Origin of the sequence: Streptomyces sp. CA-251247 (genome assembly GCF_050952975.1) — a bacterium.
Taxonomy (GTDB): domain Bacteria; phylum Actinomycetota; class Actinomycetes; order Streptomycetales; family Streptomycetaceae; genus Streptomyces; species Streptomyces achmelvichensis.
The window spans coordinates 171,043-228,713 of sequence record NZ_CP191861.1 but is presented as its reverse complement, the minus strand read 5'-3'; the positions used below and the strand labels follow the sequence as shown (position 1 = coordinate 228,713).

Below are 57,671 nucleotides of genomic sequence, written 5' to 3'. Positions count from 1 at the left end.
GACTTTGTGCCCGACGGCCCGGGCGACGATGGTGGACGACAGAGGCTTGGACAACGACGCGAGCTGGAACACGGTTGCGGGATCGACCTTGGCGTTCTTGCCCAGCTGGCGGACGCCGAAGCCCTTCGCGTACACGACCTTGTCCCGGTGGACGACCGCCACTGCGACTCCGGGGACCCCGGTCTGCCGCATCGCGTTCTCCACCAGGCCGTCGAGTCGGCTCAGCGCGCCCTCCACCTGCGCCTGCGTCATTTGAGGCGGCGGCTGCTTCGGCGGCGCGGGGGCGAGGGACGGGCTGGCGGACGGACTGCCGGTAGCGCTGTCCATGGTGACGCAGCCCGGTAGGCCAACCGCGAGCACACCGAGGCACACCACTGTTGCGCCCACCCGGGCTTGCCGGTGGAGCACTCTCCTGCGACTCCGCATGGCCATGCTCCGCTCCCTCATTCCCACGGCCTCGGATGCCTCGGAGGGGGCGCGCGGCGATGTCACCGTCGACCTCCGAGGACACACCGGCGCCCGCTCCATACTCGCCACGGCAGCGGCCCCCGGCACTCGGGCATCGCCAAGTGGGTGAGAGGCACAAACCTGCGGGCGGTGCCCGGCTCAGCACGGCGGGGGAGGGCAGCGGCCGCGGATGGAGCAGTGGCCTCCCGCAACCCGACATCGTGGAGTGGGAATTCGCGGAGGACACGCCGGGGCGACGTCGTCGCCTGCCGGTCAGGTGCGAAGAGGCTCAGCCCAGCCGTTTCGCACCGCATGGGCCCCGAGCTGCATACGGGATCGGACTCCGGCCATGTCCATGAGGTGGCGCAGGCGCCGGTGCAGCGTGCGCGGTGACAGACCGAGTTGTGTCGCGGCCGTCAGGTCCGTCAGACCGGCCAGAAGCAGGGCGAGAATCCTGCGGTCGAGCTCGCTCGGGCCCGGCGGACCGAACGTGACGGTTGGCTCGGAGCCGACTCCCGTGCCCGACAGCTCAAGCGGGTGGGCGGAGCGCCACACGGTCTCGAACAGTGCGTCCAGCGCGTCCAACAGGCCACTGCGGTGCAGCAGTACAGCGCCGGGCTCCCCGGCCGGTGTGACCGCGAGCGGGACCAGGCCGAGGTCGGCGTCGGCCAGCACGAGCTTCATCGGCAGGTGGTCGGCGACACGTAGGTGCACGCCATTGCGCAGGGACTCGATCGCGTCGGTGATGATGCCCGGCTCTGCCAGTACGGCGCGATCCAGCACCGCTCGGAAGAGCACTCCGCGGCCGAGGGCCATGGGCTCGGCCGTGTTCTCGTCGGGAGGCAGGGCGACGAACGGCGCGGTGATGAAGGAGCGGACCTGAGTGCCGGCCGCCTGCTGCACCTGGAGGAAGCGATGGCGGATGGCGTCGACGCCCGTGACGACCTCGATCAGGTCGGTGATGCTGCTTCCGGTCATCGCAGCTCGGTGTTCCTCGGCGAAGGTCACGAGTGCCTGCTCGGCCGTACGCAGGCCGTCCCGGCGCTGGCTGATGAGCGCGCCGAGCGCCATTGCCGGCGGTGCGGCGGTGAACCGCTCATCCGAGGACCGGGTCGCCAGCCCCCACTCGACCAGGCGGGACAGGGCCTTGTCGACAGAGGCCTGCGCCAGCACGAGCAGGTCCGAGAGAAGGACAGCGGGGGAGTTCGGTCTTCCGAGCAGCTCCCGGTAGACACGCTCGTCGTCGGGTTCGAGACCCAGAACATCCAGCATCGGCGACCGACTCTCTTCCGCTTGCCGCAGCGGGGAGAGTATGCGCCACGGCGGCAGATCCTGAATAGTCCCTGCTGGGAGCAGGTGCGAGGGGAAAGGCCCCGGGGAGTTGCCTCCCCGGGGCCCGAGGGTGGGGCTCATCGCAGGCCGTACGCCCGGATGATCTCGTTCCTGACGCTGTAGCCGCTGTCCGTCGCGGCGCTCGCACGGACCGAGACGAAGCCACCGGGCTTCTTGGCCGTCCTGAACTCCCCCGTCCAGGAACCGTGGGCGCCCTTGACCAGGTGCACCCGCTGCCAGGTGGCGCCGTCGTCGTACGAGATGTCCAGCTTCACCGTGGTGACTCTGCCCGGTACCGTGCCGAGGTCCGTCGACACGGGCTTGAGCGCGATCTTCTGGGTCGCGTTGGCTCTGACGTCGCCGTGCAGGTCCGATTCCAGCCGGTAGTCCAGGTTCAGCGCCGAGAACGGCTCAAAGGAGTCCGAATCGACGGTGTCGGAGACGAATGTCCACTCGGTGTGGGTGCGCGTCGACAGCCGGAAGACGTCACCGGGCCGCGCGACGTCCAGTACGGCGCGGTAGGGCAGTTTGCCCGGCGGCACCTCCTTCCACTGCATGTCTCCACTGACCGGGTTGTCGTGGATCAGCCTGTCGCCCTGGAAGACCTTCAGGTGGGAAGGTGTCTCACCCCACGGCAGGTATCCGCCCAGCCGCATGGTGTCGGCGGCTGAGGCCCACGCCTGCACGTTCCAGGTCATGTAGTTCTGCCAACGGGAGTTGTACACCCCGAAGGACTCGCTCTGGCCGGGTCGGGTCACCGGCGCGAACCAGTCCAGCCGGGTGGTGCTGCGCTCGGCGTACGTGTTGTCACCCGAGACCATCGACCACGGCAGCTCTCCGTCGACTCCCTGCGTGTGGAACTCTCTCCAGACCTGACGAGGAGTCACCCACTCGGTGCGGGTCCCGGGGTGCCTCTCGAGCTCGGGGAGGTTGAACGACGGGCTGAGGGTGAAGTCGGACCGGTAGCCCTCCGCCAAGCGGCCACCCGCGGCCGCGTAGTAGCGGGCATCGATCCGCGCAAGGTCACTCTTGGTGGGCTTGTAGACCAGGTCCCGGTCCGGCACGTGTCCGGGGTAGTCCCGGGTCAGGTCGTACACGTACGGCGTGTACGCGGTCTGCTTCACGGTTAGCTCGAGCATGCCGGTCTTGGCCATCGCCACAAGGGTCTTGCCCGCGTCGCGGTGCACGGTGGCGACGGGGATGGCCGACTCTCCGACGTACTCCATCAGGGCACCGACACCGTCGTTGACCACGATCAGCGCCTTCGCACCGGCCGCGACCGCGGCCTCGGCACGCTCCTGCGGCGAGACCTCGTCGCTGCGCTCGACGACGACGACCTTGTTCCTGGCCCCGGTCTTCTCGTACCTGGCCGCTGAGCCGTCGCCCGCGTAGAAGGCGTCGAGCCTGGCCGTGGCGGTGCCCAGTGCACTGCCCGCCTGCACCCGTGCGTCGAACCGGAGCCGATCGCCCAGCGTGCTCAGGGCGAGCTGCGGTTCGCCCTTGCGCCAGCGCGTGGTCAGGATGAACTCGCCCTGCTTCATGGGCTCCGTCGGCGCGACATAGATGTCGTCGTAGGTCGGCGGCAGCACATACGCGCTGCGGTAGTCCATGTACGGGTCGAGGCCCTTGTAGTGCACGTTGAAGTCAACCTTGCGCTGGCGGTCCTCGGTGCGCTGCGGCGCCTCGGTCTGCAGCAGACGTGCCTTGCTCGCGTCCAGCACCACGTCGGCGGAGCCGTCTCGGAGCACGGTCTCCGGGTCGACCAGTACGGCCAGACCGGAGCGGTCCGCCTTCTCGCCGGACACGTCGATGTATCCCGCGACGGTGTAGAGGCCGGGTGCCATACGCATGGTGGTCGAGCCGTCGACGTAGACCGACCACGGCCAGACGTCACCGGCCAGGTTGATGCCGACCCAGCCGGCGGCGGGCTTTCCGTCCCGGCCGACCAGCTTGATGTTCAGGTCGTAACGCTCCTCCTCCTTGAGCAGCGCCACGGACGTGCGGGTCACCGGCTTTCCGGTGGCGGCGTCGGTGGCGGTCACGTAACCGACGTGCCGGCCTGCCGAGGCGGTCTGCGGGTCACCGGTGACCGGGACGGCTGCCGTGCCGCCCGCCGGCACGGTCACCGTGGTGGTGCTCAGCGTGAACGGGCCACCGGTGCCGGTCAGGGCCAGGTTCAGCGTGACGTCGGCGGAGCCGGTGTTGGTGAAGGTCAGGTCCTTCGTCACGGCGATGTCGCTCGGCTGGTGCGGCCAGGTGTAGTTGCCGAAGAAGAGCGATCCGGAGCTGCGGACCGTGCTGCGCACGGCGGCGGCGACGTCTACGCGGCCCGTGCCGACCTCGTACGGCGAGTACCCGTCGGCGAGGCCCTTCGCGGTGCTCATGAGATGTTCCTTGAGCTGCGCGCCGGTCCAGTCCGGGTGCTGCTGGGCGAGGATCGCCGCAGCGCCCGCAACATGCGGCGTGGCCATCGAGGTGCCGCTGATGGTGCGGTAGAAGCCCTGACCGCCATCGGTCATCTCTTGCGAGCGGGCTGCGGTGATGTCCACGCCGGGGGCTGCGATGTCCGGCTTCATGCCGCCGGAGTGGGCCAGCGGTCCGGTGCTGGAGAAGGAAGCGAGCTGGTCCTGCTTGTCCGTGGCTGCCACGGTCAGCGCCGAGGCGGCAGCGCCGGGGGCTGAGACGGTCTCCGGGCCGGCGTTGCCGGCGGCGATGACGAACAGCGTGCCGTATTGCGCGGACAGCGCGTCGACCGTCTGCGACATCGGGTCGCTGCCGTCGGTCGGATAGGAGTCCCCGAGGCTCATGTTGACGATGTCCGCGCCGGACTCGGCGGCCCACTGCATGCCGGCCATGACCCACGAGTCCTGGCCGTAGCCCTCCTCGCCGCCGAGCACCTTTCCGACGAACAGGTCGGCGCCGGGGGCGACGCCCTTGTTGTCGCCCCTGGAGGCGGCTCCTGAACCGACGATCGTGCCGGCCACATGCGTGCCGTGCCCGTTGATGTCGGTGACGGACTCTTCCGGGACGAAACTGGCCGTGCCGTCGATCAGGCCGGCGAAGTCGGGGTGGTTGACGTCGATACCGGTGTCGAGCACCGCGACCTTGACGCCCTTGCCGGTGTAGCCGGCCGCCCAGGCTTCGGTCGCGCCGATCAGCGGCACGCTCTCCTTGAGGTTCGCTTTCACGCGCCCGTCGAGCCAGAGCCTTTCGACACCCGCGCCCAGCGTGGCGCTTCCCTGCGGCGCGACGGAGGTCCAGAAGGTACGGGCCTGCCGCTTCTCCGTGCTGAGCACCGCACCTCGGATGCCCTTGAGCTTGCGGGTCAGCTTGCTGCCCCGGGGAGCCGTCGGCCAGGCGGCCGTGCGGGACTTCGGCTCGGCGTACGTGGCGATCAGCGGTACCGCGGCCGACTTGGCGTCGTCGTACCCCATCTCGATCAGGTCGGTGACGTTGAACAGCCGCCGGTCCAGCTTGTCCGATCCCATGAGCGGCGCAGCCTCGTCGGGGATGACGAACAAGTCACCTTTGATCTCCTGGAACTTCACGCCGCCGACGGCGCTGTCCGGACGGTCGACGTCGGCGATCTGCTTGCCGTCGGCCGCTGTGGTGACCGTGACGACGTCGCCGGTGACAAGGGTGACCTTGTGGGTCGCCGAGGGCTTGGCGGGAACGGGGGGCTTGGTCGGTGCGGCTTGTGCGGGTGACTGCAGAACGGCGAGACCCGACGCCAGAAGAGGCACCGCAAGGGCCGCCGCGATCAGTTGCCGGCGCCTGCGTCGGAAGGCGGAAGCATGAGAGGGGGAGTACATGCCATGGGTCTATCGACCGGTGACTGACCTCGTGAAGACCTCTTGATGGCAAGTCCTCGCCATGGCAGATGCTTGCCAGCCGTGAACCCGCGACTCCGCCGTACGCGGGTCCAGGCTTGCGCCTCGGCATGTCCACCGACGAAGGGCCCAGCGGGTGTGATGCGGTGCCGGCGGTGTGTCATCTACCCAGAGGCGATCAGCAGGGGACTGACGGAGAGGGCTTGGTCGACGTCGAGTGCACGGGCCATCCGGGCCTGCTCGGACGCCGCTTCGCGCTCGTCGCCTCCCCCGACACCCTGTTTCCCGACGTCATCCCTTGAGGCCGCCCCGACCCCCGTGCGCCTCATGCACCGGCCGTAAGCTCGGGACATGGTGGGTATGCAGTCGGACGGATCCGCGCGAGGACCAGGCCGGCCACGGGAGGAACGGGTCACCGGAGCCGTTCTCAGCGCGGTCGTGGACATGGTCCACGAACAGGGGATCGCGGCGGTCACGATGGACGCCGTCGCGGCACGGGCCGGAGTGAGCAAGCCCGCCATCTACCGACGGTGGCCCACAAAGCAGGATCTGATCATCGCCGCCGCGGAAACCCGCATCGGCATCCTGTCGGTGCCCGACCTGGGCGACTTCCGGGCGGAGCTCCGCTTCGTACTCACCGCCCGGCTGGAGGCCTACCGGCTGCCGGGTACGGACCGGCTGATCGCGGGCCTCATCGGGGCGGCGGCCGAGACGGGGGCGGTGCGCGGCCAGTACGCGGAGTACACCGAGCGGATCACCAGTGAAACGAGACGCATCCTCGAACGCGGGATCGCCCGCGGTGACGTGAGCCCGGACACCGATGTCCGGGCCGCCGCCACGTTGGTGGCCGCACCGCTGATCTTCCGGCTGATCGGCGAGCAGGAGATGCCTGACGCCCGTTTCGTGGACAACCTGGTCGACCTGGTCACCCGCGCTGTCGGCCCCACCGGCTGACGAACACCGCAACGGCGGCCGTCCCGGCTTCACTATTTTCGTTCTGTCAGGCCTCTTGTCTCACGCCGCCCTAATAACGATACTCCGAGTAACGAATTTCGCCTCGTACCCGGAGGACCCATGGACGCCGTCGTCACCACCCCCGCCCCCGCACTCGACAAGCCGCTGATGCACTACGGGAAGCGCACGCTCGACCGCATCGCTCCGGACGCGGCCCAGCCCGACTACCGCCTCCTGGACGTCTCCCCTCTCACCCCGCACATCGGCGCCGAGATCGAAGGCGTCGACCTCTCGCGCCCGATCGGCGAGGAACTCGCGGAAGAGCTCCGGCAGGCCCTGCTGGAGTGGAAGGTGATCTTCTTCCGAGACCAGCACGCCTTCTCCCCGCAGTCTCAGCTCGCGTTCTCCGGTCTGTGGGGCGAGCCGGAACCGAACCCCTTCTTCCCCAAGGGCGACACCGCTGGAGTCTCCCGACTGGCCAAGGACGCCATGGCCATGGGCACCGAGAACATCTGGCACAGCGACCACTCGTTCATGGCAGCGCCGGCACTCGGCTCCGTCCTGCGCGCCGTCGAGGTCCCGTCCGCCGGCGGCGACACCATGTGGGCGGACATGGCGGCCGCCTACGACAACCTCACCGACTCCATGAAGGCCCGGATCGCGGGCCTCGCCGCCGTGCACGACTGGGTGCCCAGCTGGGGATCGCTGATGACCGAGGCACAGCTCACCGCGCATCGCGAGAACCTGCCGGCCGTCGAGCACCCGGTGGTCGTCCGCCACCCGCGTACCGGCCGCAAGCTGCTCTACGTCAACGAGCCCTTCGCCACCCGCATCGTCGGCCTGTCGGACATGGAGAGCCGCGAACTGCTCGACGAGCTCGTCCTCCAGTCCCGTATTCCCGAGTACCAGGTGCGCTTCCGCTGGCAGCCGGGCTCCGTCGCGATCTGGGACAACATCGCCACCCAGCACTACGCGATCAACGACTACTTCCCGCAGCGCCGTGTCATGGAGCGCATCGCCATCGCCGGCGTCCCGCTCTCCTGAACGAGCTCCCCGCCCCTCACCGACCAGTCTCCGCGGAGCCCTTGTGACCGACACCGATGTCGCACCCGCTGTGCCCGCCGGCACCTCGAAGACAACGACCAGCGCACGACGCCGCGCCTGGACCGTCACCGCGCTCCTCGTCGTCTTCATGATGATCAATTTCGCCGACAAGTCCGTGCTCGGTCTGGCCGCGGAGGAGATCCGAGAGGACCTCGGCCTGACCGCATCGGCCTTCGGACTCGCCAGCAGCGCCTTCTTCCTGCTCTTCTCGATCTCCGGCGCCGCGGTCGGGCTGCTCGCGGACCGTGTACGGCCCAAGTGGTTGCTTCTCGCGATGGCTGTTCTCTGGTCCGTGTCCCAGGCACCGCTCGCGGTCGGGGGAGGGCTCGCGGTGCTCATCACCTCACGCGTTCTCCTCGGCGCTGCCGAGGGGCCGGCCTTCCCCGTCGCCCAACAGGCCACCCTTTCCTGGTTCCCCGACCACCGACGCAACCTGCCCGGAGCTTTGATCGTCCTCGGCATCACCCTGGGAGTCCTGGTTGCTGCTCCTGTCCTGACATGGGTGATCCAGAACCACGGCTGGCGCTCGGCCGTCGCAGCAGTGGCGCTCGTCGGCGTCGTGTGGGCGCTGCTGTGGGTCCGCCTCGGCGGGGAGGGACCGTATGCGACCGCGCCGACCCGCTCCGGTGATGTGAGGAGTGAGGGGACGTCGGCGGCCGACGCCACGACAGGACCGGCCCCGCGGAGGACGCCGTACCGGCGCATTCTCGCGACCCGTACCTGGATCGGCGCCACGGCCGCCTACTTCGGCACCTACTGGGTCATCGCCTTCGCCCTCGTCTGGCTCCCCTCGTATCTGCAGGACGCGCTGGGCTATTCCTCGGCCGGATCGACCCAGGTATTGATGCTCGTCTGGGGGCTGGGCGGTGTGGTCGTGCTCGGACAGGCGGGTCTGACCGGATGGCTGCTACGCCGAGGGACCGCGAGTCGGTGGGCCCGCGGCGGGGTGGGGGGCGTTCTTCTGCTCATCGGCGCCGCGGCGTGCCTCGCACTGCCGTTGGCCCCGGCCGGTGCCGTGACCGGCGTGCTCCTGGTCGCGGGATTCGGGCTCGCCGGGGCGATGAGCAGCGTTGCCGTCACCACGGTCACGGAACTGGCTCCGGCCGATCGCCGCGGCGGTGCTCTGGGCATCATGAACGCCGTGGTCACCACGGCGGGTCTGGTCGCCCCGACGCTGATCGGCCACCTCGTGGACACCCATGGCGCGGAGGGCTACCGGTACGCGGTCCTCATCACTGGCGCCGTGCTCCTGTTGAGCGGAGTCGCCGCGCTCACGCTGATCGACCCGGATCGCGACGCCCGCCTGCTGTCCGCGTGACCACGCTCGGGCCCGCTCGTCCCGCAGCCGATCGAGCAGGCCCGCCCTTCCTGTCCCACCTGCCGCAAGGATCGACGTTGAACACCAGCGCCCTCGACACCTCCCTCCTCGACCGAACGGTGGCCGACCTACGCGCCGGAGCCGCGTCCTGGTCCTCCACCCCGCTGTCCGAACGCATCGCCCTCCTTGAGCGGCTGCAGACGCGCGTCATCTCCCGTGCGGCCGAGATGGCCGACGCAGGCAGCCGGGCCAAGGGGTACGGACCGGACTCCCCTTGCGCGGCAGAGGACTGGATCGGCGGCCCCTGGGCCCTGGTCCAGAATGCGTCGGCGTTGCTGCACGTCCTTCGGCGGATCGCCGCGGGCAAGGACCCGCTGGACGACAAGTCGGTTCGTGAGGAGAACGGCCGCACGCGAGTCGACGTCTTTCCCGCCACCGGCTGGGACACCGTGCTCTTCAACGGATTCGCGGCCCAGGTGTGGATGCGCCCCGGCGTCAGCGCGAAGCAGGCACTGGCGTGCGCCGCAGGCGAGTACCGGGGCAGGCAGGCAGACCCGGCCGTCGCCCTGGTACTCGGCGCCGGCAACGTCGCCGCCATCACCGCGCTCGACATCCTGCACAAGCTCTACGCCGAAGGCCAGGTCGTCATCGCCAAGATGAACCCGGTCAACGCCTATATGCGCCCCCACTTCGCGTACGTCTTCGCAGAGTTCGTCGAGCGGGGCTGGCTGCGATTCGTCGACGGCGGCGCTGCCGAAGGCGGCTACCTCTCCCGCCACCCAGGCGTCGACACCATTCATGTCACCGGCAGCGACCGCACCCACGACGCCATCGTCTGGGGGACCGACGAAGACGCCGAGCAACGCCGCCGTGACGACCTCCCGCTGACCACCAAGCCCTTCAGCACCGAACTGGGCGGCGTCAGCCCCTGCATCGTGACACCAGGAGTGTGGAGCGCCGCCGACTTCCGCTTCCAGGCCGAGCACATCGTCACCAGCAAGATGAACAACTCCGGCCACAACTGCATCGCCAGCCAGATCCTGATCCTGCCACGGGACTGGGAAGGTACCGAGCGACTGCTGGACGAGATTCGCGAGGTGTTGCGCAAACTGCCCACGCGCGCCGACTACTACCCAGGCGCCGCCGACCGCCTCGCCTCGGTACGAGAGGCCCATCCGACAGCGGAGGCCCACGGCGACGGCTGCGCACTGCTCGTACCCGACATCACCGACCACGACGACCCCCTCATCACTGAAGAGGTCTTCGGCAGCGCCTTGGGCGTCGTACGCCTGCCCGGCGCGACTCCGGACGCGTTCCTGCGCAACGCGGTCGACTACGCCAACGACACACTGCCCGGCACCCTCGGCGCAACCCTGGTCGTCCACCCGGGAACCGAGAGGGCTCACCGGGATGCCGTACTCTCGGCCATCGCCGATCTGCGCTACGGCACGCTGGGCGTCAACTGCTGGTCGGGCGTGGGCTTCCTGCTCGGCTTCACCCCCTGGGGAGCCTTCCCCGGTCACACCCGCCAGGACATCGGCAGCGGCACCGGTTTCGTGCACAACGCGTTCATGCTCGAAGGCATCGAGAAGACCGTCCTGCGCGCCCCGTTCACGCCCGCCCCACGCGCTCTGTTCACGCGCGATCCGTCACTGTCCCCGCGCCCCCCGTATTTCGTCACCCACCGCACGGCCCGGACCACGGTGGAGCGCCTCACTCGCTTCACGGCGGCACCGAGCCTGACGAGGCTGCCCGCACTGTTCGCTGCCGCACTGCGGGGCTGACGGCCCGACCGTCCGCACCCAGCCCACCCGCCGCATCCCCAACGGAGACCTCATGCTCAATCTTGCCGCCATGCTGGAGAACAGCGCCCGTGCCGTGCCGGACCGTACGGCGATGGTGCTGGGCGTCCAGCGAATGACCTACGCAGAGTTGGACGCAGCCGCCCGCCGCGTAGCCGGCCTCCTTCACTCGCGGGGCATCGGCCCGGGCGACAAGGTCGCGCTGTCGTGCCCGAACGTCCCGTGGTTCCCGGTCGTCTACTACGGCATCCTCAAGGCGGGCGCCGTGGTCGTCCCTCTCAACGTGCTGCTCAAGGGCCGTGAGATCGCCTACCATCTGGCCGACTCCCAGGCCAAGGCGTACTTCTGTTTCGAGGGCGGCGCCGAGCTCCCGCTCGGGCAGGAGGGCTGGTCCGGCTTCGGCGAGACTCCGGGGTGCGAGCACTTCTTCCTGATGACGGCCGACACCTCCGGGAACTCCCCGATCGAGGGCGCCGAGAGCCTGACGGCGGCGCTGGCCGGTCAGAACGCGGACTTCGTGACGGTGGCCACGGAGCCCGGAGACACCGCGGTCATCCTCTATACGTCCGGCACCACCGGTCGTCCGAAAGGCGCCGAGCTCACTCACTCCAACGTGATGCTGAACGTACTGACCTGCCACAAACTGTTCGGTGAGGTCGAGCACGACGTGCACCTGATCGCGCTGCCCCTGTTCCACTCCTTCGGCCAGGTCGTGCAGATGAACGCCGGGCTCGCATCGGGGGCGACTCTGGTGTTGTTGCCGCGATTCGACGCCGCGGCGGCCCTCGCCCTCATGCAACGCCACGCCGTCACCTTCTTCGCGGGCGTCCCCACCATGTTCTGGGCCCTCCTCGAAGCGGACGCCTCCGACGTGGACCTGCCCCGGATCGCCAAGAACCTGCGCATGGCCGGGTCGGGAGGCTCCGCCCTCCCCGTGGAGATCCACCGCCGTTTCGGCGAGCGGTTCGGCGTCACGATCCTGGAGGGGTACGGCCTCTCGGAGACCAGCCCGGTCACCACCTTCTCGCCGCGAGGGGAGCCGGTGCGCCCCGGCTCCATCGGTCGCGCGGTCTGGGGCGTGGAGGTGGATCTGGTGAGCGAGGACTGGACATCGGTCCAAGGCGACGACGCGATCGGCGAGATCGCCATCCGCGGGCACAACGTCATGAAGGGCTACTTCAACCGGCCCGGCGCGACTGACGAGGTGATGCGCGACGGCTGGTTCCGCACCGGTGACCTGGCCCGCCGCGACTGCGACGGATGGTTCTACATCGTCGATCGCGCAAAGGACATGATCATCCGTGGTGGCTTCAACGTCTATCCGCGTGAGGTCGAGGAGGTCCTGCTCACGCACCCCGCCGTCAGCATGGTGGCCGTGGTCGGCGTGCCGGACGAGCGGCACGGCGAGGAGATCAAGGCTTGCGTGGTGCTCGCTCCGGGCGCGGCGCTCTCCGAGGACGAGCTGATCGGCTGGTGCAAGGAGCGGATGGCGGGCTACAAGTACCCCCGTCTCGCGGCATTCGTCGATGCCCTGCCCACCAACGCGACGGGCAAGATCCTCAAGCGCGAACTCCGGGAGGCGGGCGCGGCGGACGCCCGCACCGTTTTCCCGTACGGCTCCTAGGGTGCCGTCGGAGGAGGCAGCGCTTGTTGCGGCTGCAGGGTCTTGCTGTTGTCGCTGAAGCGGATCCCCGATCCTGAGCCCAGCCGGCCGCTGGATGTGTGTGGCGTACTCCGGAGGAGGCGGGACCGCCGGCAGACGGGGCCGCCCCCTCCGGAGCCGCGGTGTGCGCCGCGCCGATCGGCTGCGCTCCGTCAGATGCGGTCGGCCGCGATCAGGAGGTACTGGAAGGAGCCGTCCTTGTAGGAGTTGATGAACGCCTCTTCGATGCCGGTGACCAGCCGGGACGTGGCCCGCAGTTCCCAGTAGGGCAAGGTCGCGGGGGTCAGGTCGATGACGGCCTGCGGTACGAGGCGGTTGTCGGCCATCGCGCGCAGGTACTCCCGGCGGGAGTGGATGTTGCACTCGAAGTGTGCGTTGATCTGGGACACCCACTTGGAGGGCTGGCCGTATCGCGGGTTCCAGCAGCCGGTGATGGTCACATAGCGGCCGCCCACCTCCAGGACGCGGGAGTGTTCGGCGAAGAGGTCGTGCAGGTCGACATACATGCTGGACTCGTTGTTCCAGGAGGCAGCGGCCCGACCGGTCTCGAACGGCGTGTTGAGCATGTTGCAGACACGGGCGTGGACATGGTCCTCGACGCCGAGTTCTCGGGCGCGCCGGTTGGCGAACTCGGCCTGCTTGGCGGACAGGGTGACGCCTTCGACCGTGCATCCGAAGCGCTGGTGGGCCATGACCATCGAGCCGCCGCGGCCGCAGCCGGCGTCCACAAGGGTGTCGTCGCGCCCGATGGTGCCGAGGTGGTCGAGGAGGAGTTCGGCCTGTGCCGATTCCAGCCGGTGGAGCTCTGCGATCAGCCTCTTCTCGTACGCACTGTCATCGGCGTCGCCGAGGGCACCGTGGTCGATGTCACCGATGCCGTAGTGGTGGTGGTAGAGGCCGTCGACATCGCCGAGGCGCAGGTTCACCGGCCTGGCCTCGTGGTCCCAGTAGCGGGCGATGTCCCCCTGGTAGGGAGTCGTCGGGGCCGGGATGAATGCGGAGGGTGCGGCGGAGGCCTCGGTGGTGGTGAGTTCGGCGCTCGTCATGTGAATTCCATCCTTACCAAAAGTCGGGCAGGCTGTAGCGGTAGGTGTTGGTCTGGTGCCAGTAGTGGTTGCCGTCCACCCATGCGGCGACTCCCCGCAGGAAGCGCTGGACGCCTGGGACGGGGCAGGCCGCGGAGAGAGCGGCGGCGTCGTCCTCGAAGGCGTGCATCAGGTCGTTGTGGACCTCCACCGCCTTGAGGTACGCGTCCTGTTCTGACGCGCCTTCGCGTTCGGCGATCACCACGGGCAGGTTCAAGTGCTTTCCGGGGGCAGCGAGTTCCTTGGTGTAGGAGTACAGGTCGTTGACGATGGTGGTGGCGTTCCCGGCGAGCGCGATGACGCGCTGCATGGCGGGCTGCGCGTGGAGGTCCGCCGGCAGCTCATAGCCGCCCACGGTGTCCGTGATGGTGGGGCAGGGGCGGAAGTTGTTGAACTGCCGCATCGCCAGGTACTCCCACACCTGGGGCACATGGTCGGTCTGACTCCAGGCCGCCTCGGCGAGGTACCCGAGATGCAGGCGTGCCATGTCGTGCCGGTAGCGGTCGGCCTGGGAGGGGGTGGACTGCTGGACGAAGTACTCCATGGCCGAGCGGTACGCACGGCGCGGGGCGTCCGAGTGGAGGGACTGAGCCCACTGTGGCTCGTACTCCTGCGTGGTGTGGAGGTGATCGAGGGCGGTGTGCGCCAGCAGGAGCCGTCCGCCGAGGCCGATGGGCGAACCACCGTGGTCCTCGCAGTAGCAGTCGTCCACCGCGTTCTCGGCGACCATCAGCCGGGTGGCGATCATCAGGTGGTCGACGGTCGGTGCGTCCGGATGGCAGGCCACCATGTAGCGGCCCACCGAGAATCCGTCGAATTGGTCCTCCCACTCATCCGGGTACAGGTCGACTTCGTCCAGCGCCCAGGCCTTGATCCGTGCGCTGACTTCCTCCACCCGTGCCGGGTCGGGTTCCGGTACGGGGTGGTGGTAGAGGCCGGGGATCGGGTGGCCCACCACGGGGGCGTCGGGCTCGGGGGACTGCGGCGGACTCTCACGCGGGGTCAGATACAGGCCCGCTGTGCCCAGACCACTGGGACCGCGCAGGACCCTTGCCAAGGCGGACGGGACAGCCGGGACAGCCGGGTCAGGCAGTTCCGGCGGGACGGGAGGGCAGGCGACTTCGGCGGCAGAGGCCCGTGCGGTGTCGACGACGGGGGCCCCGAAGCGGGCCGCAGCAGCAGGCAGGCTCGACTGCACGGTGGAAGGCCCGGGATCGGACATCCAATGCTCCTTGATGAGGCGGGTGGCTGTCCCCGGTTCCGGGTGGTCCCGGCCGGCCGGGGGTCCGGACCGGGCCTAGGCGCGCCGACGGGCGATCTGCACGTTCTCCAGGACGCCGAGCGCGTCAGGCACCAGGACGGCGGCGGAATAGTAGGTGGTGACCAGGTAGGAGATGATCGACCGTTCGTCGAGGCCCATGAAGCGCACCGACAGGCCGGGCTCGTACTCTTCCGGCAGACCGGTCTGGCGGAGGCCGATGACCCCCTGGTTCTCCTCGCCGGTTCGCATGCAGAGGATCGAGCTGGTGTTCTCCTTGGTGATGGGGATCTTGCCGCACGGCAGAATCGGAACTCCGCGCCAGGCCGGGACCTGCTGTCCGCCGAGGTCGACGTGGTCCGGGTAGAGCCCGCGTGCGTTGAACTCTCGCCCCATCGCGGCAATCGTCCGAGGGTGGGCGAGAAAGAACTTGGAGCCCCGGCGACGGCACAACAGCTCGTCGAGGTCGTCCGGAGTGGGCGGCCCTGAATGGGTCTGGATGCGCTGCTTGAAGGAGGCGTTGTGGAGCAGACCGAACTCGCGGTTGTTGACCAGCTCGAACTCCTGCCGCTCGCGCAGCGCTTCGATGGTGAGCCTCAGCTGCTCCTCGGTCTGGTTCATCGGCTCGTTGTAGAGGTCGGCGACCCTGGTGTGGACCCGCAGCACCGTTTGCGCGATGGAGAGTTCGTACTCGCGCGGGTGGGGCTCGTAATCGACGTAGGTGCCGGGCAGTTCGGGTTCGCCGGTGTGGCCGGCCGACATCGCGATCTCGGCCTCGCCGTGCCGGTTCTGTCGCTGCTGCGGCAGTGCACTGAATTCGCGTACGTGGGCCTGGAGGCCGGGTGCCGCGGACAGCACGGCGGCGAACTCGGCGCGGGACAGGGTGAGCAGGGTCCCGGCGGTCTCGGCGGTGGCGGTGAAGTCCCACGTGGCTTCAGCGGCCAAAAGGGCGTGCTCACCGAACCGGTCGCCGTCGGCGAGCACGGCGACGGCGATGTCGTCGCCGTACTTGCCCACGGAGGTCTGCCTGATCCTGCCGTGGGCGATGAGGTGGATCTGCTCGGCAGGAGCGCCGCGCTCGGCAAGCACCTCGCCGGCGCGGAAGTCGCGCTGGGTGCACCGCCCGGCGAGCGTGGTGAGGACCTCGTCGTCCTCGAAGCCGCGCAGCAGGGCCAGTTCCCTCAGCTCGCGCGGGATCACCCGGACGTGGGCGCCGTCCTGTACGAACTCGACACGGCCGTCGCCGACGGTGTAGCTGAGCCGGCGGTTCACCCGGTAGGTACCACCCTTGGTCTCCACCCAGGGGAGCATCCGCAGCAGCCAGCGGGAGGTGATCTCCTGCATCTGCGGGGCGGACTTGGTCGTGGTGGCGAGGTTGCGGGCGGCTGCCGTGCTGAGACTGGACTGCGGGGGCGGCTCCAGTTCGGCTTCCGGGCTGGTCTCAACGGTCATCGGGCGAGGACTCCTTCGTCAGGGCGGCGACCGGCATGCCTGCGCGTTGCCGGTGAAGGGGAAAAGGCAGTGAATATGCGGATTCGGTCCGGATCCCGGTACACCGTAGTGGCCGTGGCACCCCGTCTGACCTGGAAAGCCGTCGGGATTACTTCGATGCAGTGGCAATGCGGTGCACGACGTTTGCCCGACGACCGACGAGATCCGGTCACATGCAAGATTTTTCCGGGCCGGTGAATCGGAGGCGTGCTGGCCGAGCGCAGGGGAACGGGGCGCCCACGGTGGCGGGGTGTACGGGGTGCATTCAACCCCGATTGACGGCCGGTGCTCGACGCCATCCGGACAGGACGAGCCCGGGAGGGGGCCGCCGCGACCTGTTCGCTGACGGAGGATGCGTGGATGCCGATCCGACCACGCTCCTCGGCCCTGAACTGTCCTGGCCGTGGCGGGCACTTGGAAGGGAGGCCCCCCGCTGGGCGACCAGTCCTTCACCCGGGGTCACAGCGGGGATGAGGCCGCTCGGGGCGAGCTCTTGGAGCGGGCGCGCCGCGCTGACCGTGCCTCAGCCCGCTTCCGTGTGTGCAGAGTTACCCAGCAGCCGAGTGCGATCGTGGTGACAGTCCAAGCCGCGAACCACAGCGACAGCCACCAGCGCGGATCGGGGCGGAGATGCGCTTCCGTGGCGGCCAGAGAGACGGCGACGGACAGGCCGCAGCACAGGAACAATGCTGCCCAGACCACAGCGAGACGCCTCCTGTGCTCGCCTGCCTCGCGTTGCACATCGCGCTTGCCCATGGTTCCCCCTGATGACGCGTCGAACAGCCGGGCCGACGTCCGCCGCGCCAGGCCAGGCCTTGGCGTCGCGGCTGTCTGGAAGGCGAGTGCTCGGCAGACCGTGTTCCACGCACTGGGTGAATGTGACCGCAGTCACATGTGTATCGGGGTGGGGCGGCGCTGCTCCGTTCCGCTCCTGCCGGCTTCACCGGGTGCAGGTAGCCGGCGGTGCGCCTGATCGACCAATCGGGGGGTGAGGGTGGAGCGGGAGGTGTGGGTTCCGCCCGGCAGGGCGGGACACCTCTACGCTCGCGGGTGATCGAGGAGGTCAGATGCGGGACGTGTACGGCCGTGGCATCCGTATCGCAGTACTTGCCGTGTCGAGTGTGCTTGCGCTCGTTGCCTGCGGCTCCTCGGAGCCGGAAGAGGTGGCCACGACGTCGCCCGCAACGGCGGTCGCTCCCAGCGGGACATCGTCGTCGCCGTCGACTGCTCGGCCGACCGACTCGGAAGCGCCGGTCCCTCCGCCGCCACTTCCCCCGACGGACACCGGGGCCGATGTTCCTGACGACCCCACCTTTGCGCCTCCAACCCCTTCCGAGCCTCCGGACCCCGAGGTGCCCCCGGCGCCCGAGGAGCCTCCGTTGCCCAACGGCACGTGAGCGACGATTCTGAGCTCCGGCCGCCTGAGCCGGAGACGGTGAAGCAGCAGGGCTGGGTCGATCTGAACGGCACCTCGGGGCTCTTCAAGGTCGTGATTGCGCAGGCATCGTTCATCGCTGCGCTGATGTTCTACCTCGGTGCGATCTACAGCAGCAGCTACTACGGCTACTTCCATCTCTCGCTGTCGACGCTCAATTTCGGCTTCAGCCAACTGGTACTGCAGAGCCTGCATCTGCTGAAGCTCGAAGCATTGGTCGTGATCGTGATCCTGCTGATCGCCGCCGGTGCTCCATGGGTGCGTACGCACACGCCGCCTTCCGGGCACGTCACGCACTGCGTCTCGCGTGCGAGTGCAGCGGCGGCACGCTTTCACCTGCTGATCACAGTGGCAGGGCTGGTTCTGCTCATCATGTGGCCGTACATCCAGCCCTATGGCTGGGTCGCGCCTCTCACCATCGCGTGCGGTCTCCTCGTGGGCCAGTGCCGAGACGCCCGCGGCCACCGGCCGGAAGGATTCCGGCGTAGGGCGGTGCCGATCTTCGGCGCGGGAGTCTTCCTGTTCTGGACGCTCACCCAGGTCGCGTTGCAGCAGGGAGAACAAGACGCACAGATGCGCGCACGGCATGTCAACAGGTGGACGGGCGTACTGGTCCTCAGCACCACCCCGCTGAGCCTGCCGACGGACTCGGTTCCCAAAGAGGTTCTCCCCGGACATGTGCTCCATCGCTACCGCTACAGCGACCTGCGACTGCTCGCCGAGAGAGACGGACGCTACTTCGTCGTTCCCCGCACATGGAATGCCAGGACGGACGCCATCTACATCATCCGCGAAAGCGACAGCATCTGGATGGCTCTGACCCCTGGCACGCTGCAACCTCATTGATCCGCCTCTGCACCATGAGGCGCCCCGCAGTTCGCCAGGCAACTGCCTCGGACAGGCGGTGGCGGCGCTTGGACCACCAACGGCTGCATACGAATGGGCTGGTGGCCAGGCCTCGTTGCTGGTCCACGAGTCCCTGGAGCGGCGAGGCGTGCTCTTCACCGGGTTTGCCACCGGACGGCCGGGTACGCAGCCTCGCAAGGTACCTATTAGGTACCATGGCAGCATGCCGTCCTTGAGCATCACCTTCGCCAACGAGCAACTCGAGGCGGTCCGCGCTGCCGTGGCGGCCGAGTTCACGTCGCTTGAGCAGTACCGTCCACGACCTGCCCCTGAGCGGACAGCGGCGCCCGCAGTTCGTCCGCTGTGCCAACTCCAGGGGTGCGGTTCTGAGTTCGACGACGCCTTCCCCGACCGGATTCCGTCCGCCACCTGCCGTGGGGCGGACGCCGCCTGATGGTCCTCTACATCGACGTCCCCTGGCTGCTGGATGTCCAGGAACAGGCTGTCCCTGAGGACGTGAGTGTCGCCGACTACTCCGCCCTCGTCGCCGCTGTCGCCCGCCACAGGACTCGCATTCCCCGCCCCGCCGCCGCCGACCCCGACCCCGCCTGGCGCGCCGCAGCCCTGCTGCACACCCTCGTCCTGCTCCAGCCGCTGCCCTGCCGCAACAGCCTCTATGCCTGTCAGGTCGCCGCCGCCTACATGCACGTCTCCGGCGAGGGCATCGATCCCCCCTACGGCGCGATGACCGGCCTGGTCCGCGACGTCCAAGCCGGAAAGGCAGACGTCTACCACGTAGCCGACCGCCTCCGCGACTGGCGCATCTGACCGCCGGGCACCAGCTTCAGGCGGAACGGTGACCGGGACACCATGTGCTGGGACCGAGGTGAGCGCGCCGGCCGGGTGTCGGAGTCGTACGGGCGCGCGCATCGGGACCGCACCGGCATCGTGCCAAGCAGGTCGGCGTCCTCCTGCGCCGCGCGCGCCCGCGTACGCCGACCAGGCGTCTCGTCACGGACGTTTGCCCGCGGAGGGCAAGGGAAAGGTCGAGTCCGACGTACGGTCGACCGACCGGCTGAGCCTCACCCGGCGGGGGCCGGTTCTCCTCGATGCCATGACCGAACGGGAGCCCGCCGATGCGCCTCTACGCCCAGACACCAGCACGTCGGAACCGTCAGCTGCTCGCTGACCTGATCGCCCTCGTCCTGATGGCTGCCGCAGTCAAGTTCGCCCTGGCCGTCCACAAAGCGATCATGCAGCTGGTCGAGCCGGGGCGGAAGGTCGAGAGTTCTGGCGACAACCTCGCCGGCGAACTCGACAACGCAGGCGACGCGGCCTCGAACGTGCCGCTTGTCGGCGACCTGCTGAAGAAGCCGCTCCAGTCCGCAGCTGATGCCAGTACCGGTTTCGCCGACGCCGGACAGTCGCTTCAGGACGCTGTCAGCCAGGTCGCGACGTTGACGACCACGGGTCTGATCGTCATTCCCGTGGTCTTCGTACTGCTGCTCTGGCTCCCGCCACGCCTGCGCTGGATGCGGCGCAGCGGCGATCTTCGACGACTCCTCGACGCACCGGGAGGCGCCGATCTGCTCGCACTGCGCGCCCTCACGGGCCCGCCTGGCGATCTTGCCAGGCTCCAAGCCCCTCCGGGCGGTCTCGCCGACGCTTGGCGCCGCGGGGACCGGGAAGTCATCGCCGACCTGTCGGAGGTCGCACTGAGGCGGGCCGGCTTGCGGCCCTGACCGGGGGAAGCCGGGAGGTAGGCACCCCTTCTCGGCCCCGTACGGTTCTCGCGCCCCGGGCATCGTCACGTCGTCCCGCCGCAGGTGGCGTGGCGTTGCCGCGGACGGGCGGCTCGCCGGATGTCGTCGAGTGCTTCCTCGTCGCGCCATACCGGCAGCAGGCCTTCACCCCAGGCGTCCAGCGAGCGGCTATAGCCCGATTTCCTCAGTGATGCTAGAAAGGACGCGTGATCAGGCGTTTTGATCGATTCCGCGGGGTGACGGCTCAACCACGGATCGACAAGCGCCAAAGGAGTGTCGCCGGTCAGGTGTTCCTCCTGCAGGTGGTGGTTGTGGTCCTGCTCGTGCTGGGGGCGGTCCTGGCGCTGCTTCTCCAGTCCCGGCACGACGGCGACCGGGAGGCCAGGACGCGATCGATCGCAGTGGCGGAGACCTTTGCTCAGACACCCGGTCTGCTCGCGGCTCTGGAGTCGCCCGATCCGGCCCGGGTGCTCCAGCCGATCACCGAGGAGACCCGTAAAGCCGCGGGCGTGGACTTCATCGTCGTGATGGACACCAAGGGCATCCGCTACACCCATCCACAGCCGGAACGGATCGGCAAGCGTTTCGTGGGCACGATCGAACCCTCGCTGGCGGGAGAGGTCATCGTCGAAAGCGTCGACGGACCCCTCGGCCAGGAGGTGCAGGCCGTGGTCCCCGTCACCGCGCCCAACGGCTCCGTCGTGGGCCTGGTCTCCGCGGGCCTCACCGTCGAGAGCGTCACCGGTGCGGTGTACCAGCAGCTGCCGGTCATCCTCGGCGCCGGCGCCGCGGCCCTCGCGCTGGCCATGGCCGGTACGGCACTGGCGGCGAGACGGCTGAAACGGCAGACCCATCTGCTCGGCCCGGCCGAGCTGGCCCGGATGTACGAGCACCACGATGCGGTGCTGCACGCCGTGCGTGAAGGTGTCGTGATCATCGGCGACGACGGACGCCTCGTACTGGCCAACGACGAGGCCAGACGGCTGCTGGAACTGGATCCCGACTGTGAGGGGCAGCGCGTCGCCGATCTGCCCGGTCTCGATGCCGCGACGGCCGACCTGCTGGCCTCCGGACGTGCGGCCACGGACGAAGTCCAAGCGGCCGCGGACCGGCTGCTGGTCGTCAACCAGCGCCCGACGCACGGGTCAGCCGGCCCGACGGGTGCCGTGGCCACCATTCGCGACTCCACCGAGCTCCAGGCGCTGACGGGCCGCGCGGAGATCGCCCGTACACGGCTCAAGCTGCTGTACGACGCCGGCGTCGGCATCGGCAGCACACTCGACGTCAGGCGTACCGCCCAGGAGCTGGCCGATGTCGCGGTCCCCCGCTTCGCCGACTTCGTCACCGTGGACATTGCCGATCCCGTCCTGCACGGGGAGGAGCCGAACGGCGGGGGAACCATGCGCCGCACCGGCGTGAGCGGCATCCGTGACGATCATCCCCTCTATCCCCTGGACCGACTGATCATGTTCGTGCCCTCGACGCCGCAGGCCCGCGGGCTGGGCAGTGGACGGGCGGAGGTGGTGACCGATCTGTCCCAGGCGCCGGGCTGGCAGGCCCAGGACCCGGCGCGGGCGAAGGAGATCGTCGAGTACGGCATCCATTCGCTGATCACGGTGCCACTCCAGGCCAGGGGGGTGGTCCTCGGCGTGGCCAACTTCTGGCGCTCGCAGAAGCCCGGCGCCTTCGAGGAGGAGGATCTCTCCCTGGCCGAGGAACTGGTCGCCCGCGCCGCGGTGTCCGTGGACAACGCGCGCCGCTACACGCGCGAGCACGCCTTGGCCGTGACGCTCCAGCGCAGTCTGCTTCCCCGCACCCTGCCTGAGCAGAGCGCAGTGGAGGTCGCGCACCGCTATCTGCCGGCACAGTCAGGGGTGGGCGGCGACTGGTTCGATGTCATCCCGCTGCCCGGAAGCCGGGTGGCGCTGGTGGTCGGCGATGTCGTCGGCCATGGTCTGCACGCCGCGGCCACGATGGGGCGACTGCGCACCGCGGTGCACAACTTCTCCACGCTCGACCTGCCGCCCGAGGAGATCCTCGGCCATCTCGACGATCTTGTCGGGGGCATCGACCAGGACGAGTCGAACTGTGACGGCGGCCAGGAGATGACGGGCGCGACCTGTCTCTACGCGATCTACGACCCGGTCTCACGGCGCTGCACCATGGCCCGTGCCGGGCATCTGCCACCCGCGGTGGTACGCCCGGACGGCACCGTCGAATTTCCTGACCTTCCGGCCGGGCCGCCGCTGGGACTCGGCGGTATGCCGTTCGAGGCCGCCGAGTTGGAGCTGGCCGAGGGGACCCAGCTCGTTCTCTACACGGACGGGCTGATCGAGGAGCGCGGCCGTGACATCGACGTCGGTATCGAGGAACTGCGTCGCGTCCTGGCACATCCCGGGCGGCCGCCGGAGGAGAGCTGCCAGGCGGTGCTGAGCGCGCTGCTGCCCGCCCGCCCCAAGGACGATGTGGCGCTCCTGATTGCCCGCGCGCGGGTGTTCGGGCCGGACCGGGTCGCCGAGTGGGATGTGCCGCGCGAGCCGAGCGCGGTGGCGGGGACGCGGGCGGCGGCCGCAGCGCAGCTGGACGAGTGGGGGCTGTCCGAGCTGGCGTTCAGCACCGAGCTCATCCTCAGCGAGCTGGTCACCAACGCCATCCGTTATGGCTCCGGAGCAATCCGGGTCCGGCTGGTGAACGATCACGGCCTGACCTGCGAGGTGGCCGACGGCAGCAGCACGTCGCCGCATCTGCGGTACGCCGCGACGATGGACGAGGGAGGCCGCGGGCTGTTTCTCGTGGCCAAGATGGCCGAACGCTGGGGCACCCGTTATACGGCCGAGGGCAAGATCATCTGGGCTCAGCAGGCCCTGCCGGGGCCGAACGGCGACGGCGAGGCGCTGCTCGACCTGTTCGACACCGAGATCATGTGACGGGGAGACCCGCGCAGGGAGGTTCTCGGGAAAGGGGGAGGCAGGCGTGGGGGAGGAGTGCGCGGGCCGGCGGTGCTCCCGTGGGTAGGGCAGCCGACGCGCCATGCTGTTCGCTCCGGACGGCGGCCGCTGTCCGTCGGCCGCCGTCCCTCGAAAATGATCACCGCCTCTCCGGCGGTGACGTGGTGGGCCTCCGGCGAGGTGAGTGACGGTGGACGGCCCGGTGGCGATGGGCGGGCACGTCGGTGTCGGTGCTGTCTCGCCGGCGTTCCGCGGTGCCGCCTATCGGGCGGTGCCGAAGTCCTGCGTCCAGTAGTCGTCGGGCTGCGCGTGGCCGACACCGATCTCCTTGAACGCGCAGTTGAGGATGTTGCGCTTGTGGCCGGGGCTGGACATCCAGCCCGCCATGACGCTCTCGGGGGTGTTGTAGCCGTAGGCGACGTTCTCGCCGTAGGTGCTCCACTGGTAGCCGGCACGCGTGATCCGCTGACCCGGCTCCGATCCGTCGGAGCCCGTGTGGGACATGTTCCGGTGGGCCGCCATGTCCTTGCTGTGATCCTGCGCGGCCTTGGCCAGCTTCGCGTTCGACTTCACCGGGGCGCATCCCGCCTTGCTGCGCTCACTGTTGACGAGTGCGACGACGCGGGCGACGTCGCCGGACGCAGGCGCGGCGGGCTTCGGCGCCGCGGGCTTCGGCGCGGCGGGCTTCGGGGCGGCGGGCTTGGGTGCCGTCGGCTTCGGCGTGGCGGGCTTGGGTGCCGCGGGCTTCGGCGCGGTCGGCTTCCCGGTGCCAGGTGTCGTCGTGGGCGTCTGCGCGTCGGGGCGGGTCGGCTTCCGGTCCCATGTGTCCCTGTCCCACCGCTGGTCGGTCTCGTCCCCCTGCCACTGCTGCTCGGCGTGTGCATTCTTCCAACGGCCGTGGGACCGGCTGTCCTGGGTCCCGTCCGGATCCATACAAGCCATGGCGACAGAGGGCACACCCACGGCCGCCATGGCGACGGCAGCGATGGTGATCTTCCGGTAGTGCTTCGTCCTGCGGTGCTTGCTCATGTGTGACCTCACTCGGCATCGCGGAGCGCCACCGAAAGCGGTTGGCCCGGTCCGTTCTGTGGGTGACCTGTGGTGGCGCCTTTGCGGGCAGCCATTGTTAGGACCGCTGGACGCGGAGGGCAACGAGCAGCGACTACGGCACACGATCGTAGGTTCGGATCGCCCTTGCCAAGAGCGTGCGGGCGTGTATGCGGAACGTCCCACGCTCATTGACGCCCCATCAAAAGAGCCTGTGCGCCCGACAGGCGGTCGTATACGCGGCGAGGGCCGAAAGCTGCCCAGCACCGTATGAGGCGTGATCACACCGAGATGGACAAATATCCTTATGTCACCAGGCGGGGCCGCTACCACTGGCCCCTTTGATGCCGAAATGGCTGTGGCAGATGTCACGGAACCATTCCTTCCGTTTCATCTCCGGCCGCGAGTCCGAGACCAATCCGCGCCACTCCCGGCGTGCGACATCGACATCGACAACGGTCCGGCGCTCCGGGGGAGATGATGCGCAAGTAGTGTGAATTCGGGCAGCAGGTGCCGGATGGTGTGTGCGGCGCGAAATGCAGCGATTCCAGGGCATCTTCGCCGGAGGTTCGCAACCATCGCATGTGTGGTCATCAGGGCTTCGCCGGAGGCGATGTTGTCGTGCCGTACCGACGAAGTGCGCGATGGATGAGCGATTGATAGAGGGGTTGGATGTGCGATCGGGGTAGGGTTCTGCATCGGAGGTGACCTCTGTGCCCACGGAGCATGAGCTGTTCAGTGCCGTCGATGCGCTGCTGGAACACGTTGCGCAGGATGACTTGCCACCACGCGCGGAGCGCCGGCGTCTGCGTGAGGCGGCAGGGCTGAGTCAGGCCCAGATCGCCCAGGCACTGGACACGCGCCGGGAAGCGGTGGGCAATTGGGAGAGGGAGAACGGGAACATCGAGCCGCGGCCGCCGAAGCGGGCCGCGTATGCCCGGCTCCTCGAAGGTCTTGCCGCACGCTTCCCCGCTGAATCCCCCGAAACACCCTCTGCTCAGGATTCCACGGTCCAGGAAGCGATCGCCGGCCCGCCTCCCTCTGCTGCCGTCGACGAGCAGGCGGTACCGGCACCCGCACCGACCCCCGTTGCCACCCCGGCCCGTACTCATCGCACGAGGCCGTCGTCGAGGCGCCCGGGCGCGGAGAGGGCCGCAGCCAAGCCGCCTGCCTCGGCATCGGTCTCTGCCGACCCGCGGTTCGAGTACGGTCCGCTCGCGGTCGTCGACGTCGAGGAGGGGCAGGCGTTCGCGTACTGCATCGGCGGTCTGGTCCTCGACGTGCCCGCCACCTCGCTCCCGGCACTGGTCGAATGGACCCTTGCCGAGGCGAGACTGGGACAGCCGAAGCTGTCCGGGCCCGGTAAGGATGCCGACCCCCTGATCGTGCTCACCGAAGCCGCCTGCGAGCGCTACGGCCTCCCCACGCAACTCAGCGACGAGGAGCGCCATTCCGGTCGTCTGCCCGAGGGCCACAAGGTCGTCAAGCACCTGACGCGGGCGGAATGGCAGCTGACCAAGCGCGGGTTCGGGCCGTGGGCACGGATCTACCGTCCGGCGCTGGGCTCGGAGCGGCAGTGTGTGCAGCTGTGCATCCCGTCGTGGGGCGCGCTCGACACCCGCCACTGGCTGGACGCGTCGTACCTTCCGCCTGCCGACCTAGCCCGGCTGCTCGGCACCTACGCGACCCGGGTGATGACGCCGCGCGGCTCCACCGCGGTCACGGGCCTGGAGCTGATGACCGCCCTGCATCCGCCGACCCGGGCGTCCGAGCCGGACGCGAGCGGCAAGCGCCACAGCGAACACAACCCCGGCTCTCTCGGGAAAGATCCGGTGGACTGCGCACCGTGCGAGGCTCCTGACGGGCATCCCCTGCTCGCCGGGCTGCCGCGCTTCCATAAGCGGGGGCCGGCCGAAGTGCTGGCGGAGGAGGCGTACGACTGGGCGCGCCCGCTCACCGATGACGAGTGCACGAAGCGGCATCTGGTGGGCATCGACGTGAACATGGCCTTCGCCGCCGGCGCGAACGGCACCATCGTCGGCCTCGGTGCCCCCACCCACGTCACGAACCCGGTCTTCGATCCGAAGCTTCCCGGTGCGTGGCTGGTCGACCTCTCCCACGTCGACCTGTCACGAGTGAAGTCCGGCAAGGAGTGGGTGGAGCTGGACAGTGACCTGCTGCCGAGCCCGTTCACGCCGAAGGGCGAGCGGCCAGAGGGGCCGGCCTGGTACGCGACACCGACCGTGGCGTATGCAGTCGAGCTCGGCTACGACGTCGCCCCGACCGAGGCCTACCTCCGCTGGGACAACGGTCGCTACCTGGACGGCTGGTACAACCGGCTCCGCGACGCCTACATCGCGACGATGGCCGACCTCGGCGTCACCGGCGACCTCACGCCGGAAGACTTCCTCACTGCCATGGACGGATACCGCAACAACGACCCCCAACTCGCGATCGTCGTCTCCGCGATCAAGGCGACGGTGAAGGGCGGCATCGGCAAACTGCGCGAGAGGCCGCGCGGCGAGGGCTGGAAGCCCGGCCAGCCCTGGCGCGCACTGGCCCGGCCGACATGGCGCCCGGACATTCGCGCCGCGGTCATCTCCAAGACCCGTATCAACATGCACCGCAAGATGCTCAAGCACGCCGCGTTCACCGGCCAGTACCCGGTCGCGGTCCTGTCCGACTGCGCCGTCTACGCCGCCGACGGCCCCAGTCCGCTCGACTTCCTGCCCTACCGGGAAGGCAAACCGCTGCCGGGCGGGTTCCGCCTCGGCGTCTCGCCAGGGATGGTCAAGCACGAGGGCACCCAGAGCGTGCTGTGGGGCGAAGGGGTACGCGAGGAACACGGTCCGGACCTCAACCTGGCCCGCTTCATCAAGGACGGCAGCATCATCCAGACGGACACGGGGGAGTAGCCGGTCATGCCCACGTTCGGAGACGGGCTCGAGCAGGCGGTCCAGAAGGCGTTCACCCGCCCCATCCCCAAGTCCGCCGGAGCGCAGATGCGCTACCTGGTCAAGCAGTACAAGAGCACCAAGCAGGTCGCCCAGATGCTGCGGATCTCCCAGCGCACGGTCGAACGCTATGTCAAGGACCAGATCAAAAAGCCTCGGCGCGACCTCGCCCAGCGACTGGAGAGGGAGGTCCGGAAGCGGTGGCAGCCGCAGATCCGCCAGCGAGCCAAGGAGACAGCGGCCACCAGCGAAGGCATCGTCATCGACTTCCGCGCCCGCCTCGGCTACACCGCCCCCATCGGCTCCACCGACCAGGACCGGATCCGCCACCTCACCGTCGCGCTCCCGCCGCAGTACGCCGCCCGCCTCTTCACCGCCCAGGAACAGGGGGCAACGGAGCGGCAGTTGCAGGAGATCGCCGCCGACGCGCTCAAGGAGGTCTACTTCCAGGACGGCGGCCGCCGCGCCGGCAGCCTGGAAGAAGTCCGCTTCACCGACATCGAGCACATCGAGTTCGAACTGTAGGAACCGTCCCTACGCGGCAGGGCATCACACCAAATCAGATGCGCTCTCCTGGGCGGGATCCTTGGATGCCGGGTGATCCGGGCCGCCGGCCGGGGCGGCGGCCCGCAGCGCCGCTTCGACGCGGCGGTTGCTGGTCATGGATGCCGTGACGGCCGTCATCGCCAGGAGGAGGCCGGAGGCGGCATAGAGCGGGGTGCGGATGTCGTACGTGGTGGCCAGCCAGCCACCGAGGAACGCCCCGATGGGGGCGGCGCACATGGCCAGCATGCGGGAGGTGGAGGCGACCCGGCCCATCAGGTGGGCGGGGACGATCGCCTGTCGGAGGGAGGGCGCGAGCACCATTGTGGCGCCCATGCCGGCCCCGCAGACGGCGAGCGCCAGCCCGGCCACGTACGGGTTCGGGGCAGCGGCCAGGCCCAGGATGGCAAGCCCTTCGACGGCGGCCGTGCAGGTCAGTGCGGTGCCGGTGCCGAGTCGTCGGCCAAGGTAGGAGGCGATGCCTGCACCGAGCAGACCGCCGGTGGCCTCCGCCGTGAGGAGCAGGCCGAAGCCGAAGGTGTCGATGCCGAGGCGGTCGTGCGCGAAGAGGGCGAGGACGGTCTCCACCGCGAGGAAGGCGATATTCCCGACCGCCGGTCGGAGCGCGAGCCCGAGCAGCAACCGGTCCCGGAAGACGTACGAGGCCCCGGCCCGCGCCTGCCGAAGCAGCGACTCGCGGACCTCCGGCACGGGGCGGGGCATGGCGGGCAGCGTACGGACGAGCAGTGCGGAGAGCAGGAACGACACCGCGTCGGCGAGCAGCGGAACCGCCCGCCCGAGCGTGAGCAGCGCACTGCCCGCAGGCGGCCCCGCGAAACCGGACATGGCGGTCTGGGCGCCGCGCAGGCGGGAGTTGGCACGCTCCAGGAGGGCGGGGTCGCGGCGGAGCAGATCCGGCAGGAAGGCCGTGGCGGCCGTATCGAAGAAGAGTCCGCCGAGGCCGAGCAGGAAGGCGACGGCCGCGAGCAGCGGAATGCTCAGCACGTCGAGCACGGCCGCCGCCGCCGGTATCGCGAGCAGCACCGCACGCGCCGCGTCCGCGACCCACATCGTGCGCCGACGGTCCCAGCGGTCCACCAGCGCACCGCCGAGTACCCCGAAGAGCAGCCACGGCAGCGTCCCGGCGGCCGTGACGACGGCGAGCGCCATCGGATCCCGCGTCAACGTCAACGCGATCAGCGGCAGCGCGGCATGCGACACCCCGTCACCGAGCGAGGACACCGTCTGCGCCGTCCACAGCCGTCCGAACCCGGCCGGCAACTTCCGAACGCCTGACGTCACTTGGTGCCCCCCTCGGCCTGATCGCGCCGTGCCGGGTGGAACAGTGCGAAGACGAGTGACGCATCCGGCAGCGACGGATCGGACAGCTCCCGGTACTCGTCCGCCAGCGCCTCAAGTCGCGCCCCCAGCTCCGCGAACTGCTCGTCAGTGAGCCGCAGATGCGCCATCCGCACGTGCCGCTCGCCGTCCGCCGGTGCTGCCTCCAGGTCCGCCACCGCATGCCGCATCAGCAGATCCGGCCCTCCCTCGCCCGGATCCGGCAGCTCGATCGACCGTGCGGCCATCGCGTAGTACCGCTCGGTGACGCCCCGGACCTTCCGCGTCCGCACCACCTTCACCAGGCCGGCCCGCTCCAGCAGCCGCACGTGATAGCTGGAACTCCCCTTGGCGAGCCCCACCCGCTCGGCGATCTGCGTGATCGTCGCCGGCTCGAAGCGGAGCACGGCCATGATCCGGTGGCGCGTGAGATTGGAGACGGCGCGTAACTGCTCGTCCGTGGTGACGTGGAACGTCTCGGGAAGATCGTCGGTAGGCATGCGAGCAATGGTCAACGATTCTTGACCATTGCGCAAGGGGGTTCGCACGGACTTGCAGAATCTGCTGTCCGGCGCGCGAGACCTTGTGTCAAAGCCCCCCACGCCCGCTGTCGATCCGGGGAGTTGTGGCAAGACCACCGTTTCCTGAGGATCGCTCCGTCCGGGCCGCCCAGCCCCCTCGGAGCCTTCACCATGCCCTCGCTGCCGCCCGCGCCCGCGGCCGGGTCGGCGGACGCCCCGGCGTCGCCGCGCAGGAGATCATCCGGGCCGCTCGATGACCTGGACAGTCCGGCCAGGTCAGCACGTCGCTGGAGACCGCCTACGCCGCAACGGACGGCAACTGATCACCACGTCATACAGGCCCTACGGGACAGCCCTTAGTTGAGGCGGGCCAGCAGGTGGGCGTCGAGGAAGCCCCGCTCGGAAGCCGGGTCGTGGAGCAGTCGTGCGAACGTGACGAGCCCGGCCCCGGCCAGCAACTCGGCGAATCGGTCCACCGGCCAGCTGTAGGCGGGCGTCACCTTGTGGTCGAAGCGGACCGGCTCCGGTCCGTCGGTGGCGAAGAACGAGACCAGGAGCAGGCCCCCTGGTGCCAGCGCACGTACCTGCTCGGCGAGCAGCGCGGGCAATTCCTCGGGCGGAGTGTGGATCATGGAGTAGTGGGCCAGCACGCCGCCGAGCGTGCCGTCCTCGACCGGCAGGGCCTCCATCCGTGCCTCGTCGAACCGCAGCGCCGGGAGAGCCCGCCGGGCATGGTCGATCATGGCGGGGGAGATGTCGAGCCCGAAGGCGTCCAGACCCAGGTCGTGCAGCATCGCCGTCAGATGTCCGGGCCCGCACCCGACATCGGCAGCCCGCAGATTCCCCGTCCCCCGCACCAACTCGGCGAAGGTGCCGATCATGGCCCGGGCGAACGGCCGCGTCTCCAGCCGATTTGCGAACAGCGACGCATAGAGCTCGACGACCCCGTCGTAAGCGGCCCTGGTCTCGTCCTGGTGTTCCACCACGGGGAAGAAGCTAACACCCGCGCAGTTCGCAGCCGTTCGCAGACCCTGTACCGACAGCTCGCTGCGGTCGGACCATCGGCTCGAGCCCGGGCCGGCGAGTCGCCTACGGGCCGGGGGTCCGGCCCGCGCATTCGGGGTAGCGCTCGTCGACGGAGCAGCGGGCGTAGTCGTCCGAGCGTGCCGGGAACTCGACTGCCTGCCCGGCGGTGTTGACGATGGTGATGTGAGGCCCGTCGTGGCGGTCGTCCATGTGTGCGATGACGCCGTATGGCTCGCCCCGGTCGACACGGTCGGCGCTCTGCGCCGGCGGGGCGGCGGTGCCGCAACCCGAGACCAGGAGGGTGGTCGCGGCGAGCGCGACGTACGACTTCTTCACGGCTGCTCCGGGGCGGGTTCTGCGCTGGTGCGGGCGGTGAACACCGGTCGGTGCCCGTTGAGTTCAACGGTTCCGGGCCCTTTGAGGCACGGTTCAGCCGGTGGAGCGACGCCAGTTGGGGTCCCGGAGCACCGGGTGCGGCCCTGTCGACCGGTGAGATACCCGCCCACCTGCGGGCAGCCCCCGGCGGGCTGACTCACGGCGACTACGTGGACGTGCCGTTTGTCGAGACGCGCGACGCGCGACGCGCTGAGGTGAGCGGCCGAGGGGACGGACAGCGGCGGGTCAGGAGGAATCCGGTCAGCGCGGCGGCGAGGCCGGCCAGCCCGGCCGCCGCGAAGCCGCCCGCCGGCACGGAGACGTCGATCGCCACCCCGACGACCGGGGACCCGAGCGCGAAACCCGCACTCTGCGCCGAGGATTGCAGTCCTGTCGCCTCACCCCGCACGCCGGCCGGCGCCAGTCGGCTCACCGCGTCGGCCACAGCGGAAAGCGTCGGCGCGGCGAGAAATCCGGTGCCGACAACGGCCGCACACAACCATGGCCAGTCGCGGGCAAGCCCTGCGGGAATCGTCACGAGCCCGAGCAAGCCGAGCAGCAACCATGTGGGCAGCGACCGGGACAGTGCGCCGTAGATCAGCCCGCCGATGACAGAGGTCAGGCCGAGCACAGCAACGACCACGGCGGCCCAGGACACCTGGCCTGCTTCGTCGAGCGTGGCGACGATGGCGAGGTCGACTCCGCTGAGCAGCGTCGTCGTACCGAACGCCATGGCCAGTACGGCGATCATGCCGACGCCCAGCCACTCCCGTCGCGGGGGCCGTTCGGCCGAGCCGGCATCCGCCTCGTCCTCGGCACGCAGCGGCGGGTTGAGCAAGGCGATCCCGGTTCCGCCGGCCACGATCGCGGCGCCGAGCCCCCATGCCAGCACGCCGGGGGACACCTTGGCGGCGCACAGGATCACGACCGCCGGCCCCACCATGTACGACAGTTCGCCCTGCACCGATTCCAGCGCGAACGCGGCCCGGCGCTGTTCCGCCGTCGTCACCGCGGCGATCGCCTGTCTGGTCACGGGCGGCGCCGGCACCATCAGCAGCCCCGCCGCGAATGCCGCACCCAGGAGAGCTCTGTACGGCAGGATCGGCACACCCAGCCAGAACACGGCCTGCGCAACGACGGTTGTCAGCAGCACCGTACGCAGGCCCCGCCGATCGATCATGCGGCCGAGCAGCGGCCCGCCCAGCGCCAGCCCGGTGGTCAGAGCCGCCGCGACACCGCCGGCTGCCACGTAGCTCAAGTTCAGGCCCAGTACGACATGCATCGTCAGTGCCATCACAGCAGCCGTGATCGCGGTACGGGCGACAAAGGAAACGCCCAACAGCGATGCCAGCCCAGGCACAGCGAGTATCTGTCGGTATCCGGTCACCCGACTGACGCTAGATTCTCGCGCGGGCCATAGGTAGTGGTTCATTTGCTGGCGCTGACATAATCAATTGTTATGGCCAGGGATCTTGAAACCTCATTGCTGCGGTCCTTCGTCGCCATCGTGCGGGCCGGCAGCATCAGCCGCGCCGCGACCACGCTCGGACATACTCAGCCCGCGCTCAGCCAGCAGGTGCGCAAGCTCGAGAGGGCCATCGGCCGCCCACTGCTTCACCGATCACCGTCCGGGGTCTCGCTGACCCGGGCGGGCGAGGAGCTCCTGCCGTACGCCGAACGCATCCTCTCGCTCTCCGCGCAGGCACTTGCCGAAACCGGGCGCACGCTCACCGGCCGCTGCGGCGTCGGGTTGCTCGAAGACCTGGCCGCGTCCCAGCTTCCGCAGGCCCTCGCCGACCTTGCCCGGCTGCACCCCGGCGCAACCCTGGAGGTGCTCAGCATGTCCAACGCCGCGATGCAGGAGGCGTACGACGCGGGCCGCGTCCAACTCGTGCTCAACGAGGTGCCGGCCGTACCCGGACCGCCGCGCTGGACGGTACGCCGCCCTTTGGTCTGGGCGATCGGACAGGGCGTGGACGTGACTGCCGATCCGCTGCCCGTGGTGCTGTTCTCCAACACCTGCTCGTGGCGTACGTCCGTGCTGGAAACCCTGGAACGCGCCGATCGGCCCTGGCGGGTGGCGTTCGAGAGCAACAGCCTGGTCGGTGTGCTCGCCGCGGTGCGGGCGGGACTCGGCGTCGCGGCGCTCATGCCCACGAACCTCGAACCGGCCATGGCATGCCACGACACGGACGCCCTGCCTGCCCTCCCGGACGTCGAGCTCGGCCTCGCACGGCACCCACGATCCGAAGCCGATCCGCTGATCGATGCCGTTGAGACCGCGCTACGACGCATGATCTGAGCTGTGCGGCCGGCTGAGGCGGGTGCTGCCTGCCTCCGGTACCGCGACCACCTGGAAGTCAGCAGGCGCAGACTCCCGCCGGCCTGTCCGTTCGTGTCGCTTCCCGGATCCGCCCGTCCGCTCCGCCGTTCCAGGCGGGCGTTCCGGGGAGGAGCCATCTTCCCAGCTCACTGCACGTTCCAGCGTTCCACCTTCCCCGATTGTCCCGGTCGGCTGGCCTGTGATCACCCGGTCCCCGCAAGCTGTGGACAGCGCAACCGCTTCGGTGGGGCCACCTGCGAAGACGCGTCTGCGCCACCGATGTTGGCGCGGACGCCGTACTGATCGCCTGCATCTCAGTTCAGGTCCCAGTGAGTAGCGGTCACCGACGCGACCACCGGATCTTGCCGACGGCACCGCCGCCGGCGAAGCCGAGCATCCGGCGCCATACGTGACGTCTCACCAGGGATGAATCAAGGGGGAATGGTTTTGAATGTATTGAGACATGCTCGACAGATATCTCTGATCGCCGTCCTGGCGATCACGGCAGGTCTCCTGTCGCTGATGTCACCCACCACCGCCCGTGCCGACGACCGGCCACTGACGACCACGCCGATTGTCACCTGGAACATGGACGGCCAGGGCGACGGCAGTAAGTGGGCTTCGCTCAGGCAGTTCATGTCCGGCGGCGCACAGATCGCGCTTCTTCAGGAGACGGGATCGACACCACCTGGCAGCGCCATTTCACAAGCGGCCTATGTGACGGCAGACGGGGACCGGATCACCCAGGGAACATGGAACCCGGGAACTCGTTCCCGGGTCGAGGGGCCGTACGACGTCTACTATCTGCAGACCGATCAGAACCCGACGAATGGCGGCCGGGTCAACTCGCTGATCGTGACGAACGGGACGCCTGACGAGCTGCGGGTTGTTCCGGGCCAGGGAGGGCGCGCCGCGCTCGGCGCCCGGTTCGGCGACCACTGGTACTTCACGTGGCACGCAAGCTCGCGCGGCGGCAGTCCCAATGACTCGTCGGCGATGATCACTCAGATCCGTGACTCCGTGCGCACCTGGGGCGGGGTGGACGCCAACGGAAACAGCCGACACCGCTTTACCGTCGGCGCGGACTTCAACCGCATTCCGGCGAATCTGACGAACGAGACCGCTTTCCCTGCCGGTGTCCACCTCTACAACCCCGGGCTCCCCACGCGATGGCCGACCCGGCGGGAGTACGACTACTTCGTCTCGTCGTCGGTGGTGCAGGACCCCGCCGTCACACGCATATCGATCCCCCGTACCCAGTCGGACCACGATGCGACGTGGATGGGCGCGATCCGCGGATCGGCCGACATGGCGAAACTGCCGGGATTCGAACTGGCGGTGGCCGGGGACTCCATCAGTGAAGGGTTCCGGAGCCTGGACGGAAACGGGTACCGGGACGATCTCCACCGCGGCCTGATGGACCTGATCAGTGCGGCGTGGTGGCCGATCTCCTTCCCCAAACGGTCTCTGGACATGGTGGGGTCGCGCCGGAACGGAAACATGCCCGACCCTGAGCACGAAGCCGTGAGCGGTAACCGCATCGAGCAGGTCGCCGAGCGGCTGGCGACGTCGCTGCCCGGGCTCCGGCCGAACGTCGTGACGCTCATGGCAGGGACCAACAACGTGGCGCGTGACAACGAGCCGGGTGAGGTGGCCGCTCCCCGATTGAGTGCTCTCATCGACCAGATCCTGGGCGACGTACCGGGCGTGACAGTCGTGGTGGCGACGGCGGTCCGCGTGAAGTCGGACGCAGGCGACCAGGCTCGGACAGACGACTACAACAACCGGGTCCGTTCGCTGGTGGAGTCGAAGCGAAGCTCCGGCAAGAAGGTCGTACTGGCCGAGATGGACGGCTTCCTCGAGGCGAGCGACATGTACGACGACCTGCATCCCAACGATGCCGGTTACGCCAAGATCGGCAAAGCGTTCGTCGGCGGCATCGCCACAGCGCTGCTCCACGACCTGATCACCGCCCCGTCCGGCCGCGCTCCGGCCTCCTGCACCGACGAACAGCGCCGGTGGGAGGTGCGGAAGAAGTTCGCGGCCGGTGTCGGTCGGCCCGAGCGCAACGTCTGGTTCGCCGACATGGACGGTGACGGCCGCGACGACTACCTGTCGATCGGTGAAGGCGGTTCGGTCGATGTCTGGTACAACCGGGGCGGTGACAAGGACGGTGAGCCGGGATGGCAGCCGGGAGGACGGATCGCCAAGGGCGTCGGCCTGGACCCGTACAAGCAGAGACTCGAATTCGGCGACGTGGCCGGCGACGGCAGGGATGACTATCTGGTCGTCGACATGGCCACCGGGGCGGTGGACGCCTACATCAACGAGGGCGGCGACCGGCCGGACGGCACCCCGGGATGGTCGGTGCGCAAGGGTTTCGCCAAGGGCACGGCCGAGGCTGCTCACGGCGTTGTGATCTTCGGCAACGTGGCCGGTAGCGACAAGGACGACTACGTGGTGGTCAACTTCAGCCCCACCAGGGGTGTCCTGTTCGCCTGGGAGAACACCGGCGGTGACCGGGGTGACTCGGCGGGCTGGGTACCGCGAGGGAAGATCGCCCAGGGCGTGACCCGCGACTTCGGCAACCAGTTCCGGCTGCAGAACCACGACTGCGACGGGAAGGACGACTACTGGATGCTGCAGGACAACGGCGCGGTCGACGTCTGGATGAACAAGGGCGGAGACAAGCCGGACGGCACGCCGGGATGGGCGCCGCGCGGCCGGACCGCCTCGGGTGTCGCCGGCGCCAGGCACGTCCGATTCGGCGACGTGGACGGAGACGGTCGCGACGACTACCTGGTCGTCGGTAGCGACGGCTCGGTCGATGCGTACCTCAACCGAGGCGGGGACCCCGCCTAGGAGCCTGATCACGTAGGCTGCCCGGCCGCATCGGCCGGGCAGCCTTGCAATTCGGCAGGCCCAGCCGGCGGCTCGGCGGCAAGCTCGGCGGGTCACGCCTCATGACGGGGCTTGGCCGGGCAGGCGGACTGAGCGTTGCTGGAGGTCTGTAGCGTCGGTCATGGCTTCGGCGTCGCGTACCCCTGCAAGGCGTGCGAAGGCGAGCACGTAATCACGAGCGTGCGCCTGTACGTCCCGGAGGTCGGCTCGGCACTCCTCAGCTTGGGCCCACTCCGACTCGGGGCGGTCCGGGTGGGCAAGCTCGAATGTACGAAGCCGTGGATGCCACTTTGTGAGGAGTGGGCGCAGTTCCAGGTTGAGGAAGCTTACGGCCAGGTATTCGACAGTGAGTCCGCCTGTTGCATGGGTCGAAGGACGGCTTACCTTGAGAATGTCTCGCGTGGTGGCAAAGAGTCCGTGCAATGACGTCAATGCCTCCCGCAGGAGCCCTTCGTCGTCCTCCAGGCGTTGAACCGAAACGCGTGTGACGGACTCGACGAACAACTGCCATGCAACCTGCCGTGCGTCATTATTGACGACGAAAGTCAACTCACTCAACTGGGGAACGGTAACGCGCACTTCCGTGAGGCGCCCGGCCCTCCGGTAGGCGTCCAGGCCGACGGCTACCAGGACGCCGGCCAGCCCTCCAGTGATCGCGAAGAGGTACGTGCCCCCCGTGCGGCTGATGGCGTAGACGCAGATGCCGACCACCGCTCCCAGGACCATCGACAGCACGGCGCGAACACCGAGGCTTCCTAAGATCCGACCCGCCCGACCTGCTCTCATGCCTCCCGGACCCCGTTCCCCTAGACGTGCTCCTTCGGCGGACTGTATCCGGTGCTGCACCTCAAGCGCATCCCCATGAAGCCGTCGCCACACGCAACTTGACTCCCCATCAGCGGCACTTCGCTCAATCACCTGTGACCGGGTCATCACACGCTGTACCTTTCATGCGCCGGGGTGAGGTCCGTACATGTCAGGCATGTGGGGGCAGGGGAGCGGGGGCACAATTGACACAGAGACAAAACGGCGATTTCCTGTACGACGCGTTCATCTCGTACAGTCACTCGCTCGACGACAAGGCGGCCGGCACGTTCCAACGAGGCATCGAACACTTCGGCCGCCCCTGGTACAGGTCTCGCGAACTCCGCGTATTCCGCGACACCGAGAACCTGTCCGCCAGTCCCGGACTGTGGCTCGACATCCAACGAGCATTGGAAGGCTCCGCGTGGCTGATCCTCATGGCCTCGCCTGCGGCCGCCACGTCGCCCTGGGTCCGAAAGGAGATCGAGTGGTGGCTGGAAAACCGGGGCAGCGACAGGATTCTGATCGCGTGGACCGACGGCACCATTGCCTGGGACGAGACCGCGAAAACCTTCAAGTGGCCCGATTCGGACGCCCTGCCAGAGGCAGAACTATGCCGAGCATTTCCCGCGGAGCCTCGCTGGGTGAATCTGAGGTGGCTGAGGGAGCACCACGATGTGCCCCTCAGCGATCCGCGCCTCCTCTCCGGCGTTGCCGAGTTCGTCGCGCCGATCCGCGGAAAATCCAAGGACGAGCTGATCGGCGACCACCTGCGGCGCCGTCGCATGACCAGGAGAGTGGTAGGAGCGGTCATCACCGGACTGGTGACCCTGCTGTGCGGTGCCATCCTCATGGGCGTCCTGGCTGTGCAGCAGCGGGACACGGCGAGCCGGCGGCAGTTGACCGCCACCTCACGTCAGCTCGTCGCCGAGGCGACATCCATCCAGAACACCCAGCCCGAGCTGGCGCGACAGCTTCTGGTCCAGGCGTATCGAATGTCTCCGACCGCGCAAGCCGCCGGCGCACTGATCGGCAGTACGGCCATACCGCGAGTCATCCAGACGGGTAGCCCCGCCCGCGGAATCTCCTTCGACCCGCGAGGGCGGATTCTGGCGTCGGCGACCAACAAGGGGGTGGTGCTCTACGACACCCCGACCGCAAAGGTCTTGGTGCGGCTGGAGCAAACGGAGTACACGACGGCTCTCGCCTTCAACCGCGACGGCAAACTGCTGGCAGTCGGGGACAAGGACGGTCTCGTCCAACTGTGGAACGTGGCATCGCCCGCCGATCCGCACCTTCTGGGTACGGCCACCACCACAGGTGACTCCATCATGGGCCTGGCCTTCAGCAACCAGGCTCCGCTGCTCGTCGTCGGGATAGATGCGGCCCAGACCGGAGTGATCGACATCCGCGATGCTCGCCGGCCGCGGCTGATCGAGTCAATGCCACCCATCGCGCTTGCCGGACTGTCAGAGGGACTGGCAGTGAGCACGGACGGCAAGACCGCTGCAGCGTCGGGTGAAGAGGGAACGGTCAGAATGATGAGTCTGTCCGCCTCCGGGCGGCTGACGGTTCTCAAGACCCTGAAGAGTCCATCGTCCGTGCTGGCTTTCAGCCCGAAGGGCAACTTCCTTGCGGCGGCCGGAAGCGACTACACGGGCAGGCTGTGGGACACAACCGATCCTTCGCGCCCGAAGCAACTCACGGTGCTGAACGGCCAGTCGCTGGGATTTGACGCGCTCGCCTTCTCCGCCGACGGTGACACACTGGCCACGGGGGCGGGAGACAACACGATTCAGCTCTGGGACATCTCCGACCCCGTTCGCCCCAGGCAGGGCTCGCTACTGACGGGGCACACGTACTCCGTCACCTCGCTTGCCTTCGCGCCCGACAGGGGGACCCTCGCCTCAGCCGGTGCCGATGGGGCCACACGAGCGGAGAAGGGCGCAGACAGTACGAACGGAACGCTCCGGCTGTGGAACGTCGACGGAGCTCAGAGCTCTTCGGCCCGAACCTCTGTTCCCTCGGGCCATATCTCGCCTCAAGCATTCGACCCCAAGGGCCAGATACTCACAGGAGGTTCCCCGTCCACTCTCTGGTGGGTTGCACGAGGGAGTCAACCGCGCCGCCTGGCCACGCTGCCCACGTTCAATCAGGGAGGCCAGTGGGTCTCGTACAGCCCTGATGGTCGCACGCTCGCAGCGGGCTCCCCCCTCACCCTCTGGGACGCGGACGACCCGCTACGGCCCACAAAGAGGCCGGGCGGGCGCCCCATGACCGACGGATCCCAGGTGGTCATCTTCAATTCCGCCGGTTCTCTCGCGGCGGCCGGGGACGGAAACGGCGGTATTCAACTGTGGGAACTGCAAAAGAGGTCGCCGGTCGCTCGTGCCAAACTTCCGAGTTCCGGACATGGTGATCTTGCCTTCCTGGCCGACGGATCAGCTTTGGCCGTGGCTACGCCGGACGACGACGCGGTACAGATCTGGGATGTCACCGAACCGTCGAAGCCCACATTGACCGGAACGATCAAACAGGGTCCCGCGCGGTTGTCTGCGTTGGCCGCGAGTCGTGACGGCTCCACACTCCTTACGGGCAACTCCTATGGACAGGTCACACTTTGGGACGTGCGAGACCCACGGAACGTAGTCCGCAGGGGATCCGCCGAACGGCATGCAGGTTCGGTCGCCGGCGTCGCGATCCATCCAGAGGGAAGAATCGCCGCAAGCACAGACGACGAAGGTTCCATGCGTATCTGGGACATCACCGATCCCGCTCAGCCCAGGGAAACCGCTGCGTTGACACTCAGCGGCCCGTTAGGGGCGACAGGCCTGGCCTTCAGTCCTGACGGCAGCACGCTCGCAGCAGCGGGGACAGACCGCACCCTGTTGTGGGACATGGACCTCACCGGAATTCAGCAGCGTCTCTGCTCCGAATCTCAGCGCATCACGCGCAGTCAATGGGCCCAATACCTTCCTGACCGAGCCTACGACCCCCCGTGTGCCGGCAAATGAAACCATGAGTAGGGAGGCATGATGGGTCAGCGATACTTCCGCACATGTGCTGCAGTGTTCATCGCTGCTGCGTGTGCAGCATGCACGGCTCCGAGTGGCGGACCGCGCGTCGCCCCCGCACAGACAATCGACGCGCGGCCCCCCGAGCAGCAACCCTCACCGTCGCACACCGAGGCGGCTCAACTCGGTTCCGCACCCCAAGACCTGCGGGATGTCGACTGGACCCGGGTGACCATTCCCGGACGGTTCTGCGATATCCCCGGTGTTGTGAAGCTCAGCGAAGAGGAAGGGGGAGCAACGTCGAACACATGGGGCAAGGTGCACGTCGGACGACTTCCAGAAGTCGTATACGGGAACGTTGCAGGCAACGCATCGGACGAAGCGGCGATCACTGTGGGGTGTGACAACGGAGGTGGCACGGCAGCCGGAAATCTTGCCTTTGCCGTGATCGTCATGAGTGGAAGAGAGGGCCGACTGACGGCGTTGGGCACGCTCTCGACCCAGTACAACCCGACGGGGGTCGAGCATCCCACATTGATCGCCGCTGCCGCCCTGGTGCCGGGCAAGGTCACGGTTGAGGAGTCCTGGTTTCGCCCGAGCGACGCGAACTGTTGCCCGTCGGGCAAGGCCGAAACGATCTGGACGCTTCAAGCTGACGGATCTCTGTCACCTGGACCGGTTCGGATCACCTCATAGGACTCCTGGGCTAACCTGCGGGTGTGACCACCGGACATGAAGGCCCAGAAGCCGAGAGGTGGTTGGCGGACACCCGGGCGTCCTACGATGCCGACGCCACCAGCTACGCGGACGAGGTGCGCAACCTCCTGGCCGAACTGCCCGCCGAGCAGGAGGTCATGGCGCTGTTCGCCGAGTGGGTGCGGGCGAACGGCGGCGGGCCCGTCGCGGACGTGGGCTGCGGGCCCGGGAGGATCACCGCCCACTTGAGGAGTCTGGGTGTGGACGCCTTCGGTATCGATCTGTCGCCCCGGATGATCGAGGTGGCGCGGCGTGAGCATCCCGGTCTGCCGTTCGAGGTGGGGTCGATGACGCAACTCGACCTGGCGGATGGCGCGTTGGCCGCCCTGATCGCCTGGTACTCGATCATTCACGTCCCCGATGACGCGATCGGCGCGGTCCTTGCCGGCTTCCGTCGGGTGCTGCGGCCCGGCGGTCTGCTGCTGCTGGGTTTTCATGTCGGCGACGCGTCACGGCCGAAGCCGCAGGAGGACGGTGAGAGCTGGCCGGAGTCCTACGTCCGTCGTCGCCCGCCGAGCCAAGTGGCTGCCTGGCTCGACGAGGCCGGCTTCACCGTCGAGGCCCACCCCACGCTCACGTCCGCCGCGCGCACGCTCGGCGGAGTGCTGCTGGCGCGCCGCTAGGTGATGCTGGGCCCCGGGGCTCGACGTGGCGAAGCCGCTGACAGATGAGTTCACGGCCGGGATCGCTGGTCTCGACAGAAGCTTCGTCGTGCTTGGCCATCCGTCCGGGATCGACCTGTCCAACCCGCGCTTGAGCCTTCTGATCCGACAGCTCACCGACCACCGCCCGCCCGGCCGGCACCCGCCGGCGACGGCTGTCGTGCTTCGATCCTCGCCGGCTGCGGTCGACGGATGAGCGGCCGCCGATGCGACTCGACGGGCCTGATGGGGACCTGGAGAGCGGCGGGGGTAGAGGTTCCTCCGAGCGCGTGTGGGTTCCGGATCGGCTGGAGACGGGCGACTGAGGGGACGCGCAGTGGGCCGCACGGTGGAAGGCAGCGCGCCGATGTGTTGTCTGCCCGGTCCGCGTGGTGGGCGTATCGACGTCGCGCCCCACGTAACCTCTTCCTGTGCCAGCTTCCCGCCTGCATCGCGTCGCCGTCCTTGTGCTCGAGGGTGCGAAGCCGCTCGATGTCGGAATTCCCGCACAGGTCTTCACGACCCGCGCGAGCATGCCGTACGAGGTGCGGGTGTGCGGGGCGACGCCCGGTCTCGTGGCAGGCGGCGACGGCCTCGCGTACTACGTCGCCCACGGCCTCGACGCACTTGCGTGGGCCGACATCGTCTTCATCCCCGGCTACCGGGTCCCGGACCGCGACGACCCGCCGCAGGCCGTCGTCGACGCACTGATCACCGCCCACGACCGGGGTGCGCGACTCGCCGCCATTTCGACGGGCGCCTTCGCGCTCGCCGCCACCGGCCTGCTCGACGGCAGGCGTGCCACGACGCACTGGCACTACACACGGGCACTCGCGGCCAGGTATCCGCTCGTCCAGGTCGACGAGAACGTGCTGTTCGTCGACGAGGGCAGCGTGCTCACCTCGGCCGGCGCGGCCTCCGGTATCGACCTGTGCCTGCACATCCTGCGTGGCGACCTCGGAGTGGCCGCGTCCAACCACGCGGCCCGGCGTCTGGTTGCGGCCCCCTACCGAAGCGGCGGCCAGGCCCAGTACGTGCCGCGCAGCGTCCCCGAGCCGCTCGGTGAGCGGTTCGCCGCCACCCGCGAGTGGGCGTTGCACCGGCTCGGCGAGCCCCTCACCCTCGACACACTGGCGCGGCAGGCCGAGGTCTCGCCGCGCACGTTCTCCCGGCGCTTCGTCGAGGAGACCGGCTACACGCCGATGCAGTGGGTGATGCGCGCCCGCGTCGACCTGGCCCGCGAACTGCTCGAGCGTTCGCAGCGCAGCGTCGAACAGATCGCCGCCGATGCCGGGCTCGGCACCGGCGCGAACCTGCGCCTGCACTTCCAGCGCATCCTCGGCACCACGCCGAGCGAGTACCGGAGCACCTTCACACGGGGCGAGTGACCCGGCCGCCACCGGGTGGCGGGATCCTTTTGAACCATGGCGATCCCGCCACTGTCAGCGGCGCGAGCCGCGGGCGACCCTGGTGGCGAAGGGAAGGGACATCACTCATGACTCGCATCGCCATCAACGGATTCGGCCGCATCGGACGCAATGTGCTCCGCGCACTGCTGGAGCGCGACAGCGCTCTCGAGATCGTCGCCGTCAACGACCTCACGGAGCCGGCCGCTCTCGCCCGGCTGCTCGCCTACGACAGCACCGCCGGCCGGCTCGGGCGGCCGGTGACCGTCGACGGGGACGTCCTCGTCGTCGACGGCCGTCGAATCAGGGTGCTGGCCGAGCGCGAACCGGCGCAGCTGCCGTGGGCCGAACTCGGCGTCGACATCGTCCTGGAAGCCACCGGCCGCTTCACCTCGGCCAAGGCCGCCCGCGCCCACCTCGACGCGGGCGCGAAGAAGGTACTTGTCGGCGCACCGTCGGACGGCGCTGATGTCACGCTCGCGTTCGGGGTCAACACCGACGTCTACGACCCGGCCGTACACACGATCGTCTCGAACGCCTCCTGCACCACCAACGCGCTCGCCCCGCTGGCCAAGGTGCTCGATGACCTCGCCGGTATCGAGCACGGGTTCATGACGACGGTTCACGCCTACACGCAGGAGCAGAACCTGCAGGACGGTCCGCACCGCGACGCCCGCCGCGCCCGGGCCGCCGGCGTCAACATCGTGCCGACCACGACCGGCGCCGCCAAGGCGATCGGACTGGTGCTGCCGAACCTCGAGGGCAAGCTGTCGGGCGACTCGATCCGCGTACCGGTGCCGGTGGGCTCGATCGTCGAGCTCAACACGACCGTCGCCCGCGACGTGACGCGCGACGACGTGCTGGCGGCGTATCGCGCCGCAGCGGAGGGGCCGCTCGCCGGCATCCTCGAGTACTCGGACGACGCGCTCGTCTCCTCCGACATCGTGGGCAATCCCGCCTCGTCGATCTTCGACTCGGCGCTCACCCGCGTCGACGGCCGCCACGTCAAGGTGGTCGCGTGGTACGACAACGAGTGGGGCTTCTCGAACCGCGTGATCGACACGCTCGAGTTCCTCGCCACCCGCTGACAGTCCAGGGACACCACTCGAATCCGTCGGCTACGGACGGGCTACGGGGACCGTTGACAGGAACGGTCCGGCCGCGTTCGGCCGCGGACGGATCAAGCGTCAGACCTTGACTGCTTCTGCGATCTGCCCGGCGGCCTGGGCAGGTGTGAGGTGGGTGGTGTCCACGACCTCGGCCTCTCCGTGCAGCCACGTGCGGGCCGCCTCGGCGTACGGCTCGAGGTAGGTGAGGCGAAAGGGGGAAGGGCCAAGAAGGGTGTCTCCCACGATGCGCCTGCGGAGCGTGTCCTGGTCGGCGTGGAGAACGAAGTGCCGTACCGGAATGGCATGCTGGGCAAGGCCTGTGCTGATCTCGCGCCAGTACTGCTCGACCAGCACAGTCATGGGCATCACCAGAGTGCCGCCGGTGTAGTCGAGCACGTGGCGGGCGGTCTCGACGACGAGAGGCCGCCACGGTGGCCAGTGCTGGAAATTGTCCGTCCCGGGCAGCCCCGGGGTGATGTCCATGAGCGTCTCGCCAACCTTCTCGGCGTCGAACACTCTCGAATCCGGGATCAGCTGCTGCACGAGCGCACTGGTCGTCGTCTTGCCTGCGCCGTGGGTGCCGTTGAGCCATACGATCATGGGAGCCGAGGTTACTGAACGTGAACCGGTGATGTCGGCAGTCCTGCAGTTCGGAAGCTGATGGACACGGTCGCAAGGCGCCAGTGCTCGCGGCAGGACGCTGCCTCGTGGTGGGATGCGCCGCATGAGCGACCCACTTCTACGCGTCATCGAGCGGTACTACGCCACCGTGCCCCTGCTGTTCGCCGACGTCGAAGAGTTCGGCCCGTTGCGCCTGTTTGTCCGCAAGGAACCAGGAACCCCGTACTACGGCGGTCCGAGCCACGCTCAGCCCACCCCCGAGAGCTCCGAGGGCGTCACCGCCGCCGACATCGCCCGGGTGCGCGCCCGGCAGCGCGAACTCGGCGTGCCGGAAGCCTTCGAGTGGCTCGCTGAGGCAGAGCCGTTGCTCCGCGCCCGTATGGAGGCCGTCGGCCTCCCGGTGGAAGAGCGGCCGTTGATGGCCCTCGACCCGCGCCACCCGGTGCCCGCGCAGCCCTTGCCGGACGGCGTCACGATCCGCGCATTGACGGCCGACGACCCGGCCCTGCCCGCGGTTCTCGCCCTTCCCCGCCTTGCCTTTGCCGAGGCGGGCGCCGCGTTGGCATCGGCGGGCCGCGAGGAACTTGCGGTCGTGGCCGAGGAACTGGCCGCGGACGGCACGGTCGCAACGGCCCGCCCAGCCATCCGCGCCGGGCACAAGGCACTCATCGCTGCCCTCGCGTCGGACGGCACCCCGCTCGCTGCCGGCCACTACCACCCGGCGAACGGCACCACCGAGATCGGCGGCATCGGCACCCTGCCCACCGCTCGCCGACAGGGCCTGGCCGCAGCTGTCACGGCGGCCCTGGCCGGTCACGCCCGCGACCACGAAGTGCACACCGTCTTTCTCGCCTATGCGGAGGACGGCGTCGCTCGTATCTACCGCCGCTTGGGCTTCCGCCCTGCCGGCATCACGCTGCTGATCGCCAATCAACCTGCACGGTCGTAGAGGTGCGGCCCGTCATGATGGGAAGGCCGGTCTGCCAGGTTCTGATGACATGTCAGGGAGACCCGGCAGGGCTGGAACCTGGCGACCATGGCGGGCGGATCCTTCTGGGGAAATGAGCGGCAGAGTCCGCCTGCTATGGTGCGCCGATGTCAGCGATCAAGAAGTTCCAAGTCACCTTTGACTGCGCAGAACCTGAGCGCCTCGCTCGCTTCTGGTGCGAGGTGTTGGGGTACGTCGTACCGCCGCCGCCAGAGGGATTTTCCACGTGGGACGATTTCAACCTTTCGCAGCCACCTGAGCAGCGGGATTCTTGGTTCGCCTGCATAGATCCCTCAGGCGTGGGCCCGCGACTGTACTTCCAGCGCATCCCCGAAGGCAAGATCGTCAAGAACCGGGTGCATCTCGACGTCCGGGTCGGCACCGGGCTCGTGGGGGACGAGCGCCTCGCCACGCTCGAAGCAGAGTGCGCACGACTGGTCGCGCTCGGTGCCACCCACGTGCAAACGCTGTATGCCGATGAGGAAAACGAGTCGTGCATCCCCATGCTGGACATCGAGGGCAACGAATTCTGTATCGACTGAGCATTCTCCGAGCCGGGGAGGCGGGGAGCCGCCTCTCCTGGACCTCTCCGGTCTCGTAGTCCCCTGTCACCGCGCCCTTCGCTGGTGTGGGCGAAGCGGCCCCCGCTGTTGTTCAATGAGGTTGTGCCGTCAGGGATCTCGGGGCCCCTCGCACGGGTCCGACTACAGCCCCGGTGCTGCGCCGGGGATTGCTGAGAGAGTCGTATGGACTCCACACATCTCCCCTCGTCCTCGTCGGCGTTCGACCAGGTCAGCCGAGCGCTGGGGCGCTACATCCCGCGCGGTGGAGCGGCCGCCGATCCCGCCGACGCGCAGGGGGACCGTGCCACGCGCCAGCCCGTGCCCGACCACCTGGCAGCCGGCCATCAGGAGCAGATTCTCGGCGCGGTCAACCTGAACCAGGACTTGATGATCACCCGCTGCAATCTGGACGCCCCCGTGTTCGCGGGTCTGGACGCCGCAGCCGGGAAGCCATTCGTCGATCTTTTGCCCCCCTGGGATGTACCGACGGTCACGCGACGGATGCGCCAGGTCATGGAGACCGGTCAGGCGCACGTCGCCCGAATCCAGCGCATGCGCCGCCGCGACGGGTCGGAGCTGGTGGTCTCCCTGAGCATCCTGCCTGCTGCGGCGCCGGAAGAGGGCCTGACCGTCTCCATCATCGCCATGGCCAAGAGGCTGCACCTGTACGCGGCCGAGACCGCCATCGGCACGTCGCTGGACATCGGTGAGACCGCCCAGTCCCTGGCGGAGTCCCTGCTGGCCTGGGGAGACGTGGCCGCCGTCGACCTCGACTTCGCCGTGTGGACGGGTGAGGGAGTCACCGGCCAGGTGCAGAGGCGCATCCGACTGCGGCGGGCAGCCCTGGTGCCGGACCGGGCATGGCCCGAGGGCTACGTGACACCGGGCGACGACCTCCCCAGCGACGCCAGCCGCCTGCTGGCGCAAGCGGTGCTGCGGAACGATGCTCCGCAGACCATCGTCATCCCCGACCGGGAGGCCGTCGAGCGGGTGCTCCAGAGCCCACGAGTGGTGCGTGCCCTCGTGCCCGTTGACCGGTCGGCGGGTGTGGCCTGCATACCGCTGGTTCTGGACGGCGTGCCGCCCGTCGTCCTGGGCGTGGCGGAAGTCTGGCGGCGGGCCGACAACCCCTTCCGCGACAGCGAGCTGCTCGACCTGCAGGAACTGGTGGCCAGGACCGCCCATCACGTCGATCTGGCTCGTCAGCACCAGCGAGAGCACACGCAGGTGCTGGCACTGCAGCGCCGACTCCTGCCACGGACCGGCGGCGACACCATCGCGATCGCCAGCGTCTACCAGCCCGCCACCCCCGACAGCGCGGGCGTCGGCGGCGACTGGGTGAACAGCTTTCCACTGCCGGACGGCCGGACCGCACTGGTCGTCGGTGACGTCGTCGGTCACGGCCTGGGAGCTGCAGCAACCATGGGCCAGCTGAGTATGGAGGCCCGCGCGCTGCTGTCCGCGGGGCTCGCGCCCGACGAGGTACTGGAACACCTGGACGAGACCGTGACGCTGCTGGACGACGCGGAGTCCGGGCTGGCGGCCGGGTACAGCGCCCTCGGCTCGACCTGCTGCATCGCCCTCTACGACCCGGTCAGCCACCACGTGGCGCTGTCCAGCGCCGGCCACCTTCCCCCGGTCCTTGTCACCCCGGACGGGCACGCGGGACCGCTCGCGCTGCGCCCTCACCCCGGCCTGGGCGCAGAGTTCGCGCTGCGGGAACCGTTCGACGTGCACACCTTCGTCGCCCCTCCGGGCTCCCTGCTCGCGCTCTACACCGACGGCCTGGTCGAGGATCCCGCCCTGTCGATCGACGAGGGCATCGACAGGCTGGCGGATGTCGTGTCCACGGTGCACCCCTGGGATGCCCTGCAGCAGGCGGCACGGCACGTCGTCTCCGCGCTGGCTCCCGTGCGCCAGCGCGATGATGTGACCCTGCTGCTCGCGCGGATGATCGGCTACCGCGAGGGGGACACGGCGACCTGGCGGCTGCCTGCTCGCTTGGACGCCCCCGCTCGCGCACGAGCGCAGGTCTTCGCGCGGCTGAGACAATGGCGCACCAGGGCCGACACCCGGGACGACATGGTGCTGCTGGTCAGCGAGCTGGTCACGAACGCGGTCCGCTTCGCCACCGGTCCCATCACGGTACGGCTGATCAGGTCCGGCAACGGCCTGCTGTGCGAGGTGGGCGACACCGGCAACGGCAGGCCACGCCTGCGGCGGGGCGACCTGCTCCGGGACAGCGGTCGTGGCCTGAGTGTCGTGCACAGGCTCACGACCCGGTGGGGGGTGCGGTGGACGGACACCGGGAAGGTTGTCTGGGCGGAAGTCGCGAAGTGACGCTGCTCTGCGCCGGGGACCCGGCCTGCGTACGGGAGCGCGGAGTGGGTTCTTCCGGTGTGGGTGGCGCGGCTTCGTACTACAGCCACTGTCCTTCCAGGGCGGTGGCGGTCAGGCCGGGCGCCGCCGCGAACAGAACGGCGCGGTTGCCGGGCTTCTGCTGCCCGGCGTCATGCGCCCGCCGCAGGATGTCGAACACGGCGGCGCCTCCGCGGTTGCCGCTGGTGTAGCTGTCCCGGCTGTAGTCGAGCAGCCCCGCAGGCCACGCGTCGGGCATCGTCTGCTCCATGTACTCCAGGACCCTGGTCCCCCCGGGGTGGGCGAGCAGCACGTCGGGGTGCCAGGCGTCGGGGGAGTCCTGGTACCGGATGCGCAGCCAGTCCCACATTGCCGTGACGGTCTCCTGTACGGCGCGCGGCCCGCGCCGGTCCATCACGAAGTGGGTGCCGTCCGCCCGTGTCTCCAAGCGGTGCAGGTCCTGGGTGCCGGGCAGGGTGTGGTGCCAGGCGGCGTCAAGCCGCAGCATCGATTCGGGCCTCGGGCGGCCCGTGACCACCACGGCGACCGCCGTGTCCGCGAACAGCAACCGGACTATCAGAGACTCAAGGGTGTCGTCTGCGGGCTGGTAGGTCGTGCTCAGCGCCTCCGCGATGACGACCAGGACCACCCGATCGGGGTCTGCGGCCACGAGATCCGCCGCGAGCGCCAGGGAGCGGGTCCCCGCGACACAGGCCCACTGCGTGGCCGGCAGCAACATCACATCGCTGCGGAGCGGAAGCTTGTTGGCCAGGGCTATGTCCAGTCCGGGCAGCGCCGGGGTGGTGGAGTGACTGGTGATCAGACAGTCGACGTCCGAGACGTCCAGCCCGGCTGACTGCAGGGCCCCCCGCGCCGCACGCTCCCCGTAGGACTGCACGGCCTCCCAGGCCGGCGCCGTGCGCTCCTGAACGGTCTGCGGCGCGGGAACGGTCTCAAGGGCGGCGACCACGCGGTCCACGTCCTGCTGGGTGAACCCGTCGCGTGTCAGCGCCTCTTGAGTCGGCTCGATGCCGATGGTCCGCAGTCCGCTGCCGTTGCCGGGCGCGACGGTGGTCTCCAGCGGCAGCATCCACCCGCGAGTCTCGATGCCCGTACTGGCCGCGATGCCGTCGATCCGCGGCGCCCACGCCGCGTGCGGGTGCCGGTCGCCGACCTCCGCCACGATCTGGCTGGTCTTCACGGCGTGCTCGCCGTGTATCACGGCGGGAGGGCAGAGGTATGCGGCCATGATGGAGCACCTTCCAAGGGGAAACAGGGAAACGGGAAACGAGGGAACACAGGAGGGGCGACGGGGATGGATGGACACGCAAGTGCTGTGTCATGGACCGATGTGGTCCTTCGAGCCCAAGAGGATGGAGATGGGCTCCACTTCGGGAGTCCGTGTCTGCTCCGAGCATGGAGCCAAACGGACATTTGCGCTGTGATGTAGACAACGTAGGCGCCGACTGAAATGTGTGACACGGCACACACCGCTGAAGCGTGAGCGCTCTCGGAGCGGTTCGGTGCTTCCCTGATGCGCCGTCAGCCAGGGAGCTGCCTTGGTCACTGCCGCTGCAGCGAGCCCGCCGGCAACGCGGTGAGCTCACCCGTGTCCGCGGCCGGGGCGTGGTACAGCATGCGCGCGACCTGCACCGGCTTCAGGTGGAGGGCCTGCAACAGCAGCGCGCGACGGGCGGCCGTTGGCAGGATCACGCCCGCCCCGGCCGAACCGCCGCAATCCGCAGGGCTGTTCCGTGCTGCGGGACGATTCCGGCCAGCCCAAAGACATGGGTCCCGTCTCCGAGGACGGGCTGCTGCCCTTCACACGGACGGGTTGCTGACGACCCGGGCCCACACATGTCACACCACACATGAGTAGAGTCCGCCCCCAACACCCCCGCGCAACCGAGGAGCCCTCACATGCCCGCGCAGGAGACCACCACCCTCAAGACCGCATACGCCGACAAGGTCGCCGCCGACCTCGCCGACAACACCGCCGAGCAGGAACGCATCCGCGCCGAGCTCGAAGATCTGCAAGCGCAACTCGCCGGCCTGGAAGCCGACCACGCCCTGCTCGAGGACATGAGCGCCGCCCTCGGCAACACCACGGCCACAGTGCCCCACCCCCGGCGTGGCACGAAGAAGACCGCGACCGCAGCCGGGAAGAAGACCACCGCCAAGGAGACCGAGGCGAAGAAGACAGCTACGGCAGCGAAGACCACGACGGCACCAACAGCCAAGCCGGACGCGAAGAAGACCTCGGCGAAGAAGACCCTGGTCAAGAAGACGCCGGTGGCAGCGAAGAAGACCACGGCCAAGGCGAGCGAGGACAAGGGACCGGCGCTGACCGAACTCATCCACACTCACCTGACCGGCCAGAGCGAGCCGCGTACGGCGCAGGAGATTGCGAAGTCTCTTGCCGAGGCGCACCCGGGCCGGAACGTGAACGTCAACCTGGTGCGCACGACGACCGAGCGTCTGGTGGGCCGCAGCCGTGTGGAGCGGGTCAAGGAGGGCTCGACCGTCTACTACACCGCCGGTGTCGGTGTCGCTGCCGATGCTCAGAAGGCGACGGCGGCAGCGGCCTCCTGACCGCAACACGCGCTCGCGTAACTCCCGTACGAGCGACAGGGCCCAGCAGTGATGTCACTCCTGGGCCCTGTCGTTTGACCAGCGGCGCCGACTGCCGCCGCGTGGAGCGCCTCGGCGCTGTGCGCGGCGGGCCTGTCCGGGCGCACGGCGCCGGCGCTCGTCTCCATCGGTGGGGCTGGGGGAGGAGAACCCGACTGCCAGGGTCGTCCCGGCCGGTGCGGGCGGGGCCGGGATACGCGGCCCGGCCGGTTCACCGTGCCCGGGCAGGTGGCTGCCCGGTGGCAGGAGGAACAGGCGGAGCAAGGGATCTCCGTACCCGAGTGGACCGCCTTCCTCAACCTCCCGCAGATTGATGCCGCCTCCTCCCTCAGTCGCGACCCGCCCTGTGCGGCAGGGATCCCGCCTGCCCCAGGCAACGCCCATCCCCTTCCCGCACTCTTTCGTCCCGAGAGCCAACCTCAACTCTTCGGGAAGGTACGCACCTTGGGTACGAGACACGTGCGCCACGCACGACACGCCGCGCTCGCCCTCACCGTCATCGGGGCCGTCATCGCCCCCGCCGCGCCGGCGTTCGCCGCCGGGCCGCCGCAGGTGGATCTGCGGGCGGATGTGAACCGGGACGGGCAGGTCGACATCACCGGGGGCACCGACACCGCCGGTGAGGACACATGGACGGCGGACAGGGGAGCCGTCTTCCTCCCCAATGTCGACGACGACACCAAGCGGTGCCCGACCAAGGCGCCGAACGGCAAGCCGCTCTCGGACGCCAGGCTCGCCGCCTGCAACGACGCGGCCGACAACATCATCAACGGCGCCACCGACCTCACCGACCTCGCCCGGGTGCGGTCCGTGCCCATGGCCGAGGTGCCCGCCGGTGCGGTCGGGACCGTGCAGGTCAACGGGGGCCGCAGAGCGCGGGTCTTCGTCAAGCGCCCCACCGGGTGGGCCATGGTCACCCCCGCCACCCGGCTCACCGCCGCCGAGCTGCGTGCCGGCGTCGAGTTCGGGGTGGAGAGCAATGACGTCATACGCGACACCAAAGTCTGGGACGGGCGGGCCGTCATACGCCTGACCGTGACCGCCGACGGCAGGAGCACGGCGGACGACATCACCCTGCGCGTCGCCCCGCTGCTCACCCACCACCATCTGCAGAATGCACAGCAGTTGATGGTCACCAAGATCGGTGGCAGCGACGACTGGGCCCGCCGTCAGCAGGCCTTCGTCAAGGGGCTCGCGACCGAGGCCAAGTCCGCCGGGATCAACACGCCGTTGGTGACCTTCGACAAGTACTCCGACATCTGGGCGCAGGACTTCGTCGAGCCCGGATACGTGAGCATGGCCGGGTCCGGCGGACGCCGTCAGGTCATGCGTGTCATGCTGCGCAGCGCCCAGCCGGACCGGGTGGCCGGCCGCGAGCTGTTCGAGAAGATGCGCGGCAACGGTGTCGGCGTGGTCCAGGTGTCCGGGGTGCGCGACTCGGAGGAGTGGACGCTCAACTCCATGGGGAACCTGGAGACCATCCCGCCGTACGCTCACAACGGCCGCAGCTTCCCCGCCGGGCGGATCATCCAGGGCGAGCGCAAGGACAGCGGTTCGAAGCCCGCGCTGGCGATGCGCACCCTGCTGAAGTCCCAGGGCCTCCAGGACCCGCTGCTGCTGGACACGTCGTGGCTGCATGTGGGACACGTGGACGAGTTCGTGCAGTTCCTGCCCGCCGACACCCCGCGTGGCTGGAAGATCGGAATCGCCGATCCGGAGGCCGGGCTGCGGCTGCTACGCGAGGCGCAGAGAGCCGGGCACGGGGCAACGCGCATGTTCTCGGTGCCCGACAGCGAGGAGATGCTCGCCCCCAAGGAGACCATCGCCCAGGCACTCGCCTCGAAGTACCTGGTGAAGGACAACACGCTGGCCGCGGCGCGGATCGCCGCGAACCTGGAGATCCTCAAGCGCGAGACCGGAGTGAGGGACGCCGAGGTCGTCCGCGTGCCCGCGCTCTACACCCGCGGCAACGGGGGCCCGCGGGGCGAGAGCATGATGCCGCGGCTGAAGCGGATGGGCGCGGGCGAGATGCCGGAGTCCGTGCGCGAGTACGGACAGCAGAAGGAGCTCGGACGCCACAAGGAGGCGAAGCCCTCGAAGGACGCGCGGGGCGCGGCCGGGGAGACCGTCATGACCAGCGCGTACGTGCCGGGTGCGGTCAACGGCATCCTGCTCGGCCCGGACCGGTATCTTGCGCCGAAGCAGTGGGGGCCGGTCATCGGTGGGAAGGACATCTTCACTGCCGCCGTGACGGCCGCGTACACGCAGGCGGGCATGAAGGTGTCGTACATCGACGACTGGTACACGTACCACCTCGGCGCGGGCGAGGTGCACTGCGGGACGAACACGCTGCGGGACGCGTCGGCCGCCTGGTGGAAGGCGTCGTAGACAGAGCCGGCGTGGACGGCTCGTCGTCCTGGGCCATGTGAAAACCGGAGCCCGCCCCGCCCCGCTCACGCTGACCGGTGCGGGGCGGGCCTCCGGGTGAGGTGGATCGGCCCGGGCTGCAGGCTGACCCGCGGGGTGCGCTGGTCGTACTACGACGAGCGCCCGGTCACCCCCACCGCGCCCGATCGCGTTCGAGAGTTGTCCGCGAACTCCCCCGGAATTGTCCGTGCTTGGTAACGGACGCATCCATGGACCTGCCTGTCTCGTCCTGCAGGGCGGTCGCAAAGTGACCGCGGATCGGCGAGGACTTGGCGAAGGGGGCGGACATGGCGCAGCACGGCGGCGGGCGGGGCTGGTACGGCAAGGCGATGGGGGCGGCGCTCGGGGTGACGCTGCTCGCCACCGGTGGGTCGGTGTGGACCGCGCAGGCCGGTGCCGTGGACTCGTCATCGAGGGCGCCCGCACCGGCCACGCGGGGAGGCGACATCAAGCCGGTCGCGGCGACCATTGCGCACGCTTCGGAAGCGGGGGCGCGCGGCGTCAACATCACCATCGACGACGGCCCCGACCCCGTGTGGACCCCTCAAGTGCTGGACGTGCTGCGGGAGTACGGGGTGAAAGCCACGTTCTGCATGGTGGGGACGCAGGCGCAGGCCCACCCGGACCTCGTGAAGAAGGTGGTCGCGGCCGGGCACCGGCTGTGCGACCACTCGGTGTCGCACAACACCGCCATGGACAAGGATTCCCAGACCTACCAGTCGCAGCAGATCCTCGACGCCGAGCGCATGATCACCAAGGCGTCCGGGGGCGTACGGCCGATGTACTACCGGGCGCCCGGTGGGGCTTTCACTCCGTACAGCCGCAAGCTCGCTGCTTCCCGGGGCATGCGCCCGCTGGGCTGGAACGTGGATACCAAGGACTTCGAGCGTCCGGGCACGGACGTCATCGTCGCCACCGTCGAGCGGGAGCTGCCGGGCGGACCGACACTGCTCTTCCATGACGCGGGCGGCGACCGTTCCCAGACCGTCGAGGCCCTGCGCCGGCTCCTCCCGCGACTCAAGGAGCAGGGCTACTCTTTCGGCTTTCCCGTGCGCTGAGTCGCGGCCCTGGGATCGGGTCGTGAAGCAGTCCACCAGGCGCGCGTGACCTCCGCATTTACCGAGAGCGAATCACCCCCGATTTGCGACCCGCATGCGCAGGATACAGAATTAAGTAGAAGCCTGGGTGGATAATGGTTCACTTTCAGGTCTGGGCAGCCGAGGGTGGAGCGATTGACGATTCCCATGCCAACCCTTGCAGTAAGGCGGACGTCGTGCAGGAAGATTTTTATCCCCTTGAAGCCACCGGGGTACTCCTCATTGACACGGTTAACGAAGTATTTGCAGAAAAGGGAAAAGGGTACCCGCAGTACAAAGAAGAATTCGCGAGAATTGGTGTAGTGGAGAATCTGAAACACCTTCTGGCGGGGGCGCGAAGGTATGGTCTACACATCTTCTTTTCCGGCATGTCCTACAGTGACGATGAGTACAGCAACTGGCGACACAAGTCGGGCATACATCAGGCAATGTTCGAGAATAGGCTCTTCGAGCAGGGGACGTGGGCGGTGCAGTTTCACCCCGATTTCGAGCCCGGCCCTGGAGAAGTGGCACTTGCGCCGCACAAGAACATTGATGTTTTCATGACAACAGACCTGGATGCCCAGCTGAAAAGGCGAGGCGTGGAATACCTTGCTGTTGCCGGAATGATCGGCTCAATGTGTGTTGAATCGACAGGTCGCGGCGCAATGGAACGCGGATACCACGTCACGATGCTGAGAGACGCCACGGCCTCTCACAGCGGTAAGGAAGAGTACGACAGCATGGTCGGGCGGTACCCGTTGTTCGCCCACGCCGTGCTCACTGTGGATGAGTACCTTGCCGCAGTCGAGAGAACCAACGGAGCCAGGTAGGCCGAACAGGTCCTGTGCCAACCGTCCGAACGATCTACAACGCCGAGGACCGCGGCCACGCTGCGCAGGCCGTCAAGACCTTCGCCGAGCTCTACGGCGCGAAGGTCCCCCAGGCCGGCGCGAAGATCACCGATTACCAGGTTGAACGCTTTGAAATGATCGCAGCGTGACAACTAACGCCCACGAACGATCTGACATGCCTCAACGCGAAGTCCGCATCCCTGCTCCCGACGGCGGTGGGCTTTGGGCTGAGCGCAACGGCACCGGAAGCCCGGTCGTGCTCCTGCACGGCGCCGGCATGGACTCCCGCCTATGGGATGCCGTCGTTCCGGAACTGGCCCGCCATCACGACGTGATCCGCTACGACGCCCGTGGGCTGGGACGCTCCACACCTCCAGGCAAGCCGTTCAGCGACGTGGAGGATCTGTGCGCCGTCCTTGACCACTTCGGCCTTCGTCACGCCGCGCTGGTCGGGTTGAGCATGGGCGGGGAGACCGCGCTGGACTTCGCCCTCGCCCACCCGGAGCGCGTCACCGCACTGGCCCTGATCGGTGCCTCGGTCAGCGGTCACGTTTGGCCGCAGAGTCCCGAGTTGTCGGCCTACGCCACGGCCCGGCGCGAGCGTCAGACGGCCACCCTGGCCGAGCTGGAACTGACGATCTGGGCAGCTATGGGCCGTACGGCTGCCGGAGGAGAGCTCATCGAGACGATGGTCAACTCCAACGCCGAGCGGCGAGTTGTGAGCGAACAGCACTGCGTTGTCTCCACGGGCCGTGATGCCGAACCACACCTCGGAGACATCGCCGCGCCGACGCTGGTCATCCACGGCGACCACGACCACCCAGAGATTGCGGTGATCGCCGAACGACTTGTCACCGACATCCCACGGGCCTGGGGCGAGACGATCCCGGACGCTGACCACTACCTGCCGCTGCGTACACCCGAACGTCTCACCGAGCTACTGCTGTCGCACCTGCCCTGACACGCGGACGATCAACTGTCCACACCTCGCGGCAGAGACAGCCCGGTGGCCGACCTCAGGTGGGCTTGCGCCACACGGAGATGTGCTTCGCGGAGTCCTGGGCGAACGGCGCCCCGTCCCAGTCCGCGACGCGACGTTCCAGCTCGAGCCCGGCGATCCGTGCCATCAGGTCGAGCTCTGCCGGCCAGGCGTACCGGTGCCGGGAATTGCCGCGACGGTAGTGGCCGTTGTCGCCGTCGCGGGTGAAATGGTGCGAGACAAGAATCTGCTCGACCAGGTCGAAGGTGTCGAAGCCGAGATGCTGCTCGGAGACGTCGAACGGCACCGCGAACTGGCCGGGCGGCAGGAACCGCAGCGGTGGCACGCCCAGCTCGATGACGAATCGGCCGCCGGGCTCCAGATGACGTGCGGCGTTGCGGAAGCACTCGACCTGCTCGTCCTGCGTGAGCAGGTTCGAGATGGTGTTGTAGACGAGATAGACCAGGGTGAACTCGCCAGGGACGACGGTGGTGGCCATATCCCCGATGGTGACCGGGAGCGTGCTCTCGTCGACCTTGCGCCGCAGGACCGCTGCCATGTGTTCGGACAGCTCGATGCCCACGACCGGCACGCCGCGTTCCCGGAGCGGGACGCCCACTCGCCCGGTTCCGATGGCGAACTCCAGCGCCCGGCCGTTTCCGGCGAGTTCGGCGAGAAAGGCGAGAGTCGGTCCGAGAACGGCGGCCGAGGACATGTCGCTCTCTTCGGCGTCGTAGCGGTCGGCGGTCGCACGGGTCCACAGTTCACTGCTCGTCACGGACGGCCACTTTGCCGGGCGTCGAGGGGCGCTGTCGACGTATTTACCCTCCACCGGCTCCGAGGGCACAGGTCGGGGCCGGCCGGTACAAGACCTAACGGGTACCGTCCGGCTCGCGGCTCGCGGCTCGCGGCGCAAGGGCGCGGCCATGGTGCAGTCGTTCTGCCGCCCCAACTGCTCCCCGCCGGCGCGAAGATCTCGGTGCTCCAGGAGGCGGCTGCGGGATTACGTGGTCGACTTGCCCGCTCGGCCGGCTTCTGCTCGCAACGTACGAGCTCGCTCGGCCGGGTCGTAGTTCGGACCGACGCCCTCGATCAGCACCAGGTCGCCCTCTATGTGGTCGGTACGCAAACGCAGGATGG

Annotated in this window: 47 protein-coding genes (2 of these 47 only partly in view); 29 read left to right on the top strand and 18 right to left on the bottom strand. The window is 68.7% G+C overall.

All coding sequences use genetic code 11. From position 1 onward, the window contains the following. The 3 genes from ACQPWZ_RS00985 to ACQPWZ_RS00975 all read right to left on the bottom strand — a co-directional run. On the bottom strand, window positions 1–252 hold the 5' portion of the coding sequence (locus ACQPWZ_RS00985) for a serine hydrolase (RefSeq protein WP_433570291.1). 1,200 nt of this gene lie to the left of the window's left edge; the window shows 252 of its 1,452 coding nt (coding positions 1–252); its start codon is at window positions 250–252; the stop codon falls past the left edge of the window. A gap of 468 nt (window positions 253–720) precedes the next feature. After that, window positions 721–1,719 carry a transcriptional regulator TrmB gene (locus ACQPWZ_RS00980; RefSeq protein WP_433570290.1) on the bottom strand — a complete coding sequence of 333 codons (999 nt, stop codon included), beginning with the start codon at window positions 1,717–1,719 and terminating at the stop codon, window positions 721–723. Between the two features lie 137 nt (window positions 1,720–1,856). After that, on the bottom strand, window positions 1,857–5,591 hold the full coding sequence (locus ACQPWZ_RS00975) for a S8 family serine peptidase (protein ID WP_433570289.1): 3,735 nt from the start codon (window positions 5,589–5,591) through the stop codon (window positions 1,857–1,859). Between the two features lie 369 nt (window positions 5,592–5,960). Between ACQPWZ_RS00975 and ACQPWZ_RS00970 the strand changes: the two genes are divergently transcribed. From ACQPWZ_RS00970 to ACQPWZ_RS00950, 5 genes are all read left to right on the top strand, one after another. Further along, entirely contained in the window at window positions 5,961–6,563 is a 603-nt protein-coding gene (locus ACQPWZ_RS00970) for a TetR/AcrR family transcriptional regulator (protein ID WP_433570288.1), read from the top strand. 120 nt (window positions 6,564–6,683) lie between these two features. Continuing rightward, window positions 6,684–7,607 carry a TauD/TfdA dioxygenase family protein gene (locus ACQPWZ_RS00965; protein ID WP_433570287.1) on the top strand — a complete coding sequence of 308 codons (924 nt, stop codon included), beginning with the start codon at window positions 6,684–6,686 and terminating at the stop codon, window positions 7,605–7,607. Window positions 7,608–7,650: 43 nt separating this feature from the next. Continuing rightward, entirely contained in the window at window positions 7,651–8,985 is a 1,335-nt protein-coding gene (locus ACQPWZ_RS00960) for an MFS transporter (RefSeq protein WP_433570286.1), read from the top strand. A 77-nt stretch (window positions 8,986–9,062) separates the two neighbouring features. After that, on the top strand, window positions 9,063–10,769 hold the full coding sequence (locus ACQPWZ_RS00955; RefSeq protein WP_433570285.1) for an aldehyde dehydrogenase family protein: 1,707 nt from the start codon (window positions 9,063–9,065) through the stop codon (window positions 10,767–10,769). Between the two features lie 52 nt (window positions 10,770–10,821). Continuing rightward, window positions 10,822–12,411 carry a long-chain-fatty-acid--CoA ligase gene (locus tag ACQPWZ_RS00950; RefSeq protein ID WP_433570284.1) on the top strand — a complete coding sequence of 530 codons (1,590 nt, stop codon included), beginning with the start codon at window positions 10,822–10,824 and terminating at the stop codon, window positions 12,409–12,411. A 191-nt stretch (window positions 12,412–12,602) separates the two neighbouring features. Here ACQPWZ_RS00950 and ACQPWZ_RS00945 read toward each other — a convergent pair whose 3' ends face one another. The 3 genes from ACQPWZ_RS00945 to ACQPWZ_RS00935 all read right to left on the bottom strand — a co-directional run bounded on the left by ACQPWZ_RS00945 (window position 12,603) and on the right by ACQPWZ_RS00935 (window position 16,245). Continuing rightward, window positions 12,603–13,496 (bottom strand): geranyl diphosphate 2-C-methyltransferase, encoded by an 894-nt coding sequence (locus ACQPWZ_RS00945; protein WP_433570283.1) that lies wholly within the window; start codon window positions 13,494–13,496, stop codon window positions 12,603–12,605. Window positions 13,497–13,509: 13 nt separating this feature from the next. Continuing rightward, window positions 13,510–14,757: a family 2 encapsulin nanocompartment cargo protein terpene cyclase gene (locus tag ACQPWZ_RS00940; RefSeq protein WP_405567149.1), complete on the bottom strand. Its 1,248-nt coding sequence runs from the start codon at window positions 14,755–14,757 to the stop codon at window positions 13,510–13,512. A gap of 75 nt (window positions 14,758–14,832) precedes the next feature. Next, on the bottom strand, window positions 14,833–16,245 hold the full coding sequence (locus tag ACQPWZ_RS00935; RefSeq protein WP_433570282.1) for a family 2B encapsulin nanocompartment shell protein: 1,413 nt from the start codon (window positions 16,243–16,245) through the stop codon (window positions 14,833–14,835). A 1,432-nt stretch (window positions 16,246–17,677) separates the two neighbouring features. On the opposite strand from ACQPWZ_RS00935, the gene ACQPWZ_RS00930 reads away from it, so the two are divergent. The 5 genes from ACQPWZ_RS00930 (at window position 17,678) to ACQPWZ_RS00910 (ending at window position 23,255) form a co-directional block, all read left to right on the top strand. After that, window positions 17,678–18,565 (top strand): hypothetical protein, encoded by an 888-nt coding sequence (locus ACQPWZ_RS00930; protein WP_433570281.1) that lies wholly within the window; start codon window positions 17,678–17,680, stop codon window positions 18,563–18,565. A gap of 223 nt (window positions 18,566–18,788) precedes the next feature. Further along, complete coding sequence (locus tag ACQPWZ_RS00925) at window positions 18,789–19,019, top strand: hypothetical protein (protein WP_433570280.1); 231 nt, start codon at window positions 18,789–18,791, stop codon at window positions 19,017–19,019. Then, entirely contained in the window at window positions 19,019–19,393 is a 375-nt protein-coding gene (locus ACQPWZ_RS00920) for a toxin Doc (RefSeq protein WP_433570279.1), read from the top strand. Before ACQPWZ_RS00925 ends, ACQPWZ_RS00920 begins: the two co-directional genes overlap by 1 nt. A gap of 308 nt (window positions 19,394–19,701) precedes the next feature. Further along, window positions 19,702–20,307: a hypothetical protein gene (locus ACQPWZ_RS00915; protein WP_433570278.1), complete on the top strand. Its 606-nt coding sequence runs from the start codon at window positions 19,702–19,704 to the stop codon at window positions 20,305–20,307. Window positions 20,308–20,615: 308 nt separating this feature from the next. Next, entirely contained in the window at window positions 20,616–23,255 is a 2,640-nt protein-coding gene (locus tag ACQPWZ_RS00910; RefSeq protein WP_433570277.1) for a SpoIIE family protein phosphatase, read from the top strand. 282 nt (window positions 23,256–23,537) lie between these two features. Here ACQPWZ_RS00910 and ACQPWZ_RS00905 read toward each other — a convergent pair whose 3' ends face one another. Then, on the bottom strand, window positions 23,538–24,305 hold the full coding sequence (locus ACQPWZ_RS00905) for a CAP domain-containing protein (protein ID WP_433570276.1): 768 nt from the start codon (window positions 24,303–24,305) through the stop codon (window positions 23,538–23,540). A 731-nt stretch (window positions 24,306–25,036) separates the two neighbouring features. Here ACQPWZ_RS00905 and tap point away from each other — a divergent pair. Both tap and tpg read left to right on the top strand, forming a co-directional pair. Then, window positions 25,037–27,238 (top strand): telomere-associated protein Tap, encoded by a 2,202-nt coding sequence (gene tap, locus ACQPWZ_RS00900; RefSeq protein WP_433570275.1) that lies wholly within the window; start codon window positions 25,037–25,039, stop codon window positions 27,236–27,238. A gap of 6 nt (window positions 27,239–27,244) precedes the next feature. Next, the gene (gene tpg, locus ACQPWZ_RS00895; RefSeq protein ID WP_340471155.1) at window positions 27,245–27,802 is read left to right on the top strand and encodes a telomere-protecting terminal protein Tpg; all 558 of its coding nucleotides are present in this window, start codon (window positions 27,245–27,247) and stop codon (window positions 27,800–27,802) included. A 24-nt stretch (window positions 27,803–27,826) separates the two neighbouring features. Here tpg and ACQPWZ_RS00890 read toward each other — a convergent pair whose 3' ends face one another. The 5 genes from ACQPWZ_RS00890 to ACQPWZ_RS00870 all read right to left on the bottom strand — a co-directional run bounded on the left by ACQPWZ_RS00890 (window position 27,827) and on the right by ACQPWZ_RS00870 (window position 32,467). Next, entirely contained in the window at window positions 27,827–29,122 is a 1,296-nt protein-coding gene (locus ACQPWZ_RS00890) for an MFS transporter (protein WP_433570274.1), read from the bottom strand. Beyond that, window positions 29,119–29,658, bottom strand: a complete 540-nt coding sequence (locus tag ACQPWZ_RS00885) for an ArsR/SmtB family transcription factor (protein ID WP_340471153.1) — start codon at window positions 29,656–29,658, stop codon at window positions 29,119–29,121. The genes ACQPWZ_RS00890 and ACQPWZ_RS00885 overlap by 4 nt, the downstream gene beginning before the upstream one ends. Before the next feature lie 377 nt (window positions 29,659–30,035). Continuing rightward, complete coding sequence (locus tag ACQPWZ_RS00880; RefSeq protein ID WP_433570273.1) at window positions 30,036–30,665, bottom strand: class I SAM-dependent methyltransferase; 630 nt, start codon at window positions 30,663–30,665, stop codon at window positions 30,036–30,038. Between the two features lie 103 nt (window positions 30,666–30,768). Then, window positions 30,769–31,041 carry a hypothetical protein gene (locus tag ACQPWZ_RS00875; protein ID WP_340471151.1) on the bottom strand — a complete coding sequence of 91 codons (273 nt, stop codon included), beginning with the start codon at window positions 31,039–31,041 and terminating at the stop codon, window positions 30,769–30,771. Between the two features lie 205 nt (window positions 31,042–31,246). Beyond that, a complete protein-coding gene (locus ACQPWZ_RS00870) occupies window positions 31,247–32,467 on the bottom strand; it encodes an MFS transporter (RefSeq protein WP_433570272.1) in 1,221 nt (406 codons plus the stop codon). Window positions 32,468–32,539: 72 nt separating this feature from the next. Here ACQPWZ_RS00870 and ACQPWZ_RS00865 point away from each other — a divergent pair, with 72 nt between their 5' ends. After that, window positions 32,540–33,382 carry a LysR family transcriptional regulator gene (locus tag ACQPWZ_RS00865; RefSeq protein ID WP_433570271.1) on the top strand — a complete coding sequence of 281 codons (843 nt, stop codon included), beginning with the start codon at window positions 32,540–32,542 and terminating at the stop codon, window positions 33,380–33,382. Window positions 33,383–33,925: 543 nt separating this feature from the next. After that, the gene (locus ACQPWZ_RS00860) at window positions 33,926–36,265 is read left to right on the top strand and encodes a GDSL-type esterase/lipase family protein (RefSeq protein ID WP_433570270.1); all 2,340 of its coding nucleotides are present in this window, start codon (window positions 33,926–33,928) and stop codon (window positions 36,263–36,265) included. A 99-nt stretch (window positions 36,266–36,364) separates the two neighbouring features. Here ACQPWZ_RS00860 and ACQPWZ_RS00855 read toward each other — a convergent pair whose 3' ends face one another. Continuing rightward, a complete protein-coding gene (locus ACQPWZ_RS00855) occupies window positions 36,365–37,039 on the bottom strand; it encodes a hypothetical protein (protein WP_433570269.1) in 675 nt (224 codons plus the stop codon). Between the two features lie 275 nt (window positions 37,040–37,314). On the opposite strand from ACQPWZ_RS00855, the gene ACQPWZ_RS00850 reads away from it, so the two are divergent. The 6 genes from ACQPWZ_RS00850 (at window position 37,315) to gap (ending at window position 44,013) form a co-directional block, all read left to right on the top strand. Beyond that, entirely contained in the window at window positions 37,315–40,122 is a 2,808-nt protein-coding gene (locus tag ACQPWZ_RS00850) for a TIR domain-containing protein (protein WP_433570268.1), read from the top strand. Window positions 40,123–40,350: 228 nt separating this feature from the next. Next, complete coding sequence (locus ACQPWZ_RS00845) at window positions 40,351–40,818, top strand: hypothetical protein (RefSeq protein WP_433570267.1); 468 nt, start codon at window positions 40,351–40,353, stop codon at window positions 40,816–40,818. Between the two features lie 23 nt (window positions 40,819–40,841). Beyond that, complete coding sequence (locus ACQPWZ_RS00840; RefSeq protein ID WP_405567111.1) at window positions 40,842–41,501, top strand: class I SAM-dependent methyltransferase; 660 nt, start codon at window positions 40,842–40,844, stop codon at window positions 41,499–41,501. Between the two features lie 25 nt (window positions 41,502–41,526). Continuing rightward, entirely contained in the window at window positions 41,527–41,736 is a 210-nt protein-coding gene (locus ACQPWZ_RS00835) for a hypothetical protein (protein ID WP_340471142.1), read from the top strand. A 214-nt stretch (window positions 41,737–41,950) separates the two neighbouring features. Beyond that, window positions 41,951–42,907, top strand: coding sequence for a GlxA family transcriptional regulator (locus ACQPWZ_RS00830; protein ID WP_356704406.1), 957 nt, complete (start codon window positions 41,951–41,953; stop codon window positions 42,905–42,907). Between the two features lie 107 nt (window positions 42,908–43,014). Further along, complete coding sequence (gene gap, locus ACQPWZ_RS00825; RefSeq protein ID WP_433570266.1) at window positions 43,015–44,013, top strand: type I glyceraldehyde-3-phosphate dehydrogenase; 999 nt, start codon at window positions 43,015–43,017, stop codon at window positions 44,011–44,013. Window positions 44,014–44,112: 99 nt separating this feature from the next. On the opposite strand, the gene ACQPWZ_RS00820 is transcribed toward gap, so the two are convergent. Next, window positions 44,113–44,634 carry an ATP-binding protein gene (locus tag ACQPWZ_RS00820; protein ID WP_433570265.1) on the bottom strand — a complete coding sequence of 174 codons (522 nt, stop codon included), beginning with the start codon at window positions 44,632–44,634 and terminating at the stop codon, window positions 44,113–44,115. A 124-nt stretch (window positions 44,635–44,758) separates the two neighbouring features. Here ACQPWZ_RS00820 and ACQPWZ_RS00815 point away from each other — a divergent pair, with 124 nt between their 5' ends. The 3 genes from ACQPWZ_RS00815 to ACQPWZ_RS00805 all read left to right on the top strand — a co-directional run bounded on the left by ACQPWZ_RS00815 (window position 44,759) and on the right by ACQPWZ_RS00805 (window position 48,546). Next, window positions 44,759–45,604, top strand: a complete 846-nt coding sequence (locus tag ACQPWZ_RS00815; RefSeq protein ID WP_433570264.1) for a GNAT family N-acetyltransferase — start codon at window positions 44,759–44,761, stop codon at window positions 45,602–45,604. Between the two features lie 146 nt (window positions 45,605–45,750). Next, a complete protein-coding gene (locus ACQPWZ_RS00810; RefSeq protein WP_433570263.1) occupies window positions 45,751–46,185 on the top strand; it encodes a VOC family protein in 435 nt (144 codons plus the stop codon). Window positions 46,186–46,389: 204 nt separating this feature from the next. Beyond that, window positions 46,390–48,546 carry a SpoIIE family protein phosphatase gene (locus tag ACQPWZ_RS00805; RefSeq protein ID WP_405567092.1) on the top strand — a complete coding sequence of 719 codons (2,157 nt, stop codon included), beginning with the start codon at window positions 46,390–46,392 and terminating at the stop codon, window positions 48,544–48,546. Between the two features lie 79 nt (window positions 48,547–48,625). Here the strand turns inward: ACQPWZ_RS00805 and ACQPWZ_RS00800 are convergent, their stop codons facing one another. Then, window positions 48,626–49,813 carry a type III polyketide synthase gene (locus ACQPWZ_RS00800; RefSeq protein WP_433570262.1) on the bottom strand — a complete coding sequence of 396 codons (1,188 nt, stop codon included), beginning with the start codon at window positions 49,811–49,813 and terminating at the stop codon, window positions 48,626–48,628. Between the two features lie 314 nt (window positions 49,814–50,127). Next, window positions 50,128–50,277 carry a hypothetical protein gene (locus ACQPWZ_RS00795; RefSeq protein WP_405567086.1) on the bottom strand — a complete coding sequence of 50 codons (150 nt, stop codon included), beginning with the start codon at window positions 50,275–50,277 and terminating at the stop codon, window positions 50,128–50,130. A gap of 207 nt (window positions 50,278–50,484) precedes the next feature. Here ACQPWZ_RS00795 and ACQPWZ_RS00790 point away from each other — a divergent pair, with 207 nt between their 5' ends. From ACQPWZ_RS00790 to ACQPWZ_RS00765, 6 genes are all read left to right on the top strand, one after another. Then, on the top strand, window positions 50,485–51,156 hold the full coding sequence (locus ACQPWZ_RS00790; protein ID WP_405567083.1) for a hypothetical protein: 672 nt from the start codon (window positions 50,485–50,487) through the stop codon (window positions 51,154–51,156). 483 nt (window positions 51,157–51,639) lie between these two features. Then, window positions 51,640–53,583 (top strand): protein-arginine deiminase domain-containing protein, encoded by a 1,944-nt coding sequence (locus ACQPWZ_RS00785; protein ID WP_433570261.1) that lies wholly within the window; start codon window positions 51,640–51,642, stop codon window positions 53,581–53,583. Window positions 53,584–53,909: 326 nt separating this feature from the next. Then, on the top strand, window positions 53,910–54,680 hold the full coding sequence (locus ACQPWZ_RS00780; RefSeq protein WP_433570260.1) for a polysaccharide deacetylase family protein: 771 nt from the start codon (window positions 53,910–53,912) through the stop codon (window positions 54,678–54,680). A gap of 215 nt (window positions 54,681–54,895) precedes the next feature. Further along, on the top strand, window positions 54,896–55,531 hold the full coding sequence (locus ACQPWZ_RS00775) for a cysteine hydrolase family protein (RefSeq protein WP_433570259.1): 636 nt from the start codon (window positions 54,896–54,898) through the stop codon (window positions 55,529–55,531). A 14-nt stretch (window positions 55,532–55,545) separates the two neighbouring features. Beyond that, window positions 55,546–55,701, top strand: a complete 156-nt coding sequence (locus ACQPWZ_RS00770) for a hypothetical protein (protein ID WP_433570258.1) — start codon at window positions 55,546–55,548, stop codon at window positions 55,699–55,701. A gap of 26 nt (window positions 55,702–55,727) precedes the next feature. Further along, entirely contained in the window at window positions 55,728–56,513 is a 786-nt protein-coding gene (locus ACQPWZ_RS00765) for an alpha/beta fold hydrolase (protein ID WP_433570257.1), read from the top strand. Window positions 56,514–56,568: 55 nt separating this feature from the next. On the opposite strand, the gene ACQPWZ_RS00760 is transcribed toward ACQPWZ_RS00765, so the two are convergent. Then, complete coding sequence (locus tag ACQPWZ_RS00760; RefSeq protein WP_340471131.1) at window positions 56,569–57,309, bottom strand: class I SAM-dependent DNA methyltransferase; 741 nt, start codon at window positions 57,307–57,309, stop codon at window positions 56,569–56,571. 225 nt (window positions 57,310–57,534) lie between these two features. Beyond that, on the bottom strand, window positions 57,535–57,671 hold the 3' end of the coding sequence (locus ACQPWZ_RS00755) for a DUF1330 domain-containing protein (protein WP_433570256.1). It continues 226 nt past the right edge of the window; the window shows 137 of its 363 coding nt (coding positions 227–363); the start codon falls outside the window, past its right edge; its stop codon occupies window positions 57,535–57,537.

Coding starts and splice junctions, on each gene's coding strand:
- ACQPWZ_RS00945 (WP_433570283.1), bottom strand. CDS start 13,496: ATGACGAGCGCCGAACTCACCACCACCGAGGCCTCCGCCGCACCCTCC.
- ACQPWZ_RS00965 (WP_433570287.1), top strand. CDS start 6,684: ATGGACGCCGTCGTCACCACCCCCGCCCCCGCACTCGACAAGCCGCTG.
- ACQPWZ_RS00975 (WP_433570289.1), bottom strand. CDS start 5,591: ATGTACTCCCCCTCTCATGCTTCCGCCTTCCGACGCAGGCGCCGGCAA.
- ACQPWZ_RS00940 (WP_405567149.1), bottom strand. CDS start 14,757: ATGTCCGATCCCGGGCCTTCCACCGTGCAGTCGAGCCTGCCTGCTGCT.
- gap (WP_433570266.1), top strand. CDS start 43,015: ATGACTCGCATCGCCATCAACGGATTCGGCCGCATCGGACGCAATGTG.
- ACQPWZ_RS00925 (WP_433570280.1), top strand. CDS start 18,789: ATGCCGTCCTTGAGCATCACCTTCGCCAACGAGCAACTCGAGGCGGTC.
- ACQPWZ_RS00860 (WP_433570270.1), top strand. CDS start 33,926: ATGTCACCCACCACCGCCCGTGCCGACGACCGGCCACTGACGACCACG.
- tpg (WP_340471155.1), top strand. CDS start 27,245: ATGCCCACGTTCGGAGACGGGCTCGAGCAGGCGGTCCAGAAGGCGTTC.
- ACQPWZ_RS00885 (WP_340471153.1), bottom strand. CDS start 29,658: ATGCCTACCGACGATCTTCCCGAGACGTTCCACGTCACCACGGACGAG.
- ACQPWZ_RS00765 (WP_433570257.1), top strand. CDS start 55,728: ATGCCTCAACGCGAAGTCCGCATCCCTGCTCCCGACGGCGGTGGGCTT.
- ACQPWZ_RS00780 (WP_433570260.1), top strand. CDS start 53,910: ATGGCGCAGCACGGCGGCGGGCGGGGCTGGTACGGCAAGGCGATGGGG.
- ACQPWZ_RS00865 (WP_433570271.1), top strand. CDS start 32,540: ATGGCCAGGGATCTTGAAACCTCATTGCTGCGGTCCTTCGTCGCCATC.
- ACQPWZ_RS00815 (WP_433570264.1), top strand. CDS start 44,759: ATGAGCGACCCACTTCTACGCGTCATCGAGCGGTACTACGCCACCGTG.
- ACQPWZ_RS00980 (WP_433570290.1), bottom strand. CDS start 1,719: ATGCTGGATGTTCTGGGTCTCGAACCCGACGACGAGCGTGTCTACCGG.
- ACQPWZ_RS00805 (WP_405567092.1), top strand. CDS start 46,390: ATGGACTCCACACATCTCCCCTCGTCCTCGTCGGCGTTCGACCAGGTC.
- ACQPWZ_RS00915 (WP_433570278.1), top strand. CDS start 19,702: ATGCGCCTCTACGCCCAGACACCAGCACGTCGGAACCGTCAGCTGCTC.
- ACQPWZ_RS00950 (WP_433570284.1), top strand. CDS start 10,822: ATGCTCAATCTTGCCGCCATGCTGGAGAACAGCGCCCGTGCCGTGCCG.
- ACQPWZ_RS00935 (WP_433570282.1), bottom strand. CDS start 16,245: ATGACCGTTGAGACCAGCCCGGAAGCCGAACTGGAGCCGCCCCCGCAG.
- ACQPWZ_RS00790 (WP_405567083.1), top strand. CDS start 50,485: ATGCCCGCGCAGGAGACCACCACCCTCAAGACCGCATACGCCGACAAG.
- ACQPWZ_RS00820 (WP_433570265.1), bottom strand. CDS start 44,634: ATGATCGTATGGCTCAACGGCACCCACGGCGCAGGCAAGACGACGACC.
- ACQPWZ_RS00800 (WP_433570262.1), bottom strand. CDS start 49,813: ATGGCCGCATACCTCTGCCCTCCCGCCGTGATACACGGCGAGCACGCC.
- ACQPWZ_RS00810 (WP_433570263.1), top strand. CDS start 45,751: ATGTCAGCGATCAAGAAGTTCCAAGTCACCTTTGACTGCGCAGAACCT.
- ACQPWZ_RS00905 (WP_433570276.1), bottom strand. CDS start 24,305: ATGAGCAAGCACCGCAGGACGAAGCACTACCGGAAGATCACCATCGCT.
- ACQPWZ_RS00970 (WP_433570288.1), top strand. CDS start 5,961: ATGGTGGGTATGCAGTCGGACGGATCCGCGCGAGGACCAGGCCGGCCA.
- ACQPWZ_RS00920 (WP_433570279.1), top strand. CDS start 19,019: ATGGTCCTCTACATCGACGTCCCCTGGCTGCTGGATGTCCAGGAACAG.